At 66.2% G+C, this 57,671-nt stretch carries 41 protein-coding genes, 6 tRNA genes, 1 pseudogene and 1 riboswitch (1 of these 49 only partly in view); of the genes and pseudogenes, 11 read left to right on the top strand and 37 right to left on the bottom strand.

Features of this window, described 5'->3' with window-relative positions:
- A partial coding sequence (locus PO605_RS21570; protein ID WP_272206865.1) for a beta strand repeat-containing protein occupies positions 1–5,268 on the bottom strand: 5,268 nt, incomplete at its 3' end.
- A 388-nt stretch (positions 5,269–5,656) separates the two neighbouring features.
- A riboswitch (glycine riboswitch) is annotated at positions 5,657–5,767 on the top strand.
- Positions 5,768–5,860: 93 nt separating this feature from the next.
- Between PO605_RS21570 and PO605_RS21575 the strand changes: the two genes are divergently transcribed.
- The gene (locus tag PO605_RS21575) at positions 5,861–7,192 is read left to right on the top strand and encodes a D-amino acid dehydrogenase (protein ID WP_047472849.1); all 1,332 of its coding nucleotides are present in this window, start codon (positions 5,861–5,863) and stop codon (positions 7,190–7,192) included.
- Between the two features lie 41 nt (positions 7,193–7,233).
- On the opposite strand, the gene PO605_RS21580 is transcribed toward PO605_RS21575, so the two are convergent.
- The 4 genes from PO605_RS21580 to PO605_RS21595 form a co-directional block, all read right to left on the bottom strand.
- Complete coding sequence (locus tag PO605_RS21580) at positions 7,234–8,469, bottom strand: FIST signal transduction protein (protein ID WP_047472848.1); 1,236 nt, start codon at positions 8,467–8,469, stop codon at positions 7,234–7,236.
- A gap of 81 nt (positions 8,470–8,550) precedes the next feature.
- Positions 8,551–9,483 (bottom strand): PhaM family polyhydroxyalkanoate granule multifunctional regulatory protein, encoded by a 933-nt coding sequence (locus PO605_RS21585; protein ID WP_047472847.1) that lies wholly within the window; start codon positions 9,481–9,483, stop codon positions 8,551–8,553.
- Positions 9,484–9,625: 142 nt separating this feature from the next.
- Entirely contained in the window at positions 9,626–10,153 is a 528-nt protein-coding gene (locus tag PO605_RS21590) for a copper chaperone PCu(A)C (protein ID WP_016450406.1), read from the bottom strand.
- Between the two features lie 96 nt (positions 10,154–10,249).
- Positions 10,250–10,609, bottom strand: coding sequence for a hypothetical protein (locus tag PO605_RS21595; RefSeq protein WP_016450405.1), 360 nt, complete (start codon positions 10,607–10,609; stop codon positions 10,250–10,252).
- Between the two features lie 116 nt (positions 10,610–10,725).
- Here PO605_RS21595 and PO605_RS21600 point away from each other — a divergent pair, with 116 nt between their 5' ends.
- Positions 10,726–11,388: a glutathione S-transferase family protein gene (locus PO605_RS21600; protein ID WP_016450404.1), complete on the top strand. Its 663-nt coding sequence runs from the start codon at positions 10,726–10,728 to the stop codon at positions 11,386–11,388.
- A gap of 16 nt (positions 11,389–11,404) precedes the next feature.
- Here PO605_RS21600 and recD read toward each other — a convergent pair whose 3' ends face one another.
- The 6 genes from recD to PO605_RS21630 all read right to left on the bottom strand — a co-directional run bounded on the left by recD (position 11,405) and on the right by PO605_RS21630 (position 23,080).
- The gene (gene recD, locus PO605_RS21605) at positions 11,405–13,555 is read right to left on the bottom strand and encodes an exodeoxyribonuclease V subunit alpha (protein WP_272206866.1); all 2,151 of its coding nucleotides are present in this window, start codon (positions 13,553–13,555) and stop codon (positions 11,405–11,407) included.
- Positions 13,552–17,376, bottom strand: coding sequence for an exodeoxyribonuclease V subunit beta (gene recB, locus PO605_RS21610; RefSeq protein WP_047472910.1), 3,825 nt, complete (start codon positions 17,374–17,376; stop codon positions 13,552–13,554). The genes recD and recB overlap by 4 nt, the downstream gene beginning before the upstream one ends.
- A complete protein-coding gene (gene recC / locus PO605_RS21615) occupies positions 17,373–20,897 on the bottom strand; it encodes an exodeoxyribonuclease V subunit gamma (RefSeq protein WP_272206867.1) in 3,525 nt (1,174 codons plus the stop codon). Before recC ends, recB begins: the two co-directional genes overlap by 4 nt.
- Before the next feature lie 77 nt (positions 20,898–20,974).
- Positions 20,975–21,427 carry a CopD family copper resistance protein gene (locus tag PO605_RS21620; protein ID WP_272206868.1) on the bottom strand — a complete coding sequence of 151 codons (453 nt, stop codon included), beginning with the start codon at positions 21,425–21,427 and terminating at the stop codon, positions 20,975–20,977.
- The gene (locus tag PO605_RS21625; RefSeq protein WP_046242191.1) at positions 21,424–21,870 is read right to left on the bottom strand and encodes an RrF2 family transcriptional regulator; all 447 of its coding nucleotides are present in this window, start codon (positions 21,868–21,870) and stop codon (positions 21,424–21,426) included. The genes PO605_RS21620 and PO605_RS21625 overlap by 4 nt, the downstream gene beginning before the upstream one ends.
- A gap of 13 nt (positions 21,871–21,883) precedes the next feature.
- Entirely contained in the window at positions 21,884–23,080 is a 1,197-nt protein-coding gene (locus PO605_RS21630) for an NnrS family protein (RefSeq protein WP_272206869.1), read from the bottom strand.
- Between the two features lie 119 nt (positions 23,081–23,199).
- On the opposite strand from PO605_RS21630, the gene PO605_RS21635 reads away from it, so the two are divergent.
- Positions 23,200–23,529 carry a cupin domain-containing protein gene (locus PO605_RS21635; RefSeq protein ID WP_012202449.1) on the top strand — a complete coding sequence of 110 codons (330 nt, stop codon included), beginning with the start codon at positions 23,200–23,202 and terminating at the stop codon, positions 23,527–23,529.
- A 103-nt stretch (positions 23,530–23,632) separates the two neighbouring features.
- Here PO605_RS21635 and PO605_RS21640 read toward each other — a convergent pair.
- The 21 genes from PO605_RS21640 to PO605_RS21740 form a co-directional block, all read right to left on the bottom strand.
- Positions 23,633–23,708, bottom strand: a tRNA-Phe gene (locus PO605_RS21640).
- 66 nt (positions 23,709–23,774) lie between these two features.
- On the bottom strand, positions 23,775–24,449 hold the full coding sequence (locus PO605_RS21645) for a response regulator (RefSeq protein ID WP_016450397.1): 675 nt from the start codon (positions 24,447–24,449) through the stop codon (positions 23,775–23,777).
- A 41-nt stretch (positions 24,450–24,490) separates the two neighbouring features.
- Positions 24,491–26,833, bottom strand: a complete 2,343-nt coding sequence (locus PO605_RS21650) for a sensor histidine kinase (RefSeq protein ID WP_016450396.1) — start codon at positions 26,831–26,833, stop codon at positions 24,491–24,493.
- Positions 26,830–27,513, bottom strand: coding sequence for a DUF4390 domain-containing protein (locus tag PO605_RS21655; protein WP_016450395.1), 684 nt, complete (start codon positions 27,511–27,513; stop codon positions 26,830–26,832). Before PO605_RS21655 ends, PO605_RS21650 begins: the two co-directional genes overlap by 4 nt.
- Positions 27,458–28,855, bottom strand: a complete 1,398-nt coding sequence (rsmB, locus tag PO605_RS21660) for a 16S rRNA (cytosine(967)-C(5))-methyltransferase RsmB (protein WP_017406280.1) — start codon at positions 28,853–28,855, stop codon at positions 27,458–27,460. The genes PO605_RS21655 and rsmB overlap by 56 nt, the downstream gene beginning before the upstream one ends.
- Positions 28,852–29,481 (bottom strand): LemA protein, encoded by a 630-nt coding sequence (locus PO605_RS21665; RefSeq protein ID WP_047474237.1) that lies wholly within the window; start codon positions 29,479–29,481, stop codon positions 28,852–28,854. Before PO605_RS21665 ends, rsmB begins: the two co-directional genes overlap by 4 nt.
- Positions 29,482–29,736: 255 nt before the next feature.
- Positions 29,737–33,966 (bottom strand): DNA-directed RNA polymerase subunit beta', encoded by a 4,230-nt coding sequence (gene rpoC, locus PO605_RS21670; RefSeq protein WP_016450392.1) that lies wholly within the window; start codon positions 33,964–33,966, stop codon positions 29,737–29,739.
- Positions 33,967–33,989: 23 nt separating this feature from the next.
- On the bottom strand, positions 33,990–38,102 hold the full coding sequence (gene rpoB, locus PO605_RS21675) for a DNA-directed RNA polymerase subunit beta (protein ID WP_016450391.1): 4,113 nt from the start codon (positions 38,100–38,102) through the stop codon (positions 33,990–33,992).
- A 277-nt stretch (positions 38,103–38,379) separates the two neighbouring features.
- A complete protein-coding gene (rplL, locus tag PO605_RS21680) occupies positions 38,380–38,757 on the bottom strand; it encodes a 50S ribosomal protein L7/L12 (RefSeq protein ID WP_012202441.1) in 378 nt (125 codons plus the stop codon).
- A gap of 37 nt (positions 38,758–38,794) precedes the next feature.
- Positions 38,795–39,322, bottom strand: coding sequence for a 50S ribosomal protein L10 (gene rplJ, locus PO605_RS21685; RefSeq protein WP_016450390.1), 528 nt, complete (start codon positions 39,320–39,322; stop codon positions 38,795–38,797).
- Positions 39,323–39,548: 226 nt separating this feature from the next.
- The gene (rplA, locus tag PO605_RS21690; RefSeq protein ID WP_016450389.1) at positions 39,549–40,244 is read right to left on the bottom strand and encodes a 50S ribosomal protein L1; all 696 of its coding nucleotides are present in this window, start codon (positions 40,242–40,244) and stop codon (positions 39,549–39,551) included.
- On the bottom strand, positions 40,245–40,676 hold the full coding sequence (gene rplK / locus PO605_RS21695; protein ID WP_012202438.1) for a 50S ribosomal protein L11: 432 nt from the start codon (positions 40,674–40,676) through the stop codon (positions 40,245–40,247).
- Between the two features lie 140 nt (positions 40,677–40,816).
- Positions 40,817–41,401 (bottom strand): transcription termination/antitermination protein NusG, encoded by a 585-nt coding sequence (nusG, locus tag PO605_RS21700; protein ID WP_047474235.1) that lies wholly within the window; start codon positions 41,399–41,401, stop codon positions 40,817–40,819.
- The gene (gene secE / locus PO605_RS21705) at positions 41,401–41,784 is read right to left on the bottom strand and encodes a preprotein translocase subunit SecE (RefSeq protein WP_012202436.1); all 384 of its coding nucleotides are present in this window, start codon (positions 41,782–41,784) and stop codon (positions 41,401–41,403) included. Before secE ends, nusG begins: the two co-directional genes overlap by 1 nt.
- 86 nt (positions 41,785–41,870) lie before the next feature.
- Positions 41,871–41,946, bottom strand: a tRNA-Trp gene (locus PO605_RS21710).
- Between the two features lie 9 nt (positions 41,947–41,955).
- Positions 41,956–43,146 carry an elongation factor Tu gene (gene tuf / locus PO605_RS21715; protein WP_016448514.1) on the bottom strand — a complete coding sequence of 397 codons (1,191 nt, stop codon included), beginning with the start codon at positions 43,144–43,146 and terminating at the stop codon, positions 41,956–41,958.
- Positions 43,147–43,224: 78 nt separating this feature from the next.
- A tRNA-Thr gene (locus PO605_RS21720) sits at positions 43,225–43,299 on the bottom strand.
- A 43-nt stretch (positions 43,300–43,342) separates the two neighbouring features.
- Positions 43,343–43,416 (bottom strand) — tRNA-Gly (locus PO605_RS21725).
- Between the two features lie 55 nt (positions 43,417–43,471).
- A tRNA-Tyr gene (locus PO605_RS21730) sits at positions 43,472–43,557 on the bottom strand.
- 90 nt (positions 43,558–43,647) lie between these two features.
- A tRNA-Arg gene (locus PO605_RS21735) sits at positions 43,648–43,723 on the bottom strand.
- Positions 43,724–43,805: 82 nt separating this feature from the next.
- Positions 43,806–44,444 carry a TetR family transcriptional regulator gene (locus PO605_RS21740; protein WP_026061988.1) on the bottom strand — a complete coding sequence of 213 codons (639 nt, stop codon included), beginning with the start codon at positions 44,442–44,444 and terminating at the stop codon, positions 43,806–43,808.
- Positions 44,445–44,636: 192 nt separating this feature from the next.
- Between PO605_RS21740 and PO605_RS21745 the strand changes: the two genes are divergently transcribed.
- From PO605_RS21745 to PO605_RS21760, 4 genes and pseudogenes are all read left to right on the top strand, one after another.
- Entirely contained in the window at positions 44,637–45,929 is a 1,293-nt protein-coding gene (locus PO605_RS21745; protein ID WP_016448485.1) for an efflux RND transporter periplasmic adaptor subunit, read from the top strand.
- Positions 45,930–45,944: 15 nt separating this feature from the next.
- The gene (locus PO605_RS21750; RefSeq protein WP_016448486.1) at positions 45,945–49,100 is read left to right on the top strand and encodes an efflux RND transporter permease subunit; all 3,156 of its coding nucleotides are present in this window, start codon (positions 45,945–45,947) and stop codon (positions 49,098–49,100) included.
- Positions 49,093–50,547, top strand: coding sequence for an efflux transporter outer membrane subunit (locus PO605_RS21755; RefSeq protein WP_016453556.1), 1,455 nt, complete (start codon positions 49,093–49,095; stop codon positions 50,545–50,547). The genes PO605_RS21750 and PO605_RS21755 overlap by 8 nt, the downstream gene beginning before the upstream one ends.
- Before the next feature lie 208 nt (positions 50,548–50,755).
- Positions 50,756–51,286, top strand: a pseudogene (locus PO605_RS21760) (c-type cytochrome); the annotation flags it as partial.
- A 57-nt stretch (positions 51,287–51,343) separates the two neighbouring features.
- Here the strand turns inward: PO605_RS21760 and PO605_RS21765 are convergent.
- Together PO605_RS21765 and PO605_RS21770 are read right to left on the bottom strand one after the other, a co-directional pair.
- Positions 51,344–51,895 carry a DUF2946 family protein gene (locus PO605_RS21765; RefSeq protein ID WP_016453557.1) on the bottom strand — a complete coding sequence of 184 codons (552 nt, stop codon included), beginning with the start codon at positions 51,893–51,895 and terminating at the stop codon, positions 51,344–51,346.
- Between the two features lie 5 nt (positions 51,896–51,900).
- Positions 51,901–52,887 (bottom strand): YheT family hydrolase, encoded by a 987-nt coding sequence (locus tag PO605_RS21770; protein WP_272206870.1) that lies wholly within the window; start codon positions 52,885–52,887, stop codon positions 51,901–51,903.
- Positions 52,888–53,032: 145 nt separating this feature from the next.
- Between PO605_RS21770 and PO605_RS21775 the strand changes: the two genes are divergently transcribed.
- From PO605_RS21775 to PO605_RS21790, 4 genes are all read left to right on the top strand, one after another.
- On the top strand, positions 53,033–53,620 hold the full coding sequence (locus PO605_RS21775; RefSeq protein ID WP_016448491.1) for a LemA family protein: 588 nt from the start codon (positions 53,033–53,035) through the stop codon (positions 53,618–53,620).
- A gap of 33 nt (positions 53,621–53,653) precedes the next feature.
- Positions 53,654–54,538, top strand: a complete 885-nt coding sequence (locus tag PO605_RS21780; RefSeq protein WP_016453560.1) for a TPM domain-containing protein — start codon at positions 53,654–53,656, stop codon at positions 54,536–54,538.
- Position 54,539: 1 nt separating this feature from the next.
- Positions 54,540–55,082, top strand: coding sequence for a TPM domain-containing protein (locus PO605_RS21785; RefSeq protein ID WP_016448493.1), 543 nt, complete (start codon positions 54,540–54,542; stop codon positions 55,080–55,082).
- Between the two features lie 100 nt (positions 55,083–55,182).
- Entirely contained in the window at positions 55,183–55,443 is a 261-nt protein-coding gene (locus PO605_RS21790; protein WP_016448494.1) for a hypothetical protein, read from the top strand.
- Between the two features lie 65 nt (positions 55,444–55,508).
- On the opposite strand, the gene PO605_RS21795 is transcribed toward PO605_RS21790, so the two are convergent.
- The 3 genes from PO605_RS21795 to atpG all read right to left on the bottom strand — a co-directional run.
- The gene (locus PO605_RS21795) at positions 55,509–55,925 is read right to left on the bottom strand and encodes a F0F1 ATP synthase subunit epsilon (RefSeq protein ID WP_012202358.1); all 417 of its coding nucleotides are present in this window, start codon (positions 55,923–55,925) and stop codon (positions 55,509–55,511) included.
- A 160-nt stretch (positions 55,926–56,085) separates the two neighbouring features.
- Positions 56,086–57,495: a F0F1 ATP synthase subunit beta gene (atpD, locus tag PO605_RS21800; protein WP_012202357.1), complete on the bottom strand. Its 1,410-nt coding sequence runs from the start codon at positions 57,493–57,495 to the stop codon at positions 56,086–56,088.
- A gap of 34 nt (positions 57,496–57,529) precedes the next feature.
- A protein-coding gene (gene atpG, locus PO605_RS21805) for a F0F1 ATP synthase subunit gamma (RefSeq protein WP_012202356.1) crosses the window boundary here: on the bottom strand, positions 57,530–57,671 show its 3' portion. 731 nt of this gene lie beyond the right edge of the window; 142 of the gene's 873 nt are visible here — the last part of the coding sequence; the start codon falls outside the window, past its right edge — the gene reads right to left on this strand; it ends in the stop codon at positions 57,530–57,532.

A 57,671-nucleotide genomic window follows, 5' to 3' on the forward strand; every position in this document is an offset into this window, starting at 1 on the left:
GATGGTCACGCTGGTGGCGGGACCGAAGGCACTGGCAGCGTTGGACACGGAGAACGCGTAGTTGAAGGGCGTGCCCACAGCCAAGCTGCCAGGGTTGGCCTTGGTGACACTGAGGTTCACCACGCTCACAAAATGAATTTGTGCGGCGCTTGGCGAATACGCGTTTGCTCCCACGGTGAACGTGCCACCCAGGGTTCCTGCAGGAATGCTGGTGGCGATGCTGTAGGTACCACTTGCTGTACTGGTGGCAGTGATCGAGCAAATGCCCAGAGTTGCGCCACTTGTTCCAGTGGTGCAAGTGGCTGACGCGCCTGCCGCACCACCGTTCAGCTTCACGCCGGCAGCACCGGCAAAGGTGACGACCTCGCCGCCCTTGGGGTTGCCACCGGCATCGCGCACATACGCTTCCACCACATCGGTTGCCGTGCCATTTGCCGCCGCGTTGTCGCTCACGACACGCAGGCCCGAATTGCTTGCCGAGGCATTGCCGGCGACAAAGGCCATCGATTGCGGGCTGTTGCCGATGGCAGTTGCACCCACCGTGGTGGCGGCCGAGTAAGTCGATGCGGTCACGCTGGTGAACGACACCGAGCAGGTCGCCGCCGCACCAGCAGTCGTGCAGATGGCGGTGGCAGGCGCCGCTCCGGCGGGCGTCACGCTGAAGTTCACGGCAACGCCGGTGACCGGATTGCCGAACGCATCCTTGGTGACCACGGAAACGACGTCCTGGCCGCCGCCGGCTGCCTGGTTGTTCACATCGACCGACATGGTCGAATTGGCGGGATCGACGGCACCTGCCGTAAAGACATAGGCAGCCGTCGCACCGTACGTATTGCCACCGGCGCTGATGCCGCTGCCGCTCAATGCGCCGCTCGCGATGCTTGCGCCGGAAGTGTAGGAACCCGCGACGGTTGTCCTGGCGGTGACCTGGCAAGTACCGGCCGCATTGGTGGTGCAGGTACCGCTGAAGGTGATGTTTGCGGTGGGAGAGAACGTGACAACGCTTCCGGCCACCGGATTGCCGTTGACATCTCCCACAAACGCTTCAAGCACATCTGTCGCCGAGCCATTGGCCGTGGCCGGACTGCTGACGGTACGCACCCCCGACTTGGCGGGGTCGGCGGCATTGGCCGTGAAGTTGATCACGGCCGGACTGCCGTTTGCCACGCTCTGGGTGGTGGTGCCGTTGTTGTCCGTGGCTGTGAAGCTCGCCGCACCCGCCACGGTGGATGTCACCGTGATGGAGCAGCGCGCTGGATTCGCATTGGCCGCAATCGTGCAGGAAGTTGCCGACGGCGTGCCGGCGCCGGTATGGACAAAGCCGATGGTGTGGGCGACCGTATCGACGGTTGCATTGCCATTGGCGTCCTGCAGTGCAACGGTCACCGTGCCGGTACTCGTACCGTCGGCCATCACCGAGAGCGGCGTGGCACTGAGCAGATTGCCACTGGCTGTATTACTGGGCGGCCCGGCAATGAAGTTGACCGATACCGGACTGCCATTGCTCACGGCCGTTCCGTTGTCCGTTGCCGTGAAGCTTGCGGTGCCGACCGTGGCCGATTTCACCGTCACGGAGCAGGTGGCCGGATTGGCGTTGGCCGCGATCGTGCACGTGGGTGCGGCCGGCGTGGTCGTGCCCACGCCCGTTTTGGTGAAGACAATCGTGTGCGCCACCGTATCCGTGGCGGGATTGCCATTGGCATCGCGCAGGGCCACGCTGATCGAGCTCGTGGCAGTGTTGTCTGCGACAACGCTGAGCGGACTGGCACTGATCAGGTTTCCATTCGCGCCATTGCTGGGCGGGCCGGCCGTGTAGTTCACCACAGCCGTAGCCGTGGCGGCCGAGCCATTGATGGTGAAACCAAAGGTGCCACTGCCGACTGCGGTAGGTGCCGTGATGGTTGCCGTGTACACCCCTGCGCTGCACGACCCCGCGCCGACCGCAGGCGAGCCCTGTGTTCCGCTGTTCAGCGTGAAGGCCACCGTATTGGCACAGGTTGCAATCGAATTGCCTGACGCATCCTTGAGCTGCGCCGTCAATGTGCTGGTTGCGGTGCCATTGGCAATGATCGAGGTCGGACTCGCAACGATGGTCGAGGCGCTGGTACTTGGCGGACCCGCCGTGTAGCTCACTGAAGCCGTAGCAACTGCGGCAGAGCCGTTGATGGTGAATCCGAAGATCCCGCTGCCGACCACCGTGGGCGATGTGACGGTGCCCGTATAGATGCCTGCGGTACACGAGGCCGCGCCCACACTCGGCGTTCCCTGCGTTCCGCCGTTCAGGGTGAATGCCACCGTGTTCGTGCAGGTGTTGATCGGATTGCTGCTGGCATCGACCAGTTGCACGCGCAGCACGCTGGTGGAGCTGCCGTTGGCCACGATCGATGTCGGTGTGGCGACTATCGTCGATGCACTCGTGCTCGGCGTTGCGGCCACATAGGAGACCGTTGCGGTGGCAACAGCCGCAGACCCGTTGATGGTGAACCCGAAGGTTCCGCTGCCGACCAGCACCGGCGATGTCACCGTCCCCGTGTACATGCCGGCACTGCAGCCCGTGACGCTGACGGCAGGAACGCCTTGCGTCCCCGCATTGAGGGTGAAGGCCACCGTATCGGTACAGGTGGTGACAAGGTTGCCTAAAGCATCCTTCAACTGCACGGCCAAGGTGCTGGTGGAGACGCCGTTGGCCGCAATCGATGGCGGACTCGCGGCGATTTCAGAACCGGTCGTGCTGGCCGGCAGCCCGGTGAAGCTGTAAGCAACCGGCGAAGGCTGATAAGTCACTGCGCCAGATACCGGGCTTCCACCCAAGGGAAGATTGGAGAACGTGGCACCAGCGACTGACGACGACAAGGTCACGGGTGTGGTGAATGTTCCGGCGACACTGCTGCTGGCATTGATGGGAGACGCGCACTTTCCGCTGGAGTCGGTCGTGCAGCTGACTGCGGCGGAGCTGCCATTGAACGTGACACCTGCAGGCGGCGCTGCGAAGGTAACGGTGTCACTGCCCCCCGTCCAGGCATTGCCTTGGCCGTCAACAATGTAGACCTCCAGCAAGTCGCTGCTGCCGACAGGTTGATTGTTGGTCGTCGCCAGAACGCCGGATTTCAGGGCACAGGGAAAACCGGTGACGCTTGCAGCCGTTGAAAGCTGCGAGGTCTGGGCTCCACCGGAATTGCTGTCCGTCACTGTGACCCGCACCTGGCCGCTGAGATACGAAGGAACGGTCAGCGTTCCCGAGGCTCCGGCCATGGTCCCTGAGCCCAGATAGACCTGTGCGTCGTTGGCGCCCGCGCCGGTCGGCGACCAAAAGGCTTCCACCGTATACGGTGCCGGCTCGCTCGCATTGGCATTTGCCGTGATATTGAATGTCCAGGTGCAGGCGGCGGTGTCACTGGCGCCAACGCCAAGGGTCGGGGTCCATCCGGTTTGTCCATTGGCCGTCGTCAGCAAACTGATACCTGAGTTTGCAGCCACAGGCACGGAAAACAGCGTGTTCTGAGAAATCTTGAAGAAATCATGCGTAATGATACGAATGGCACTTCTCGACTGGCTTGTCATCTTGTTGTTGCCAATCAACCCTGGTGCCGTACCCGTCCCACTAATATTCAACCCGTCCCCGCCGCCAGTGAAATTGTTATCGGTCACCGTCACTACCTGCGTCGTGCCTGAGGCTGCCGTATTCACCGTCGGTGCCGACACATGCGTTGGCGATGACCCGGTATAGGCGGCGATAGGCAGCGAGAAGGTATTACCCGTCACGGCCAGACCAATTCCATTGGCCAGGCTGATCGTTCCATCAACCGACACCACGGCCCTGGGCGCATTTCCACCAGTCGGGCTCAGTGCGATATTCGAATTTTTGATCGTCAATCCGTTGACGGTCATGTTCGACATGACCTGGAAAAACTGCTCGAGCTGCATTCCCCCGATAGGGTTGGGCAGATTCGTTACCGTGAAATTATCGACAACGATGTTGGAAACCGTGCCTGCACCGTTGCTTGCGGCAACGGAAATGGCCGAGCCCTTGTTATTGCCGTAATTTCCATTCCATATCGCTGAGTTGATTGTGCTATTGGCAAAGAATACGTTTTGTGCGCCTTGATGAATCTCCGCGTACAGCTCGCAGTTGAACGGCGTCCCCTCTCCCGCAGGGGTTGGCGCCACATTCACCAGACCGACGCGATCAATGATGACATTGTTTGCTGAGGAGCCAACGACGAATACCGCTTCGCCACAGGTCATGTTGGGCGAATTGGTGAGAGTGATATTCTTCCCACCAAGATAAAAGGTTTCCCAGGCGGAGTCCGCCCAGTTCTGGACTTGTATGACTCCCCCGAAATCGATGGTCAATGAGCCCGTGCCGGCTGGCACGGTGCCTTTGATCCAGTACCAGGCGCCACCGGCACCAGTGGTGGTGCCCGTATCGCCGCCGCTGATCATCTGGGTTTGACCACAGGCATTGGTGGCTCCCGTCACGGCGCCGGACTGGGCTCCGCTGACGAATGTATTGGCACAGCGCACGTAAACCGTCTGATTGTCGACATACGGATGGAGGTTTCCCGCCGCATCCTTGGATGTCCCGCTCTGTATGGTTCGTACCGACGTGGTCAGTGTCGGCGCAAAGACGATGGAAACATCGGCACTCGGATCCAGCGTTTGCAGCGTGTAGTTGGCTGCCTGAATGGCCGCTCGCAGCGTGCACGCGCCAGCAAAGGTGCCCCCCAGCGTGCTGACACAGGTGGTTGGTGTCGTTGCATTGGCATTGGGAGCGTCGCTGTTGTCGGTGACCGTGAAGACGATGGTCGCCGCCAGTGCCGTGGATGAGATACCCGCGCATGAAAGCAGCAGCAAAGAGAAAAGGCACTTCGCTGCACGCCACTTGCGAAAAAATGCCGAACCAGGCAGGCGATTGAAAGCATGCATGATATTCCCCGTTTTCTCAAGGAGATATGACAGGAAAATGATTTTCCCAATGGCAATGGCCATCAGTTGTACCCAGCGCATTTGCATCGCCGTACCTCGAATAGTTCTATTTGAATCACGAGCCCACAACTCACCTTGCAGCCGGTGAGTTTGGAAGCAAAATTTTTCGCGCAGATCCTGCGCGTCAATCAAAAAAAGGCGGATTTCCATCAACGCTTGCGCGCTGCTCCACTGCCCGTTGAGCGGACACACCTTCAGTCGGGTTTGCGACGCAAAACATTCCTCCCTCGACAAACCATATTCAACGTGCTTGTATTTTTTCAGTGACGGACCAGTTTCCATGGACCCGCACCTGTGCAACGGTAAGTCGCCTATCAGACATATATACAACCCATGGTTAACCCATGCAGGTCCAATCGACCAGAACATGCACTGACAAACCACTGCACATATCGATAGACTAAATCATGTTTTTTTCTATTTCAATAGTTTTTTTACATGAAACCAGAGACTCGTACCAGCGCTACGAGGGAGGCGCTTGAGCGATCTAGGGAATACCCTGAATCAGCCACACCACATACAAGTAACTGGTGGTATCCCCAATACGACTGGAACTGGCTGCGCAAGCCCCATAGAATCGCCCCTGCAGGAGAGCAGGCGGGCGCCACGGTGCCGAGCCTCACCGAAGGCGCAAACTCCCATACACGCTCAGGTTCCGTACTGCAAACACAACATGCCGTCTGGAGAGCCGCCGCACGCAATGTGCGGCGCACCGAAGGAGCAAGCCCCGTTCCCATGGACGGCGGTGAATCTCTCAGGTACCAAGGACAGGGGGAGCGGCAGCTGCGTCACGACGGACGCCGGCTGCCTGCTATCCAGACCATAGCGGCCAGCTTTCGCGTGACCCGGCACATGCCTTTGAAAGGGCATCGTCATGCGCGTCATCGTTCTCGGAGCCGGCCTGATCGGCACCACGTCGGCCTACTATCTGCAATCCCTCGGTCATGAAGTGACCGTCATCGACCGCCAGGCCGCGCCCGGCGCCGAAACCAGCTTCGCCAACGGCGGGCAGATCTCGGTCAGCCATGCCGAACCCTGGGCCAACCCCGGCGCACCGCTGAAGTTGCTGGGCTGGCTGGGCCGGCAGGACGCCCCCCTGCTGTTCCGCCTGCGCGCCGACATGCGCCAGTGGCTCTGGGGCCTGTCCTTCCTGCGCAACTGCACGCCCGCGCGCACGCGCCACAACATCCAGCAGATCGTTCGCCTGGGCACCTACAGCCGCGAGGCCCTGCAGCAGCTGCGGTCGGACACCGGCATCCAGTACGAGCAGCGCATGCAGGGCATCCTGCACTTCTACACGAACGCCCGCGAGTTCGAGGGCGCGCTCAAGCCCACCGAGCAGATGCAGGCCCTGGGCTGCGACCGCCGCCTGATCGACGCCGACGAAGCCGTGCGCCTGGAGCCGGCCCTGGCCCATGTGCGCGGGCAGATAGCGGGCGCCACCTATACGGCCGAGGATGAATCGGGCGACGCCAACCTCTTCACGCGCGAGCTGGCACGCATTGCCGCCACCACGGGCGTGCAGTTCCGCCACGGCCACCACGTCATGGCGCTGCGCACCACGGGCGCAGGCGCCAGCCGCCATATCGACCATGTGGAGGTGACCAATGCCGATGGCCGCTACGAACGCATCCAGGGCGACGCCTATGTGTTGGCCATGGGCTCGTTCAGCCCGCTGCTGGCCCAGCCGCTGGGGCTGCACCTGCCCATCTACCCGGCCAAGGGCTACTCCGTGACCCTGCCGGTGCTGGACCCCGCCAAGGCCTACCAGGTCAGCCTGACGGACGATGAGTTCAAGCTGGTGTTCTCGCGCTACACGGGCGCGCAGGGCGACCGCCTGCGCATTGCCGGCACGGCCGAGTTCAACGGCTACGACCGCAACCTGGACCCCGTGCGCTGCGAGGCCATCGTGCGGCGCGTGCAGCAGCTGTTCCCCGGCGCCGGCGATACCGGGCGCGCCCAGTTCTGGAGCGGCCTGCGCCCCGCCACGCCCAGCAATGTGCCGCTGATCGGACGCTCGCCCATCGCCAACCTGTTCCTGAACACCGGCCACGGCACGCTGGGCTGGACCCATGCCTGCGGCTCCGGCATGGCGCTGGCCGACCTGGTCAGCGGCAGGCAGCCGGCCGTGGATTTCGATTTTCTGGGAGCCGCAGCCATGGACCCGGATCGCAGCGCAGGCACGGTGCGCCCGCGCGCGGTCTGAGGTGCAGACGGTGTGTACGGCGTGTACGGCGTGTACGACGCCTAGGCAGTGAACACCATCAACACCCCGGCGAAGCGGTGCAGGCGGGCGTCCATGATCTCGGCTTCGGCGACGAAGCCGATCAATGGCACATCGCCCAGTGCGTGGCGCAGGGTGCGCAGTTCGGCATCGGGGCCGCCGAACAGGCCGCCGCCGCGGCCCCGGCAACTGATGTAGATGGCGCCACGGATGCGGGGCTGTGCCTCGCCTTCGGGCGCCGCCTCCTCGGGCTCCGCCGCATCGCGCAGCGCAGCGCCCAGTTGCAGCAGTTCCTGGCGCGCCACCTGGGCCTGGCGGCGGCAAAAGATCACCGAATGCCCGGCCTCCACGGCCGAGGACAGGGCCACGCCCTGGCGCAGCGGGTCCAGGCCAACCAGGGTCAGCACCTGGGCCTCTTCGGTCAGCACGCCGTGGGCCAGGCCCCGGCCCGGCGGCGCAATGGCCGCCAGCGTGGTGCGGACCGTGGTCAGCGCGGGCTGCCAGTCGCTGCCTTCCAGCTCCACGCCCAGCAGCTGCAGCAGGCGCTGCAGGGCCGGGTCGCCATCGAGCCTGGTGACCAGGGCGCCGCGCGCCTCGGTGATCTCCAACCCCTCGCCCAGCGGCACGCAGCCCTGGGCCATGCCCGTGATGCAGGGCACGCCGGCACCGAAGGCCACGCCTGAAAAGCCACCACGAAAAATGCCGCGCGCGTCCGCATGCTGCGCATGCAGATCCTCGGTGCGGCAGGCGATCTGCACACCCTCCACGCCATCTTCTCCGTCATCGCCCACGCCGCCGAACAGCAGGCCGGACTCGGTGCGCTCGGACAGCTCGTACAGCAGCTCGGCCAGCTCGGGCTGGCCGCCTGCGGCATGGACCAGGGCCGAATGGGCCGTGAAGCCGGCCTCGCCGCCAGGCGCATGCAGGGGCGCCAGGCCCGAATACAGGCGGTAGTGGGCGGCCGGTACATCCAGCAGCATCACCGCGAGCGCGGTTCCTGACAGGTACTCATGCGACATGGCCAGAACGCCGCCGGCCGAGCAGCCGGCCCAGTCCGCCACATGGGGCAGGGCCCTGGCCAGATGCTGCAACAGCGGCCGTGCGTGGGCGGCATGCGCATGGGACAGGTACACCAGTCCCAGACGGGGCCGCTGCGCGTGGCCGGGCCCGGCCATCTGCAAGCGCAGCTGCTGCAGCACCGCGTCGGCCGCGGCGCGCCAGTCGGAATGGCTGGCATGGCCTACAGGAAACAACGACATACCAACCTTCTTTCTAGCCCCGCCAGCACCCGGCTTGCGGGTGGCTGGGGCCTTGCGCATCCATGGGTCCGGCCCGATCGGTCAACGCGCCGGCCGGCTCTTGGCTGCCGGCTTGCTGGCGGCCGGCGCCTTGGCTCCAGCCTTTGCAGCGGTTTTCCTGGCAGCCGCTTTGGAGGGAGCCTTGGCAGCGGTCCTGGGGGCTTCGGCCTGCGCCGCCGGCTTTGCGGACGGCGCCTTGGCAGGGGAGACCGCCGCCGCCTTGCCCGCCTGCGCAGCAAAGGCGCTGGCCTGTGCCGCCATGCGGTCCATGGTGGCCTTGGCCAGGTCACCGGCCATGCCGGTGGCGCGCTGGGCGGCCGCCACGGCCTCCGGGGCCATGGGCTCGGCCATGGCCTTGGCGGCGATCTGCTGGAATTGCTGGGTCAACGCGCCCCACCACTGCATGGCCTGGCCCATGGCGGCGGCCTGGGCGGACTCGTCCTTGGGCGCCGCAGTCTCCGCGGCTGCGGGTCTGTCGGCGGCCTTGGCCGCCTCGGGGGCTGCAGGCGGCGCGGCAGCGGCCTGTGCGGGCTCGGGCTGCGGCTTTTCCTTCTTGCTCGCCCGGCTGGCGGCCGAGGACATGGGCCAGTCCGAAAGGTCGCCCTGCCCCGCGCTGGCGGCGCCCTTGGCCGCGGCGGTGGCTGCGGCGGTTGCGGCTGCAGGGAACTGGAAGGCCTGCGCCAGCTCGCCCATGCTGACGTTCATGCCCTGCAAGGTGGACAGCGTCATGCGCTGCACTTCCAGGGCCTGGATGGTGGCGGACAGCGCCTTGCCGTTCTGGTCGAGCCAGAACTGCACGGCCTTGAGTTCGGTGATGCGCTTGTCCACCTCTTCGATGCTCACCGTGGGCGCCACCCATTCGGGCAGGCGCCCCAGGGGCCGGGCGGTGGCCGATCCTGCACTCTGGGCCAGGCCCTGCAGGAAGTCGAAACCGGGGATGAACTTGCCGAAACCGAAGGAGGACGCATCACTCATGGCAGCACTCGCTAGGACTGGGTTGGAAGAACATGCCGGTGAAGCACACCGGCCATGCGCTCAGCTTAACCCAGGCACACGCCAAGTCCATCGCAAGTCATGCACGGCCCGCTGCGCACAAACCCGGTGGATGACAAAAAGCTCAGTGGGAGTGGCCGGCATGTCCGCCGTGTCCGCCATGCGCGCCGCCCTGCGCAGCCGATGCCGCACCTGCGCCGGGCGCCATGGCGCGCACGGGGACCTGCAGGCTCAGGCGCGAGGTCTCGCCCTTGGCGTCCTTGAACACCAGGGTGATGGGTACCTGACTGTCCTTGAGCAGCGGGCTCTTGAGCTGCTGCAGCATGACGTGGTAGCCGCCGGGCTTCAGGTCCACGGCCACGCCCTTGGGCAGGTCCAGGCCGTCGATGGCGCGCATGCGCATCACATCGCCTTCCATCTTCATTTCATGCACCTCGGCCACGCCGGCGGCGGGCGACTCCACGCCCACCAGGCGCAGCGGCTCCTCGGCCGTCAGGCGCATGAAGGCGCCCGTGGCCTGCTGGCCCGGCACGCTGGCACGCGCCCAGGCGGCGTCGGCCTTGACATGGGCCGCATCGGCATGGGCATGGGCCAGGCCCATGGACAGGGAGGCGGCGATCAGGAAAGGGGTGGTCCATTGACGCAGTGTCATCACGGTTTCTCCAGAAATTTCAATGCATTGCGGCACGGTCTTCGTGCCTTGCAAAAAGGGTTGGCCAAGCGAAGGAAGCGGGAGTGAATCCGGGAGTCACCGGGGCGGTGCGCGGGCCTGGGGCAGGGCCGGCATGGCCACGCTGTGGACGGAGGCCGGGTGCGCCCGTGGCTGCGCATCTGCCACCAGCGGTGCCGGGGCCGCACTGCACCGGGCGGGCGGCGGCGCCAGCGGGGGCAGGCACAGCGGGCAGTCGATGCCGTGGCTGCCGGCAAGGGCATCGTCCTGACCGGCTGGCGAGGGCACCCAGACCGATTCGCCAGCGGCCGAGCACAGGCGCTCCCAGCCCGAGGCGCGCGCCAGCGGCGCAAACGCCGAAGCCAGCGCCACGCACAGCCACAGGCCCAGCGCCCAGCGGGCGCAGGCAGCCAAGGTGGAGGGCAGGCGAAGCGGCATGACGTCATTCTAGGGGTCTGCCCCAGGACGTCATGTCCGTGACCCCGCCAGGCCCTGCCCGCCCCTACCATCGCAGGCGCATCCCCCAGCCCTCACCAACACCCTAGGAGACACCCATGCTCACCCTGTGCGGATTCGCGGCCAGCAACTACTACAACAAGGTCAAGCTGGCCCTGCTGGAAAAGCAGCTGCCCTTCAACGAGGAACTGGCCTGGCTGGGAGAGACCGACATGGCGCTTTCTCCGCTGGGCAAGGTGCCCTACCTGCGCATCGACGACGGCCGGGGTCTGTGCGAGTCGGCCGCCATGGTCGAGTACGTGGAGACGCTGTCGCCCTCGCCGGCCCTGCTGCCGGCCGACGCCTTCGAGGCCGCCAAGGTGCGCGAGCTGTGCGTGTACCTGGACCTGCACCTGGAGCTGGTGGCGCGCATCCTCTACCCGCAGGCCTTCTTCGGCGGCCAGGTCAGCGACTCCACCCGGGAGCGCACGCTGGCCCAGCTCGACAAGAACGTGGCGGCCTTCGCCAAACTCGCGCGTTTCTCACCCTTTGTGGCGGGCGACAGCTTCACGCTGGCCGACTGCTGCGCCATCGTCCACCTGCCCCTGGTCAGCGCGGCCAGCAAGATCGTTGGCGGCCGCGACGTTCTGGCCGACCTGCCCGTGCGCGAGTACCTGGCACGCATGGCCGAGCGGCCCACGGTGCAGCAGGTCAATGCCGACCGCAAGACCAATACGGCGCTGATGATGGCCCGCTACGCCAGCGACAAGACCCCGGCCTGAGGCGCGGGGCCTTCACTCACTCCTGCAGCCAGCGCAGCAGCCCGCTGGCGCGCTGCGTGGGGCTGCCAACGGCCGAGGCCAGCAGGCCCGGCACCTCGGAGAACAGCGAGAAGGCCTGGCGGGCGCGCGTGATGCCGGTGTAGACCAGCTCGCGCCCCAGCACGCTGCCGCCGCGCGAGGGCAGCACCAGGGCGGTGTGCTCGAACTCCGAGCCCTGGCTTTTGTGCACCGTCATGGCGAAGGCGGTCTCCACATGGGCCATGCGGCTGACGCCGACCGAGCGCAATTCGTCGCCCTGCAGGAAGTAGACGCGCAGCAGTTGCCCTGGCTGCCCCTGGTGCGCTCCCGGCAGCGCAATGCCGATGTCGCCGTTGAACACGCCCAGCTGCGCGTCGTTGCGCGTGACCATGACGGGACGGCCCGCATACCATTCGCCGCCCCGGCGGATCACGCCCTGCGCATCCAGGGCCTGCTCCACCGCGCGGTTGAGGCCGGACACGCCCCAGTCCCCCTCGCGCACAGCGCACAGCAGCCGGAAGCGCTCGAAGGCCTGCAGCACAGCGACCACCCAGGCGCGGTGCGCTGCCTCGTCGGCGCCGGCCGCATCCGGCCGGCCCTGCAGCGCCTGGGCATAGAGGGCATAGCTGGCAAGACCGCCGCGCCCGTGCACGGCCAGTTCGGTCACGGCGTACACGCCGCCGCCATGGCGTTCCCACAGCTCGGAACCGGCGCCGGCTTGCGTGCCGGCATCGAGCAGGGCCTGGGCCTTCACCGCCTCACCGGCATTCACGGCGTGTGCCAGCTGGCCGATGGGGCCGCCGAAGCGCCGGCTCTCGCGCAGCATGACGGTGTGCTGCGCCAGCGCTGGCGCACGATCGCCGTCGGGCGCCGCGAACTGCGGCGGCAGCCGCTGGCCCGCCACGCGCAGTGCGTAGTCCAGCGTGTCGGGCAGGTAGCGCCCGGCCTGGGCATCGCGGCACAGGTCGCCCAGCACGGCGCCCGCCTCCACCGAAGCCAGTTGGTCCTTGTCGCCCAGCAGCACCAGGCGGGCGCCGGCCGGCAGTGCCTCCAGCAGCGCCGCCATCATCTCCAGGTGGACCATGGAGGCCTCATCGACGATGAGCACGTCCACGTCCAGCTGCCGCCCTGCATGGAATCCCCAGTGCCGCGTATCGGGCCGCGCGCCCAGCATGGAGTGCAGGGTGCGCGCCGCAGCCATGCGCTGCACCAGGCCCGCCAGGTCGATCTCGCCGCCCATGCTGCCCTGCAATTGCAGCAAGGCCCCGTCGATCGATTGCTTCAGCCGCGCAGCCGCCTTGCCCGTGGGGGCGGCCAGGGCCACGCGCAACTGGCCGGCATCGGGCGCCGTGGCAAACAGCAGGGCCAGCAGCCGAGCGGCGGTATAGGTCTTGCCGGTGCCGGGGCCGCCCGTGATCACCGACAGCCGGCCGCGCAGCGCCAGCGCGCAGGCCAGCTTCTGCCAGTCCACGGCGCCACCGTCCGCCGCAGGCGGGAACAGCCGGTCCAGCCAGTGGCGGGCCAGGGCTTCGTCCAGCGGCTGGCCGGCCACGGCCTGCGCCGCCGTGCGCTGGATGACGTGGGCGGCCACGGCGCGTTCGTAGTCCCAGTAGCGGCGCAGGTACAGCAGCGGCGCGGGGCCGTCTGCGCCGGCCAGCACCAGGGGCTGGCCGAGGTCCTCGCTGCCATCCTGTCCATCTACCTGCTCCCCGTGCACCACGCGCACCACGGGGCTGGCGCTCAGCGCCGCAACCCAGCCGGACAGGCGCGCAGGCAGCATCTGCCACAGGGCCTGCTGCGCGGGCAGCGCATCGGCCGGCCAGGCCAGCACGTCGTTGGGGTGGCCGGCCAGCGGCGCCAGGGGCAGGCAGCTGTGGCCGCGCCCCTCCATCTGCGCCAGCAGCGCGGCGGCCACCAGCAAGGCGGGCCCGGCCTGTGCATCCTGCCCGGCGACGAAGGAAGCCAGCGCCGCATCCAGCCGGCGCAGCAGGCCCGCGTCGGCCCAGCGGCGCAGCAGGGCCAGCACTTCATTGGTGTCTGGCGGCACGGCGCCCGGCGAGTCGTCGCCCGGCGGTTCGCCGCCCGGCCGTTCATCGAACAGGTCCAGCGTGGCCGTATCGATGGTGCGCGAACGGGGGCGCGGGCTCATGGCAGTTCCTCCGCGTTGGCGCGGCCGGGACCGAGCAGTTCATCGAGCGCATCAAGCAAGGGCAGCTCGGGCGCCATGGCATGCATGCCACCGGCCGGGCCATCGATGCCGCGCAGAAAGTAGTACAGCGCGCCGCCCAGCTGGCGCTGCGGCTCGTAGGCCGTGCCCAGCCGGCTGCGCAGCAGCCGGTGCAGGGCCAGCAGGTAGAGCGCGGCCTGCACGTCGTAGCGGTGGTGGAGCATGGCGCGGGCCAGGGCCTCCTGGCCGTAGGCGGCGCCGTCCGGGCCCAGGTGGTTGCTCTTGTAGTCAAGCACCCAGTAGCGGCCCTCGTGGCAGAACACCAGGTCGGCAAAGCCCATGAGCATGCCGTGCAGCGAGCGCTGGGGCAGCGCGGGCCGCTCCTGCCCCGGCAGGATGAAGCGCCGGCACAGCTGGTCGATGCGCTCGGCCGGCAGCTGGCGCGCGGGCAGCCAGAACTCCATCTCCGACAGTTGCGGCCCCAGCGTGGCCAGCGTGACATCCAGCGGCACCAGCGGCTGGTGGACCACGGCCGTGAGCCAGGCCAGCAGGTCGCGCGCCTGCTCGCCCCGGCCCGCGCGCTCGCAGCGGCGCACCAGGCGATCAGCGAGCGCACCCTGGCCGTCCACGGGCAGGGCAAAGTCTTCGCCGCCCAGCCATTCCAGTTGGTCGTGCACGAAGTTGCCGACCACGGGGCCGCGCAGAAAGCGGTGCCAGACCGCAGGCCCACCGGCCGGTCCATTCTGCAGGGGCTGCAGGCCCGCCAGGCCGGCGATGTCCGCCAGTTCCGGCGATGGCGGCGGCTCCAGCGCCTGCTCATCCTCGGCCGGGCGCTGCACGGCCACGGGCAGCACGGGCAGGCTGGGCGCGGCCATGGCGCGCACCAGGGCAGAGAAGCTGCCGATGCCCCAGCGCGTGTCGAAGCGTGCGTCGTAGGGCCGGGCATCGTGCAGCGGCGTGGCAGCGTCCGGCGGCTGCCAGCGCGTGCGCTGCAGTGGCACGGCATCCAGGTCGCGCCAGGCCATGTGCGGGTCTTCGCTGCACAGCTGCTGCAGGCCGTCGCGCCAGCCCTGGGCCGAGCGCGGCTCGGTGCCGCCCAGCAGGTAGCCGGCTGCGCCCTGCTCGTTCACGCAGGCCTTGCCGTTGCCGCGCTTTAGCGGGGCCAGGCCCAGCCACAGCGCATGGCGCGGGCGGGTGAGCGCCACATAGAACAGGCGCAGGTCCTCGCGCAGCCGCTCGCGGTCGGCCTGGGCCAGATCCTCGTCGCTGAAGTCCAGCAGCAATCGGCGGGCGGGAGCCGCATCGTCTTGCGACTCGTCCTGCGCGGACAGGGTCAGGAACGGCGTTCTGGCCCGCTCCATGGGGCGGAAGCTGCCCGCAAACGGCAGGCAGACCAGCGGGTACTCCAGGCCCTTGCTCTTGTGCACGGTGACGAGCTTGACCAGGTCGGCATCGCTTTCCAGGCGCACCACCTGCTCTTCGCTGCCGCTGCCCGGCGTCTCGATCTGGGTAGCCAGCCAGCGGATCAGGGCCTGCTCGCCCTCCAGCTGGGCGCTGGCGGTCTGCAGCAGCTCGGCCAGGTGCAGGTAGTTGGTCAGGCGCCGCTCGCCGCCCATGGCCGGGTCCTGCAGCCAGCGCACGGGCAGGTCCAGCCGGTACAGGGTCTGGCGCAGCATGGCCAGCACGCCCAGGCGCAGCCAGATGCTGTGCAGTTCGCGCAGCTGCTCGCTGCGCACGTCAAAGGCTTCCTCGTCGGCGGCCAGCCAGGCCAGCTCGTCCAGCGACAGGCCGATGAGCCGCGTGGCCAGGCCCGCGCGCACGGCCTGGGCGTCCAGCGGCGCGGCAACGGCGCGCAGCCAGTACAGCAGGTCATGGGCCTCGTCGCTGGCGAACACCGAATCCTGGTCCGACAGGTAGACCGAGGCCACGGCGCGCGCCTGCAGCTCTCGGCGCACGGCGGCCGCCTCTCGGCCCGTGCGCACCAGCACGGCGATGTCGGCAGGCCGCAGGCGCACAAGGCGGCCATCGGGCTGCACAAAGCCGGCCTGCGGGTCGGTCAGCCACTGCACGATCTGCTCGGCGCAATGGGCCGCAAAGCGCCGCCGCACCTCGTCGGCCGCCAAAGGCAGGGGAATGCCGGTGTCCTCGTCGCGGCCCGCGCTCCAGGCTACGGTGAGGGCGGGCATGGCGCCGTCGCGCGTGTGCAGCTGTTCACTGCGCCCCTGGGCAGCCACGGGCTCGAACGGCAGCGGGTTGTGGCTGCCGCGCCGGAACATGAAGGCGCCCTCGCCCGGCCGCTTCTCGGCCTGCGCGAACCAATGGTTGACGGCGCCCACCAGCGCCTCGGTAGAGCGGTAGTTGGTGCCCAGCACGTAGTGGCGGCCCTCGGTGGCGCGGCGCGCCTGCAGGTAGCTGTGGATGTCGGCGCCGCGAAAGCCGTAGATGGACTGCTTGGGGTCGCCGATCAGCAGCAGGGCGCTGTGCGGGTCGTTGGCCGCCGTGCGGTAGATCTGGTCGAACAGGCGGTACTGCAGCGGCGAGGTGTCCTGGAATTCATCGATCAGCGCCACCGGGTACTGGGCCAGGATGCGCTCACGCAGCACGGCGCCGTTGTCGCCGGCCAGGGCCGTGTCCAGGCGCTGCAGCATGTCGGCAAAGCCGAAGCTGCCGGCCTGGCGCTTGAGGTGGGCCAGCCGCTGCGCCACGCGCGCGGCCGCATGCAGGCGCACGGCCACGCTGACGGGCGGCAGTTGCTCCAGCTGCACCAGCAGCGCCTGCAGCTCGGCCAGCTCCAGCGGCATGAGCACATCGCCGGCCGACCCCTTGAAGGCCTCGGCCAGGCCTTCGGGGCTGAGGCGGTGGCGCGCGGCCTCGGTCAGCGCCAGCGGGCCGTCCAGCGGGGCGCGCGACCAGTCGGCCAGAGCGGCCAGCCAGCCGGTGTAGCGCGCGGGCTGCAGCTTGCGCTTGTCCCACAGCGCGCCATGGCCGTCGAGCTGTCCATCCAGCCACAGCTGCAGGCGCTGTGCCTTGTCGTCCCAGCCGGCCGCCAGGGCCAGCAGGCGGCTGCGGCGCTGCTCCATGGCGCGCTGCAGGCAGTCGGCCAGGCTGCCCTCGCCCGCGCCGGGCACGGGGGGCTCGCGCAGCAGGGCGCGCATGTCATCGACCAGGGCGCCGACGTGGGGCCAGATCTTCAGGACCTCGTCCAGCAGCTCGTCGGACAGCGGGTAGCACTGCTGGCGCCAGTAGTCCTGCGCGGCCTCGGTCTGTCGCTGGCTTTCGTCAGGCTCCAGCGTTTCGTCGAAGAGGTTGCCGCTGTCGAAGGCATGCTCGCGCAGCATGCGCTGGCACCAGGCGTCGATGGTGTGGATGGCCGCGTCGTCCATGCATTCGGCGGCCATGGCCAGGCGCCAGGCCGCGCGTTCACGGGCCGCGCCTTCAGGGTAGGCCTCGCGCAGCGCGTGCAGGAAGCCGTCGTGGGGCGCGGGCTCGGCCTCGCCGCGAAAGCACTGCACGGCCTCGATCAGGCGCCTGCGTATGCGGTCGGACAGCTCGCGCGTGGCCGCGCGCGTGAAGGTCATGACGAGGATGTCGGGCGGCATCAGCGGGCGCTCGAAGGCCGTGCTGCTGATGCCGTCCGGGCTGCCCTCGCCATGCCCCAGCACCAGGCGCAGGTAGAGCGCAGCGATGGTCCAGGTCTTGCCGGTGCCGGCGCTGGCCTCGATCAGGCGGCTGCCCCACAGCGGAAAACACTGTGCGTCGAGCACATGGCTGGTCACGCCGCCGGTCACTTCGCTGGTGCTCATGGTGCATCCGCCTGGTAGGGCTGGACCTGCACCTGCGCGGCCACCCAGTCGAGCAGCGGCGCGTGGACGGCATGGGCCAGGGCCTCGAAGCGCCCATCGGCGACCAAGGCCTCGAAATCGGGATAGCAGCGGGCCCAGGACGGGTCCTCGCCCTCGCCGCCGACCAGATGACCACCCTCATAGGCCTGCTGGGCCGCAGCGGGAAAGCCTTCGGCCATGGCCAGGCCGCTGCGCAGCGGCAGGGGCAGCGGACCGTTCTGGCCTTCGCGCCACAGGGCCATCAATTCACGCAGCCGTGCCAGCGCGTCGGAAGGGTCCATGGGCAGGACCTGCACCAGGCCGTCGCGCGCCACCACGCGCAACTCGGCCTGCGAGCCGCTGGCGGCCAGCGCCAGGCTGCGCAGGTAGACCGGCATGAGCTTGTCGGCATGGGGCCTGCCCTTGGCATTGAGCAGGTTGCGCGGGTCCAGCAGCAGCCAGCACTGTGCGTCGTCCGCATCGGGGGACTCTTCGGTTTCGCAGGACTGGCGCAGCCCGTCGATCCAGTCGTCGAACACCAGGCCATCGTCCTCGATCAGCAGCCGCCTGCGCGGCGCGGGATGGGCATACCGATCCAGTTGCTGGAGCCAGGCCCGCAGCGAAGGCGTGACCGAGGACTGCAGCGCCCGCGCGCCGCGCGCGCCCAGCCCCGCCAGCGGCAGCCGCCCCGAGCGCGTGAGGCGCGCCACGGCGGCGCGCACGCTGTCTTCCATGGCCTGGGGCGCCTGCCCGGGCTCGGACAGGCCGGCCGCCACCTGCTGCTGCAACTGCTGCACCAGCAGGTATTCGGTCAGGCCGTCGAGCTGGAACAACTCCTCGTCCACGACCGGGTTGTCCTCCTGCTCGAAGCGCACCTGCAGGCGCTGGCGCAGGTAGGCGCGCGCCGGGTGGCGCAGGAAATCGGTGAGCCGGGCCAGCGTCAGCGGCGCCGAGGCGTCGGGGACAAAGGGCGGGCGCGGCTGCGCGGGCAGCGGAGGCAACGCGTCCGCGCCGTCAGACTGCGCATGCGCGGCCCGCCATTCGCGCGCATACGTGGTCCACGGCGAACCTTCTTCGAAATAGCGGCGGCTGAAGGGCTGCAGCGGGTGCTGCTGCGTGCGCTGCGCCAGCAGCGGCTGGCCGCCTTCGCCGCGCCAGCCGGCCTCCAGGTAGTCGCGCAGCTGGGAGACCAGGACCGAGGGCGGCTGCTCGCTGTTGTCGCGCACATGGTGGCCGGTCCAGCTGATGTAGAGCGCGCGGCGCGCAGACAGCAGGGCTTCGAGCATGAGCTGGCGGTCATCGTCGCGGCGCGCGCGGTCGCCGGGGCGCTGCTGGCCGGGCAGCGCCATCAGGTCGAAGTCGCTGCGCGTGGCGCGGCGCGGATAGTCGCCATCGTTCATGCCCAGCAGGCAGACCACCTCGAAGGGAATGGCGCGCATGGGCATCAGCGTGCAAAAGGTCACGCCACCGGCCCGAAAGCGCTGCGACAGCGAGGGCTGCTCCAGCGCCTGCATCCAGGCCTCCTGGGCCACGCCCAGTTCCACGGCCTGCGCATAGCCGGCCTGCTCGCAGGCACGCTGCCAGTCCGTGAGGGCGGCGTCCAGTGCGGCCAGCATGGCCTCGTCCTCATCGTCCTGCGCCTTGAAGAAGTCCTGCAGCAGCGCGCGAAAGCGCTGCGCCCAGGCCTCGGGCATGGCGGGCTGCTCGGCCTCGCGCCACCACGCCAGCATGCGCTCCAGCAGCGCGGCCAGCACGCCGGCCAGCTCGGCCGACAGGCCGCCCACCTCGTCATAGGGCTCGATGCCGCCGAAGGCCTGGCCGTCCTGCGCCACGCCGCTGGCATAGCCCAGCAGCATGCGCTGCAGGCCGAACCAGGCGCTGTTGTGCTCGCCGCAGGCCTGCAGACCCAGCGACTGGCGCTGCGGTGCATTGAGTCCCCAGCGGATGCCGGCCCCGGCCATCCAGCGCGTGAGCTGGGGCAGGTCGTCGGCCGCCAGACCCATGCGCGCGGCAATCGCTGGGACGTCCAGCAGGTCGCACAGCTCGCTGAGCCGGCAGCGCTGCTGCGGCAGGCGCAGCAGCCATTGCAGGGCCACGGCCAGCGGGCTGCTGGCGCGTGCGCCCAGGTCGGCAATGTCAAAGGGAATGTGGCGCGGATCATGCCTGCCGTACTGGCCGAACACGGCGCGTATCGAGGGCGCGGCGGTCTCTATGGACGGCAGCATGACTACGACGTCACGCGGTGCCAGCGGTGCCTGCCCCGGCTGCCCGGGATCGGTCGGCCGGGCCAGCATCTGCAGCAGCTGATCGTGCAGAACCTCCAGCTCGCGCACCACGCTGTGCGCGCTGTGGAACACGATGGAGCGGTCGGCCCGCGCCACCTCCAGCGGTGGGTGCTCGGCCAGCGGCACCAGGTCGCGGATGCGCTGCTGCACCTGGGCCAGCAGCGGCGCGGTGCGCAGGTCCTCGGCATCGGTTTCGTCGAACAGGTCCACGCGCGGCATCTGCAGCTGCGCGGCGGCACCCGTGGTGTCGAAGGCGTCGAGCTGGCGCACATAGTCGCGGCTTTGACGACCCCAGGCGGCCAGCAGCGGATGGGCGTGGGCATGCATGGCCTCCAGCGGCAGCTGCGCCAGGTCGCGGCCGCCGCGCAGCGGCTGGCGGCGCCGCGCCATGCGCAGCAGCTCGCGCCCGTCGATGGCGTCGGCCCAATGGAAGCGGCAGGGATTGGGCACGGCAAGCAGCACCTGGCTGTGGCGGGCAATGGCGGCCAGGAACTCCAGCAGGCTCAGCGGCAGCTGGCTGATGCCGAACACCACCACGCGGCGCGCCAGCGGCGCGGCCGGCGCTTCGCCCGACTGCAGCGCGGCCAGCACCCGGCCCTGCAGGCGCGCGCGCGTGGCGCCGCGCTGGTCCTCGTCCAGCTCGGCCAGCACGGCGCGCCACAGGCGCGGCTGCCACAGCTGGCCTTCGGGCACCGGGGCGTCCGCCACACCAGGGCGCAAGGGCATGGGCAGCACGTCATGCCCGGCCTCCCAGGCGTCCAGCCAGTCGGCGCGGTAGATCTGGTATTGGTCAAAAAGGTCGGCCAGGCGCTGGGCCAGCTGCAGCAGCCGCTCGGGCTCGCCGGGGCGCAGAAAGCCTGCAATGGGGGCGAAGGCCGGATCATGCAGGCACTGCGGCAGCAGGCGCATGAGCCGCCAGGTCATGGGCGTCTTGTCCAGGGGCGATTCGCGCGGCACGGCCTGGCGGCCCAGCACCTGGCGGTAGCTGCGCCACACAAAGCGCGCGGGCAGTTCCACGCGCGCGGCGGCGCACACGCCCAGCTGCTCGGCCATGCGCATCTTGAACCACTCGGCCATGCCGTTGCTCTGCACCAGCACCACCTCCGGCTCCAGCACGTCCAGCGGGTGCGCAGCCAGCCATGCCAGCACCGTATCGGCCAGCACCTCCGTCTGATTACCGTGCAGGGCGATCAAGCCCGGCTGCCAATGCGATGCCACCTCTGCGCTCCCGTGCTCCAAGCCATGCGAGCAGCGAGCTTAACGCGGTTGACACGGGCCGGGACCGCGCGGGTCCATTACCAATGCAGGTAGAACATGGCCTTGGCCAGCAGCACGATGGCCAGCACGTGGCAGAACACGCTCAGGTGCAGGCGGTGCGAGCGGAGCCCGCCCAGCACACCGCGCCGGCGCCACCACATGGCTGCCAGGAAATGTCCGAACACGCTGAGCGCCAGCCCGATCTTGAGCGCCAGCAGCAGGCCGAAGCTGCTGGCCAGCGGAGCGGCAAAGGCTGCAGCCAGTGCCGCGCGATGCTGCCAGGCCAGACCCAGCCCCGCGCCGTACAGCACCAGCAGCACCCAGGGCATGACGGCCACCGCTCGGTCGCCCAGCGCCTGCTCGGTGGCGCGCGCCGCGATGGCGGGCAGGTGGCGGCGCGCCCCGGCCAGCAGCACCACTTCAAAGAACACCGTACCCGCGAAGGCAATGGCCGCCAGCAGGTGCAGGGTCAGCAGCAGTCCGTAGCTCATGCGCGCCTCCTGTGCGGCAGGGGCAGCGGCAGGGATGCGGGAGCCGGCAGCAGATCGGCCAGCGTGAAGCCGTCCAGATGGGCCAGGAAGCTGTCCAGCGCCCCACCCAGCACGCCGGCCAGCCGGCAGTCCTGCGCAAGCGTGCAGGCAGGTGGGCTGGTGCCCGTGAAGCATTCGACAATGGCAAGGTCCGGCTCCATGCCGCGCACCACGTCGCCCAGGCCGATGTCGGCCGGCGCATGGGCCAGGCGCATGCCGCCGCCCTTGCCGCGCACGGTCACGATCCAGCCGCGCAGCGCCAGCTGGTGCGTGACCTTCATGAGATGGGCTTCGGAGATGGCATGGGCCTGGGCGATCTCGGCAATCGTGCACAGCCGCCCGGGGTGGCGCGCCACATGCATGAGCAGGCGCAGCGCGTAGTCAGTCATCAGAGTCAGGCGCATGGCAGGCCTGCGATCATGCCTGCCGGTCGGCACGCGGGCGCACCAGCAGCGGGGCGAAACGCCACAGGTACAGCGCAAAGGCCAATACCCAGGCAGCGGCCGAGGCATGCAGCGCCGCCAGCGACAGCGCCGTGGGCAGCAGGGCCGCCAGGCGCAGCACGGCAGCGGCAATGACCAGGGCATAGGCGGCGACCATGCTGCGGTCGGTGCGCAGCGGCAGGCCCAGGTGGCCCATCGACGTCCGTGTGCACATGCCGATGATGAGCAGGGCAAAGCCGCCCGCACCGATCACATGCACGGGCCAGGCGGGGCGCAGCACCCAACCGGCCGCATGCGCGCCGGCCACCAGCAGGCCCGCACCCAGCGCCGCGTGGCCCAGGTAGAGAATCCACAGCAGCGGCACGCGGCGCACGGCCTGGGGCTTCCAGGCCAGCACCTGCCACAGGGCGATCAGGCCCGCCACGGCCAGGCCTGCGGCCAGGCCCGGCCACCAGCCCGCCAGCAGGCAGGCGATGGCCACCGCGCCCGCACCCAGTTGCCACTGGCCGCTGGCCGTGTGCATGGGGATCTGCAGGCCGGACACGGCGCGCATGGCGAAGAAGGGGATCACGCGCCGCGCGATCAGCAGCGCAATCACGGCCATGCACAGCAGGCCAGCGTTGAAGCGCTGCATGAGCGCGCCGTAGTCGCCTTGCCAGATGGACCACAGGTACAGCGCATCGGCCACGCCCAGGCCCGCCAGCAACAGGGGCAGCCCGTAGTTGCGCCGGCTGCGCGCGGCATGGATGGCGCGGCCCAGCGCCAGCGCGGCCCAGGCGAAGAAGGCGGTCTCGCACAGCGCGGCGACCGCAAAGGCCTGCGGCCCCGGCAGCAAGAAGCCTGCGCGGGCCACCAGCCACAGCAGGCACAGCGCGCCCAATGCCCGGCCCTGCAGGGGGTTGCGCCCTGTCCAGTTGCTGCCCGCCGTGAACAGAAAGCCCACGGCGATGGTGGCCACGAAGGCCCACAGCATCTCGTGCGCGTGCCAGAACACGCCGGGCATGCGCCCCGCGATCCACTGCGGAGCATGGACCCACAGCGCCACCGACAGCGCGGCCCAGAGGCAGCCCAGCAGGTACAGCGGCCGAAATCCCAATTCGAGGAATGCCGTCCATTGCGGCGCCGGCTCCCGGGTTCTCAGGGGTTCCTCCAGCTCCATCCATTGCGCCATGATGTGCACTCCTTCCGGCCCGCTGCGCCTGCATAAGATGCATCCAGCGTACATCTTCAAGTGCACCGGCGAGGCGGCGGCGCAACCACCTTCTGACCTATATCAAGCAGGAGCCAAGCATGGCACTCGAACACGCAAAGCCACTGGAGGTCATCGCCCTGCACGCCCGCGACGGCATGCCCATCAGCACCAGCCTGATCCGAACGCCGAAGCTGCAGCTGCTGCGCCTGGTGCTGCCGCCCGGCCATGCCCTGCCCAGCCATCAGGTCCCCGGCGAGGCCACCATCCACTGCCTGGCGGGCGAGGCCGGCATTGCCACGCGCCTGGCCAGCCTGCGGCTGGTGGCCGGCTCGGTGGTGCTGGTGCCTGCCGGCGAGCTGCACGATGTGCACGCGCGCGGCGACCAGGGCTGCGTGCTGCTGGTGACGATTGCGGGCGCGAACGACTGAAGGCGGCCGCAACCGCCGCACAGGCAGGATCACGCATTGCCTGAGGCACAAAGAAAAACGGACTGCTTCTTGCGAAGCAGTCCGTAATCTTTTTCACTGTATTTGGTGGCCTGGGACGGAATCGAACCGCCGACACAAGGATTTTCAATCCTCTGCTCTACCGACTGAGCTACCGGGCCGAGAACTAGATTATATGCAGGATTTTTTGACCCAAAAACGAAAAAGCCAAAATTCCTTCAAAAAGTCTATCCGCGCTTGTTGCGGCCCAGGTCCACGCCCAGCTGGCGCAGCTTGCGGTACAGGTGGGTGCGCTCCAGGCCGGTCTTCTCGGCCACGCGGGTCATGGAGCCGCCTTCGCGCGCCAGGTGGAACTCGAAGTAGGCCTTCTCGAAACCGTCGCGCGCCTCGCGCAGGGGGCGGTCCAGATCGAAACCCTGGTGTGCATGCGGCACGTTGTTGTCCACCGGCACACGGCTGGCCGCAGGCGTGACGACGGCTGCGATGTCGGCGGGCTCGGCCACTGCGGCAGGTGCTGCAGCCGGCGCCTGGCTGGCGGCATTGCGCGCCAGGCCCTGCTCCACCGCCTTGAGCAGCTTCTGCATGGTGATGGGCTTTTCCAGGAAGGACAGCGCACCGATGCGCGTGGCCTCCACCGCCGTCTCGATGGTGGCGTGGCCGCTCATCATGATGACCGGCATGGTCAGCTGGCCCGCCGAGGCCCATTCCTTGAGCAGCGATACGCCATCGGTGTCGGGCATCCAGATGTCGAGCAGCACGAGGTCGTAGGTGTTGGAGGCGCGCGCCGTGCGCGCCTGGCCGGCGTTCTCGGCCACGTCCACACTATGACCTTCGTCGTTGAGGATTTCCGACAACAAATCCCGGATCCCCAGTTCGTCGTCGACCACCAGTATGTTTGCCATGTGTCTTAAGCCTATGTGCTGAGGCGCGGGGGGCGTCAGGCCTATCCTGTACGCTCAGGCGCAAATGATAGCGACACTTGCGCACCTTGAATCACCCCGCCGTCGTCCCTGTTGCCCAGGTCGATGCGGGCGCCATGCTCGTCTGCGATTTTCTTGACCACGGCCAGGCCCAGTCCGGTGCCCCGCGCCTTGGTCGTGACATAGGGCTCGAAGGCCCGTTGAAGGATGTTGGCCGCGAAGCCCGTGCCGCTGTCGCTGATGCTCAGGCGCACGCGGCGCGTGGACTCATTCCAGCGCGTCTCTATGGTCACGGGGCCGGGGGGCTGGCCGCTTTCCTGCGCACGCTGGGCCGTGGCGTCCTGGGCATTCTGCAAAAGATTGTGAATGACCTGGCGCAGTTGCTGGCCATCGCCGGAAATCGGCGGGCATTGCGGGTCCAGCACACACTCCACGCGCACTTCGGCGTTCTCTTCACCGTACAGCTGCAGCACGTCGGTCACCAGCGCGTTGAGGTCCAGCGACTGCAGATTGGCGGCAGGCAGGCGCGCGTAGTCGCGGAATTCATCGACCAGGCGCTTCATGGCGCCGACCTGATCGACGATGGTCTTGACGGACTTGGCCAGCAGCGCCTGGTCAGCCGGCTGCAGCTTGTCGGTCAGCCGCATGGCCATGCGCTCGGCCGACAGCTGGATGGGCGTGAGCGGGTTCTTGATCTCATGGGCCACGCGGCGCGCGACCTCGCCCCAGGCCTGGGCGCGCTGGGCCGAGACGATCTCGGAGATGTCGTCGAAGACCAGCAGCCGCTGCGCATCGGGCAGTTCCGCACCGCGCATGACCAGGGTGGTGGTGTGCTGGATGACGCCGCCATCGGTGGAGGCATGCAGCTCATGCACCAGTTGCCAGCGATCGCGCCCCTGCTCGCCCAGGAAGAGCGCGAACTGCTCCTGCACGACTTCGCCGAACTGCTCCAGCCCCGGCACCTGGGACAGCGCCCGTCCTTCATGGACGGCCATGGGCGCGCGCAGTATGCGCGTGGCCCCGGGATTGCTCAGGACGATGGCGCCCCGCGCGTCCAGCACGATGACGCCCGATGTGAGGTTGTCGAGGATGGTCTGCAGGTTGCCGCGTGCGGCATCGAGCTGGCCCATGCTGCGGTTGGCCTCGGCGCGCGCGTCGGCCAGTTGCTGGGTCATGAGCGCGAAGGAGCGCGTGAGCCCGCCGATCTCGTCGCGCGTCTGCAGCGCCGGCTTGGGCCGCAGGTCGCCGCGCGCCACGTCGCGCATGCCCTGGGCCAGCAGCAGCAGCGGCCTGGCCAGCTGGTTGCCCAGCACGATGGCCAGCACCACGGCGCCGAAGACCGCCAGGAACAGGCTGAGCGTGAGCGTGCCTATGTACATGCGCTGCAGGCCGCCGCGTGCCAGCGCGCGCTCCTGGTATTCGCGGTTGGCGGCCTGCACGGCAAGGGCGTTGGTCACCAGCGCCTGCGGCAGTGCAATGGTGGCCTGCAAATAACGCGGCTCGGTCAGCAGTCCCACGCTGGGGTTGGGAACCACGGCCAGCGTGCGGACCTGGGCATTCGGCGCTGTGGCACCCGGCTGGGCCGTGCCGTCGTCGTCCAGTCCTTCGATGCTGGCCACGGCGCGCTGCTCGCGCAGCGAGCGCAGCATTTGCGCGCTGGGGCGTTCGGGCTGCAGGTTGAAGCGCGACTGGCCTGCGCTGGCAACCGCGCGCAAGCCAGCCAGCTCGCCACTGCGCGGCACCGGCGCCGGACCCACGACGGCGATTTCGGAGGCGCTCCACAGCACGACATCGGTGGCCCCCAACTGGTCGCGCACGCGCTCCAGGATCAGCGCGGCGCCCGCATCGGAGACCTGGGACAGCTGGGCGCCTGCGGTGCGCGTGTTGTTGGCCATGTCGTTGGCCACGGTCTCCAGCGTGGAGCTGGCCAGGCTCACGCCTGCCGACAGCGCACCCTCGACCTGCACGTCGAACCAGCTCTCGATGGAGCGCGAGACGAACTGGTAGGAAACGATGTAGATCAGCAGGCCCGGCACCAGTCCCACCAGCGTGAAGATGCCGGCCAGCTTGAGCAGCAGGCGGCTGCCGAAGCGCCCCCGCTGCAGGCGTATGGCCAGGCGGATGCCGCCCCAGACCAGGATGGCCAGCAGCAGACCGGCCACGACCACGTTGGCGGCGAACAGCCAGTTGTAGTTGCGCTCGTAGTCCAGCCGGTTGTTGGTGGCCAGGGTCAGCAGGAACAGCAGCAGCACGCCGACCAGCCCCATGAGACCGGCGCCCACGCCCACGGCCCAGCGCGTGCCGCGCGACAGGCCGGCCGAGGCCGGCAGGGCCATGCGTTCGTCGGCGTCGGTGTCCCGGTTCATGGCGCGTCTTCCAGCATCTGGGCGCGCGACAGCTGCAGGTTCCAGCCCGAGCGGCCCAGCGCACCGATCTGCAACGGCCTTGGCAGCTGGGACAGGTCGATGCGAAAGCGCAGCTGCACCGAGACACCCGACTGCGTGGGTGCCGTGTCCATGATTTTCCAGCGCGAGATGCGCCGCATGGAGGACAGCGCATCTTCCAGGGTCTCGAAGGTCTGGCCCAGGGCCAGCCCCAGCCCGGCGCTGGAGAAGGGGGTATTGGAGATGTGCAGGCGCCAGCGGCGTGTCAGCGGCTGATGGCTGAGGCGGTAGTGGCGGCTGGCGGTGGCCAGTTGCTGATCGGACCAGTACCAGCGCTCACGCTGGACCTGGGCCTCGGCCACGAAGTACATGGGAATGCCCTGGCGCAGCGCGTCGTCGATCTGGTAGGGCAACTCGAACTGGAGATTGGCGGACAGCAGCAGACCATCATCGGAGCGCTCGAGCTGCATGGATCCGATCTCGGCGGTCAGCGCATCGGCCCTGGCCTGCAGGCCCAGGCCGGCCAGCACGGCGGCCAGCACAAGTGCCCCGGCCAGCCGCGCCAGCAGGCGCAGCCAGGCTGGCGACCTGGTCCGGGGACGGGGGTCAGCGCGTCTTTTGCAGCAAGGCGTAGAAGAAGCCGTCGTGGTCACCCAAAGCATTGTCAGCCAGCATGCCGGCTTTGTAGTCCTTGCCCGGGATTAAATGCCCCGGCGCCGGCAGTGTTCGCGCCTCACTGTTGCGTGCAACAAACGCTTGAACCTGTGCCTCGCCCTCTTGCCTGAAGACCGAGCAGGTGCAGTACAGCAGGCGCCCGCCAGGCTGCAGCAGGGGCCACAGGGTGTCGAGCAGCCGGGACTGGATCTGGGCCAGCTGGTGCACATCGCTTTCGCGGCGCAGCCAGCGCACGTCGGGCTGGCGCCGCACGATGCCCGAGGCCGTGCAGGGCGCGTCCAGCAAGATGGCGTCGAACAGCTGGCCGCCGCATTGCGCCTCGAACCACTGCGCAGGCTGGGACGCATCGGCCACGACCACTTGCGCCTGCAACTGCAGCCTTCCCAGCGTGTCCTCGATGCGCGCGGCGCGCTCGGCGTCTATCTCCAGCGCCGTGACCTGCAGGGTCTGCGGCGCTGCGTATTCCAGCAGGTGGGCCGTCTTGCCACCGGGGGCGGCGCAGGCATCAAGTATCCGCAACGCTCGGCCGGCGGGCTGCTCCAGCCCTTGCAGCAGCAGCGGTGCGGCCAGTTGCGCCGCCGCATCCTGCACGGAGGCCAGACCCTGGTCGAAGCCCGGCAGGGATTGCACGGGCAAGGCCTGCTGCAGTTGCAGGCCGCTGTCGGCCACGGCAAGCGATGGCACGTCCATGGCCTGCAGCGCCGCCTGGTACTGCGCGCGGTCTGCCCTTTGGCGATTGACGCGCAGCGTCATCGGCGGCTGCTCGTTGTTGGCCTGCAGGATGGCCTGCCAGTGATCGGGATGGTCCTTGCGCAGGCGGGCAATCCACCAGGCGGGATGGTTCCAGACCGCCTGCGGCTGGGCTTCGGTGGCGGCGACCAGGGCATCGCGCTCGCGCAGAAAGCGGCGCAGGCAGGCGTTGACAAAGCCGGACTGCGCGCGGGTCGGCCCCTGCTTGGCCGCTTCCACGGCCTGGTTGACCAGGGTGAACGGCGGGTATGGCGCGCGAGATTCATCCCAGGCCAAGGCCAGGGCGGTGTTCAGCAACGCGCTGACGCGCGGCGGCGGGTTGCGCGAGGCCAGCTGCTTTTGCAGCGCCTGGGCACGGCCCAGCTGGCGCAGCACCTGGAACAGCAGGGCCTGCACACCGGGACGCAGCGGCTGCGGCACACGCGCCAGCACGCTGCGGCTGGACTGGCCTTCGAGCACGGCCTGCAGGCATTGGGCGACGGCGTCGAGCTGCTGCCAAAGAGGAGGTGCGGCCGGTGCGGCATGCGCCTGCGAGGGCGCCGCAGCGCGGCGCGGGGAAGAATGCGTGCGTTGGTTCATGTTCCACTTTCCTGCACCTTGCTGGGCGCAGGTTCGACCAGCAGGCTGCGCACCGGGCGAAAGCCCAGCAGCCAGGCCAGCAGCCTGGCCGGATATTGCGCGATGGCGGCGTTGTAGCGCTCGGCCGCGGCGTTGAATTGCTGCAGTCCCAGGCGGTTGCGCACCTGGTGCTCGGTCCAGCGCTGCTGCCAGGGCTGCAGCGGATCGGGGTCCGGCGACGGGGCATCTGATGGCGCAGTGCCAGTGCCAGCGGCGCCGGTGCCGGTGTCAACGGCGACCTTGGTCATGGCCTGCCAGGCCACCTCCAGCGCCGAGCAGGCATGCTCCAGCGAGGCCAGCGCGCTCTCGCGCAGCGGCCGGCCACGGGCATCGACCAGCGCCGCCTGCAACTGCGCGGCGGTCTGGTGCAGCGCGGCCTGGGCATGCACAAGGGCGGGGCTTTGGCCTTCGCCCTTGGGCTGTGCCTCGAAGGCCTGCAGCATGGCATGCCACTGGCCCAGGTATGCATCGAGCGTACCGAACTGCTGCACGCAGCCGCTGCGCAGCCGGGCCAGCCGGTTGTATGCGCCGACGGCCCAGAACACCAGCAGTGCCAGCAGCATCCATTCAAGAGACAAGGACCACATCGTCTGCAATGGCCCGGCCGGAAGCTGGTCCGGCCGAACTCTGGTTATTCCCAAAGAAAAACGCTCCCGCCTGCGCAGGGCAGGCCGGGAGCGTCACATCATCAAGCACTTGCGCCATGCACTGCTCTAAGAGACAGCATGTCCCAACAAGAGGGACGCCGAGCAAGGGCCGCCCCCGCAGCGAGGGCGTCGTCCCCCTCCCGCGTAGCGAGAGAGGGGCAAGCGGCACAGCCGCTCAGGGGGTGACACCGCCTATCAGTCAGCGGAAGCGTCACCGGCGACGGCAGCCACGCCAGCGTCGTCGTCAGCCATCACACCGGCCAGTTCGGCCGCTTCGGCGTCGGCGATGGCGCGGCGCTCTGCGTCGTCCATGGCGTCCTTGGCCTTGCGCGCCTGGTGGTATGCCAGACCCGTACCGGCGGGGATCAGGCGACCCACGATGACGTTTTCCTTCAGGCCACGCAGCTCGTCGCGCTTGCCCATGATGGCAGCCTCGGTGAGCACGCGGGTCGTTTCCTGGAACGACGCGGCAGAGATGAAGGAGTCGGTCGACAGCGATGCCTTGGTAATACCCAGCAGCACGTTGGAGTACGTGGCAGGGATCTTGCCTTCGCGCTGCAGCGCCTCGTTGGTATTGAGGATCTCCGAACGCTCGACCTGCTCGCCAGCGATGTAGGTCGAGTCGCCGGTGTTCTCGACCACGACGCGGCGCAGCATCTGGCGAACGATCACCTCGATGTGCTTGTCGTTGATCTTCACACCCTGCAGGCGGTAGACGTCCTGCACTTCATCGACGATGTAGCGCGACAGCTCCTCGATGCCCAGCAGGCGCAGGATGTCCTGCGGATCGGCCGGGCCGTCGACGATGGACTCACCCTTGTTGACCACCTGGCCTTCGTGCACCAGGATGTTCTTTTCCTTGGGCACGAGTTCTTCCCAGACCTTGCCATCCAGATCAGTGATCTGCATGCGCACCTTGCCCTTGGTTTCCTTGCCGAAGGAAATGGTGCCGGTCATCTCGGCCAGCGTGCCCTTGTCCTTGGGCGTGCGGGCTTCGAACAGCTCGGCCACGCGGGGCAGACCGCCGGTAATGTCGCGGGTCTTCTGGCCTTCGACAGGGATACGGGCCAGCACTTCGCCGGGGCCCACGTCCTGGCCGTCACGCACCTGGATCAGCGCGCCGACCTGGAAGCCGATCGTCACCGAGTGGTCGGTGCCGGGGATCTTGACTTCCTGGTTGTTGGCATCGATCAGCTTGACCTGAGGACGCACGACCTTGGCAGAGCCACGGCGCTTGGGATCGATCACCACCAGCGTGGACAGGCCGGTCACTTCGTCGACCTGCTTGGCCACGGTCAGGCCCTCTTCCACATTCTCGAAGCGCACCTGGCCGGCGTACTCGGTAATGATGGGTCGGGTCAGCGGATCCCAGTTGGCCAGGATCAGACCAGCCTTGACCTGCTGGTCGGGCCTGACGGTCAGCACGGCACCGTAGGGCACCTTGTGGCGCTCACGCTCGCGGCCGTTGTCGCTGATGACGATTTCGCCCGAACGCGAAATCACGACCAGCTCACCCTTGGTGTTGCTGACGTAGCGCATCGTGCTGTTGAAGCTGATGGAGCCGTTGGACTTGGCTTCCACGCTCGAGGCGATGGCAGCGCGCGAAGCGGCACCACCGATGTGGAAGGTACGCATGGTCAGCTGCGTGCCGGGCTCGCCGATGGACTGGGCGGCGATCACACCCACGGCTTCGCCGAGGTTGATCAGGCCGCCGCGGCCCAGGTCGCGGCCGTAGCACTTGGCGCACAGGCCGTAGCGGGTCTCGCAGGTCAGCGCGGTGCGGACCTTGATCTCGTCCACGCCTTGCGATTCCAGCTCGTCGATCACGTCTTCGTTGAGCAGCGTGCCTGCGGGCAGCAGCACGGCCAGCGTCTCGGGATGCACGACGTCCTCGGCCGTGGTACGGCCCAGCACGCGGTCGCGCAGCGATTCGATGACTTCACCGCCTTCGACGATGGCGCGCATCAGTGCGCCATTGCTCGTGCCGCAATCGTCCTCGTTGACCACCAGATCCTGCGTCACGTCCACCAGACGACGCGTCAGGTAGCCGGAGTTGGCCGTCTTCAACGCCGTGTCGGCCAGACCCTTTCGGGCGCCGTGGGTGGAGATGAAGTACTGCAGAACGTTCAGGCCTTCACGGAAGTTCGCCGTAATGGGCGTCTCGATGATGGAGCCGTCAGGCTTGGCCATCAGGCCACGCATGCCGGCCAGCTGGCGGATCTGCGCGGCCGAGCCGCGGGCGCCGGAGTCGGCCATCATGTAGATGGCGTTGAACGATTCCTGCTCGACTTCGTTGCCGTGGCGGTCAATGACCTTTTCCTTGGCCAGCTGGGCCATCATGACCTTGGAGACTTCGTCGCCGGCCTTGCCCCAGATGTCCACCACCTTGTTGTAGCGCTCGCCAGCGGTCACGAGACCGGAGACGTACTGCTGTTCGATCTCCTTCACCTCGGCTTCGGCACGGCCGATGATCTCGGCCTTTTGCGGCGGCACCAGCATGTCGCCGATGGCGATCGAGATGCCGGCGTGCGTGGACAGGCGGAAGCCGTTTTGCAGCAGCTTGTCGGCAAACACCACCGTGGCCTTCAGACCGCACTTGCGGAACGAGGCATTGATGAGCTTGGAGATCTCCTTCTTCTTGAGCGCCTTGTTCATGTGGCTGAACGGCAGGCCCTTGGGAAGGATCTCGGACATCAGGGCGCGGCCCACGGTGGTTTCCACCAGGCTGGTCGAAGGCTCGAACTCGCCGGAGTCCTTGTTCTTCGTCCACTCGGTCAGGCGAACGCTGATCTTGGCGGCCAGCTCGACCTGCTCGGCGTCCAGCGCGCGCTGCACTTCGCCGATGTCGGCGAAGACCATGCCCTCGCCCTTGCCGTTGATGCGCTCGCGCGTCGCGTGGTACAGACCCAGCACCACGTCCTGCGAAGGAACGATGGAGGGCTCGCCCGATGCGGGAAACAGCACGTTGTTGGAGGCCAGCATCAGCGTGCGGGCTTCCATCTGTGCTTCCACCGACAGCGGAACGTGGACGGCCATCTGGTCACCGTCGAAGTCGGCGTTGAAGGCCGCGCAGACGAGCGGGTGCAGCTGGATGGCCTTGCCTTCGATCAGGATGGGCTCGAAGGCCTGGATGCCCAGGCGGTGCAGCGTGGGAGCACGGTTCAGCATGACCGGGTGCTCCTTGATGACCTCTTCGAGGATGTCCCACACCACGGGCGTGCCGGATTCCACTTCCTTCTTCGCCGCCTTGATGGTGGTGGCGATGCCGCGCTGCTCGAGCTGCGCGAAGATGAAGGGCTTGAACAGTTCCAGCGCCATCAGCTTGGGCAGACCGCACTGGTGCAGCTTGAGGTACGGACCCACCGTGATCACGGAACGGCCCGAGTAGTCCACGCGCTTGCCCAGCAAGTTCTGGCGGAAACGGCCGCTCTTGCCCTTGATCATGTCGGCCAGCGACTTCAGGGCACGCTTGTTGGCGCCCGTCATGGCCTTGCCACGGCGGCCGTTGTCCAGCAGCGAGTCCACTGCTTCCTGCAGCATGCGCTTTTCGTTGCGCGCGATGATTTCCGGAGCCTTCAGCTCCAGCAGGCGGCGCAGACGCGAGTTGCGGTTGATGACGCGGCGGTACAGGTCGTTCAGGTCGGACGTTGCGAAGCGGCCGCCGTCCAGTGGCACCAGCGGACGCAGGTCCGGGGGCAGCACGGGCAGCACTTCCATGACCATCCAGCCCGGCTTGATGCCGGACTTCTTGAACGCTTCCAGCAGCTTCAGGCGCTTGGCGTTCTTCTTGACCTTGACTTCGGAGCCGGTCAGGTCGCCGCGCAGGCGCTCGGTCTCGACGTCGATGTCGATGCCTTCGAGCAGGTCCTTGATGCCTTCGGCGCCCATCTTGGCTTCGAACTCGTCACCGTACTCGGTGCGCTTGGCCTCGTAGTCGTCCTCGGTCATGATGCTGAACTTCTTCAGCGGGGTCATGCCGGGGTCGGTCACCACGTAGGCTTCGAAGTACAGCACGCGCTCGATGTCGCGCAGCGTCATGTCGAGCACCAGGCCCAGACGCGACGGCAGCGACTTCAGGAACCAGATGTGGGCGCAGGGCGCAGCCAGGTCGATGTGGCCCATGCGCTCGCGGCGCACCTTGGTCTGGGTCACTTCGACGCCGCACTTCTCGCAGATCACGCCGCGGTGCTTGAGGCGCTTGTACTTGCCGCAGAGGCACTCGTAGTCCTTGATGGGGCCAAAGATCTTGGCGCAGAACAGACCATCGCGCTCGGGCTTGAACGTGCGGTAGTTGATGGTCTCGGGCTTCTTCACCTCGCCGAAGGACCAGGAACGGATCTTCTCGGGAGAAGCCAGACCGATCTTGATGGCATCGAAATGCTCATCGGGCGTGAATTGCTTGAACAGGTCGAGTAGAGATTTCATAAGACTCTTTCCCTTTTCAATATTTAAGAACGCTCAAGCTCGATGTCGAGGCCCAGGGAGCGGATTTCCTTGACCAGCACGTTGAACGACTCGGGCATGCCTGCCTCGATGGCGTGCTCGCCCTTGACGATGGATTCGTACACCTTGGTACGGCCCACCACGTCGTCGGACTTCACGGTCAGCATTTCCTGCAGCACATAGGCGGCGCCGTAGGCTTCCAGCGCCCACACTTCCATTTCCCCGAAACGCTGGCCGCCGAACTGGGCCTTGCCGCCCAGGGGCTGCTGCGTCACCAGAGAGTACGGACCCGTGGAGCGGGCGTGCATCTTGTCGTCGACCAAGTGGTGCAGCTTCAGGTAGTGCATGTAGCCGATGGTGGTCGGACGCTCGAAGCGGTCACCGGTGCGGCCGTCATACAGGTAGGCCTGCGTGCGGCTTTCGGTCAGGCCCTTGCGCTCCTTCAGCTCTTCCGGATATGCCAGATGCAGCATGTCCTGGATTTCCTGCTCGGAAGCGCCGTCGAACACCGGCGTGGCAAACGGCACGCCCGTGGTCAGCGCCTGCGCCATGGACACGATCTCGTTGTCATCGAGCTGGGCCAGGTCTTCCTTGCGGCCGCGCGAGTTGTAGATCTCTTCCATGAAGGCACGGATTTCGGCGGCACGGGCTTCCTGCTGCAGCATGTCGCCGATGCGCTGGCCCAGGCCCTTGCCGGCCCAGCCCAGATGCACTTCCAGCACCTGGCCGATGTTCATGCGCGAAGGCACGCCCAGCGGGTTCAGCACGATGTCGGCAGTGGAGCCGTCGGCCATGTAGGGCATGTCCTCGACCGGAACGATCTTGGAGACCACGCCCTTGTTGCCGTGGCGGCCGGCCATCTTGTCGCCGGGCTGCAGGCGGCGCTTGACGGCCAGGTAGACCTTGACCATCTTGAGCACGCCAGCGGGCAGCTCGTCGCCCTGGGTGAGCTTCTTGCGCTTTTCCTCGAAAGCCAGGTCGAAGCTGTGGCGCGTCTGCTCCAGCGAGTTCTTGATGGACTCGAGCTGGGTGGCGACCTCGTCCTCTGCAGGACGGATGTCGAACCAGTGGAACTTCTCCACGCCGTCCAGGTAGGCCTTGTCGATCTTGGCGCCCTTGGCCAGCTTTTGCGGGCCGCCGTTGGCCACGCGGCCATTGAGCAGCTTCTCGATACGGTCGAAGGCGTCGGCCTCGACGATGCGCAGCTGGTCGTTCAGGTCCAGGCGGTAGCGCTTGAGTTCATCGTCGATGATCTGCTGGGCACGCTTGTCGCGCTGGATGCCTTCACGGGTGAAGACCTGCACGTCGATCACGGTGCCTTGCGAGCCCTGGTCCACGCGCAGCGAGGTGTCCTTCACGTCGGAAGCCTTCTCGCCGAAGATGGCGCGCAGCAGCTTCTCTTCAGGCGTCAGCGTGGTCTCGCCCTTGGGCGTGACCTTGCCGACCAGCACATCGCCGGGCTGCACTTCCGCACCCACGTAGATGATGCCGGACTCGTCCAGGCGGTTGAGCTGCTGCTCGGACAGGTTCGGGATGTCGCGCGTGATTTCCTCGGCACCGAGCTTGGTGTCGCGGGCCATCACCACGAGTTCTTCGATATGGATCGAGGTGTAGCGGTCTTCGGCCACCACGCGCTCGTTGATCAGGATCGAATCCTCGAAGTTGTAGCCGTTCCAGGGCATGAAGGCGATCAGCATGTTCTGACCGATGGCGATTTCGCCCAGGTCGGTCGATGCGCCGTCGGCCACCACGTCACCCTTGGCCAGCTTGTCGCCACGCTTGACGATGGGACGCTGGTGGATGTTGGTGTTCTGGTTGGAACGCTGGTACTTGATGAGGTTGTAGATGTCCACGCCGACTTCGCCGGCCACGGCTTCCGCATCGTTCACGCGGACCACGATGCGCGTTGCATCGACATAGTCCACGATACCGCCGCGGGTTGCCGTCACCACGGTGCCGGAGTCCACTGCCGCCACGCGCTCGATGCCCGTGCCCACCATGGGCTTTTCGGGACGCAGCACAGGCACGGCCTGACGCGACATGTTGGCGCCCATCAATGCGCGGTTCGCGTCATCGTGCTCCAGGAACGGAATCAGCGAGGCAGCCACCGACACGATCTGTGCGGGCGACACGTCCATGTACTGAACGCGCTCGGCCGACACCAGGGTCGAATCACCCTTTTCGCGCGCCGACACCAGGTCGCCGATCAGGCGGCCTTCGGCATCCAGCTCGGCATTGGCCTGGGCGATGATGTACTTGCCTTCCTCGATGGCCGACAGGTAGTCGATCTCCATCGTGACCTTGCCGTCGGCCACGCGACGGTAAGGCGTCTCGATGAAGCCGTACTCGTTCAGGCGGGCGTACAGGGCCAGCGAATTGATCAGGCCGATGTTGGGGCCTTCAGGCGTTTCGATAGGGCAGACGCGGCCGTAGTGGGTCACGTGCACGTCGCGCACTTCGAAGCCTGCGCGCTCGCGCGTCAGACCGCCCGGGCCCAGGGCCGAGACGCGACGCTTGTGCGTGATTTCGGCCAGAGGATTGGTCTGGTCCATGAACTGCGACAGCTGCGACGCACCGAAGAATTCCTTCAGGGCGGCCGAAATCGGCTTGCTGTTGATCAGGTCATGGGGCATCAGCGGCTCTTGCTCGGCCTGACCCAGACGCTCCTTCACGGCCTTCTCGATACGTGCCAGGCCCGTGCGGTACTGGTTCTCGGCCAGTTCGCCCACGCAACGCACGCGGCGGTTGCCCAGGTGGTCGATGTCATCGACCTCGCCCTTGCCGTTGCGCAGATCCACCAGGATCTTGACCACGGCCAGGATGTCCTCGTTGGACAGCACCATGGGGCCGGTGGCGCCATCGCGGCCGACCTTGGCGTTGAACTTCATCCGGCCCACGCGCGAAAGATCGTAGGTGTCGGGGTTGTAGAACAGACGCTGGAACAGGGCCTGCACGGCGTCCTCGGTCGGCGGCTCGCCGGGGCGCATCATGCGGTAGATGGCCACGCGCGCAGCGAACTCATCGACGGTTTCGTCAGTGCGCAGGGTCTGCGAAATGTAGGCGCCCTGGTCCAGCTCGTTCGTGTAGATGCACTGCAGATCCTGGATGCCGGCGCTGCGCAGCTTCTTGAGCAGGGACTCGGTCAACTCTTCGTTGGCCTTGGCGATGATCTCGCCAGTGTCCGGATCGACGATGTTCTTGGCGACCACGCGGCCGATCAGGAAATCTTCGGGGACGCTGATGAACTTGGTGCCCGACTGCTCCAGCTCACGCGTGTGGCGAGCAGTGACGCGCTTGTCCTTGGCGACCACGACCTTGCCCGACTTGTCGGTGATGTCGAAGCGCGCGACCTCGCCGCGCAGGCGCTCGGGGACGAACTCCATCTGCGCGCCCGAATCCATGAGGCGGAAGTTGTCGTTGACGAAGAAATTGGCCAGGATCGATTCCGGCGTCAGGCCGATGGCCTTCAGCAGAATGGACACGGGCATCTTGCGACGACGGTCGACGCGGAAGAACAGCAGGTCCTTGGGGTCGAACTCGAAGTCCAGCCACGAACCGCGGTAAGGAATGATGCGTGCCGAGAACAGCAGCTTGCCCGAGCTGTGGGTCTTGCCCTTGTCGTGTTCGAAGAACACGCCAGGCGAGCGGTGCAGCTGCGAGACGATGACGCGCTCGGTGCCGTTGATGATGAACGAGCCCTTGTCGGTCATCAGGGGCACTTCGCCCATGTAGACCTCTTGCTCCTTGACTTCCTTGACCACCTTGGACTGCGAGGTCGAAGACTCACGGTCATAGATGATCAGCTGAACCTTGGCGCGCACGGCAGAGGCGAAGGTCAGACCACGGGTCTGGCACTCGCGCACATCGAAAGCAGGCTTGGCGAGGTTGTACTCGACGAACTTCATCTCCACAAAACCGTTGTGGGAGACGATGGGGAAGGCAGAGTTGAAGGCCGCTTGCAGGCCTTCGATGGTGCGTTTTTTGGGGGCTACATCTGCCTGCAAGAATGCGGTATATGCATCTTTTTGCATCTGCAGCAGGTAAGGCACTTCGAGCACGCTGTCGCGGCTCCCGAAGCTTTTGCGGATTCGCTTGCGTTCGGTGTAAGAATAGGCCATGAGATCTCCGGGCAAAGACATGAGTCCTGGGTCTGCGACGACTGCCCCACATGGAAAGCTCCCTGCGGGCTTGGCGGTTGGCCACTACCAACCATGGCTGACGGCGATGCGTTGCACATCGCCCGAACCAAGGCATCTTCTGCTGTCGGGTTGTCAGAAGACACTAGAAAACAGGCTGCTCCAGACCGCTTTCTAGTGTGCTCTATGGATACGCTCTCCACAAGCGCCAAAGGCTGGAGGCCCTTTTTCGGAGCCTCCAGCCCTTGAGGGGACTGAATTACTTCAGTTCAGCCTTGGCACCGGCTTCCACCAGCTTCTTCACAGCGGCTTCAGCGTCAGCCTTGGCAACGCCTTCCTTGACGTTCTTGGGAGCGCCGTCGACCAGGTCCTTGGCTTCCTTCAGACCCAGGCCGGTGATTTCACGCACGGCCTTGATGACGGAAACCTTGTTCGCGCCGGCTTCGGTCAGCACAACGTTGAACTCGGTCTTTTCTTCTGCAGCAGCAGCGCCGCCAGCAGCGCCACCAGCAGCGGGAGCGGCCATGGCGGCAGCGCTCACGCCGAACTTCTCTTCAATGGCCTTCACCAGGTCATTGAGTTCCAGGACCGTCATGCCGTCGAGCGCGGTCAGAAATGCGTCTTTATCGAATGCCATTTTGATTTCCTAACAATATTGGTTAACTGCCGCGCGCTCAGGCTGCGACTGCTTCGGCTGCCGGTTCTTCGGCAGAGCCTTCGCTCTTCTTTGCCGCCAGGGCGCCCAGCACAACGGCCGTACGCGAGATAGGCGACATCAGCAAGCCACACAGTTGTGCCAGCAGAACTTCCTTCGAGGGGATGTTCGCCAGTTGCTTCACACCGTTCACGTCCAGGGCCTTGCCTGCAAACGCACCACCGCGGATCACCAGCTTGTCGTTGGTTTTCGCGAAGTCGGCCACCACCTTGGCGGCAGCCACTGCGTCTTCAGAGAAGCCATAGATCAGAGGGCCGGTCATCTGGTCGGCGACAACGTCGAACTGGCTGCCAGCCACAGCACGGCGGGCCAGCGTGTTCTTCAACACGCTCAGGCTCACACCCTTGCTGCGGGCGTCAACGCGCAGTTTGGTCATGTCGGCGACCGTGATGCCGCGGTATTCCGCGATCACAAGCGTTTGAGCTTTTGCGGCGAGGCTGGTCACTTCATTGATGACCGCTTCTTTCTCACTGCGATTAAGACTCAAGGTCTACTCCTTCAAATGCACACTCGGGGCAGGCCCCTCATGCGCGCTCTTGTTGCAGCGACCAACTGTTTTGGAAATGCATCCATCTGCAGCGGGATCGCCATCTGCGTTGGCCCCTGAGGTTTAAGTGCCGCAAGGCACACCAACGGTCTTGGATGACCCGGCGCATCGCTGCGCCGGCCCACCACTGAGGCAGCCCGCAAGCCGCCTCAAGATTTCTTGGCTATCAGGCCGAGATGGTTTGCGTGTCGACGCGAACGCCCACACCCATGGTCGACGAAACAGCCACCTTGCGCAGGTACAGGCCCTTGCTCGAGGCGGGCTTGGACTTGTTCAGGGCGTCGATCAGCGCAGCCAGGTTGCCTTGCAGCTTCTCGTTGTCGAACGAGCGGCGGCCGATGGTGGCGTGGATGATGCCGGCCTTGTCGACGCGGTATTGCACCTGACCAGCCTTGGCGTTCTTCACGGCCGTGGCCACATCGGGAGTCACCGTACCCACCTTGGGGTTGGGCATCAGGCCGCGCGGGCCCAGGATCTGACCCAGCGTACCGACGACGCGCATGGCGTCGGGGGCAGCGATGACCACGTCGAAGGGCATGTCGCCAGCCTTCACGCGGGCAGCCAGGTCGTCCATGCCGACAACATCGGCGCCAGCAGCCTTGGCTTCTTCAGCCTTGGCGCCTTGGGCGAACACGGCCACGCGGGCGGTCTTGCCAGTGCCGTGGGGCAGCACGACGGCGCCACGAACCACTTGGTCAGACTTCTTGGCGTCCACGCCCAATTGCACGGCCACGTCGATGGATTCATCGAACTTGGCGGTGGCGGCTTCCTTCACCAGCGCCACGGCGTCGGCGAAAGCGTACAGCTTGGTGGACTCCACCTTGCCCTGGAGAGCCTTTTGCTTCTTGGTCAACTTGGCCATTTACACGCCCTCCACAATCACGCCCATCGAACGGGCCGAACCAGCCAGCGTACGCACGGCGGCGTCGACGTCAGCAGCGTTCATGTCCTTCAGCTTGGTGTTGGCGATCTCTTCCAGCTGAGCGCGGGTGATCTTGCCGACCTTGTTCTTCAGGGGGTTGGAGGAGCCCTTGTCCAGCTTGATGGCCTTCTTGATCAGCACAGTCGCCGGAGGCGTCTTGATGATGAAGGTGAAGCTCTTGTCGGCAAAGGCCGTGATGACCACGGGCAGGGGCAGGCCGGGCTCGACACCTTGGGTCTGGGCGTTGAACGCCTTGCAGAATTCCATGATGTTGAGGCCGCGCTGACCCAGCGCAGGACCGATCGGAGGAGAGGGATTGGCCTTACCAGCTGGCACTTGCAGCTTGATGAAGCCGACGATTTTCTTCGCCATTGAATGCTCCTTGCGGGTATAGCGCCGCCGGCCCAACCAACAATAGTTGCAGCCGGCAGCTCCCCGGGGGTTAAAAGACTCTTGCTGACACGCCCTGCACCGAGCCTAAAAATGCAGAGCCAGAGATTGTAAGCGGTAACTCAGGTTTTTTCAACCTGGGCAAATTCAAGCTCGACCGGCGTGGAGCGGCCGAAGATCATCACCGAGACGCGCAGGCGGCTCTTTTCGTAGTTGACCTCTTCGACCGAGCCATTGAAGTCCGTGAACGGGCCTTCCTTGACACGCACCAGTTCGCCGGGCATGAATTCGATCTTGTGGCGCGGCTTGTCCGTGCCTTCCTGCATCTGGCTGACGATCTTGCGCACTTCCTCTTCGGAGATCGGTGCGGGGCGGTTCTTGGCACCACCCACGAAACCCGTCACCTTGCTGGTGTGCTTGACCAGGTGCCAGGTGTCGTCGTCCATGACCATCTCGACGAACACGTAGCCAGGGAACAAGCGGCGTTCGGTGGTACGGCGCTGGCCGTTCTTCATCTCCACCACTTCCTCGGTGGGAACCAGGATGCGGCCGAACTTGGACTGCATGTCCGAACGCGCGATGCGCTCGATGATGTTGCGCTCCACGGCCTTTTCCATGCCGGAGTAGGCATGGACGATGTACCAGCGCAGATCCGGATTGGCAGGCGCTGCCCCTCCGTCGTTCACACCTGTTTCGACAGCATCCATTACTTCCTCCAGCCCAAAATCAGGTCATACAGGACCCACTCCAGCGTCTTGTCCGTGAACCACAGAAACAAGGCCATGATGACCACAAAGCCGAAGACGTACAAGGTCATCTGCATGGTCTCCTTGCGCGTCGGCCAGACGACCTTCTTGACTTCGCGCCAGGCATCCTGCGCAAAGCTGACGAAACGCTTTCCGGGCTCGGAAACAAGGAACGTGCCAGCAGCCGCAGCCAGACCGACCAGCAGCACCAGCCACTGAACGATGGGCCCTTGCTTGCTCAGCAGATAGAAACCTGCGATCGCAGCAACGACTAAAGCCGCGACTGCGGCAAGCTTGGCTTTGTCAGCTCCGGAGCTGACCGTTTCAACCTGAGTAGTGGCCATAATCCATTTCTAATGCGCATTTTTTGCGCAACGCCAAGACACCGAAGCCCGCTTTGGGGCGGGCTCGTTGCGATTCCACCATCAGGTGGCAGGGGCAGTAGGAATCGAACCTACAACCTTCGGTTTTGGAGACCGACGCTCTGCCAATTGAGCTATACCCCTACGAATCAATTAGGCAATGATCTTGGCAACCACGCCAGCGCCCACGGTACGGCCGCCTTCGCGGATAGCGAAGCGCAGACCTTCTTCCATGGCGATGGGGGCGATCAGCTTGACGGTGATCGACACGTTATCGCCAGGCATCACCATTTCCTTGTCGGCGGGCAGCTCGATGGAGCCGGTCACGTCGGTCGTGCGGAAATAGAACTGGGGACGGTAGTTGTTGAAGAACGGAGTGTGGCGACCACCTTCGTCCTTGGACAGCACGTACACCTCAGCCGTGAAGTGGGTGTGGGGCTTGATGGAGCCGGGCTTGCACAGCACTTGGCCGCGTTCCACGTCTTCACGCTTGGTGCCGCGCAGCAGCAGGCCCACGTTGTCGCCAGCCTGGCCTTGGTCCAGCAGCTTGCGGAACATTTCCACGCCGGTGACGATGGTCTTCTGGGTGTCGCGGATACCGACGATTTCGATTTCTTCGCCGACCTTGATGATGCCGCGCTCAACGCGACCGGTCACCACGGTGCCACGGCCGGAGATCGAGAACACGTCTTCCACGGGCATTGCGAAGGCACCGTCCACAGCGCGCTCGGGCGTGGGGATGTAGGTGTCCAGGGCTTCAGCCAGACGCAGGATGGCGGGCTCGCCCTTGTCGCTTGCGTCACCTTCCAGGGCCAGCTTGGCCGAGCCGCGGATGATGGGGGTGTCGTCGCCGGGGAAGTCGTACTTGGCCAGCAGCTCGCGCACTTCCATTTCGACCAGCTCCAGCAGCTCTTCGTCGTCCACCATGTCGCACTTGTTCAGGAACACGATGATGTAGGGCACGCCCACCTGACGAGCCAGCAGGATGTGCTCGCGGGTCTGGGGCATCGGGCCGTCAGCGGCCGAGCACACCAGGATAGCGCCGTCCATCTGAGCAGCGCCGGTGATCATGTTCTTGACGTAGTCGGCGTGGCCGGGGCAGTCAACGTGAGCGTAGTGGCGGTTGGCCGTTTCGTACTCGACGTGGGCGGTGTTGATCGTGATGCCGCGGGCCTTTTCTTCAGGTGCTGCGTCGATCTGGTCGTAAGCCTTGGCTTCGCCGCCGAACTTCTTGGACAGAACGGTGGCGATGGCAGCCGTCAGGGTCGTCTTGCCGTGGTCCACGTGACCGATGGTGCCCACGTTGACGTGGGGCTTGGTACGCTCGAATTTTTCTTTAGCCATTTTTCCGACTCCGAAAAAAATCTAAATCACTACAACAGGATTTGGCGCAACCCCATCTAGCGAGCGCACCAGAGAGAATGGTGCCCATGGGCAGGATCGAACTGCCGACCTCTCCCTTACCAAGGGAGTGCTCTACCACTGAGCCACATGGGCCTTGAAGCCGCCGAAGCAACCTCAAAAAACTTTGCTTGCAAACTGGAGCGGGAGACGGGAATCGAACCCGCGTCATTAGCTTGGAAGGCTAGGGTTCTACCATTGAACTACTCCCGCACAGATTGACTGCACGCTGCCACCTTTTCAGATGACTTCTCTTCTTCACCATTACTGGTGGAGGGGACTGGATTCGAACCAGTGTAGGCGTAAGCCAACAGATTTACAGTCTGCCCCCTTTAGCCACTCGGGCACCCCTCCGAAGAGATTTGAATTCTAGCACCGTTTTTTTCGTCTGAAAAAATTCAGTGCATTTTTTTCTCAGGCCACCGAGGCGATCCAAGAAAAATGTGGCGCGGCTGGCGGGGATCGAACCCACGACCCTTGGCTTCGGAGGCCAATACTCTATCCACTGAGCTACAGCCGCTCAAGGCATCGCTGCCCTGCACAAGCCGATGATTGTCGCATGACTTTGCACTACCGCGTACAAGCCCCGCGGCCCCGCCCGCTCATTGGGCAGGAGCCTCCGAAACCGTGAAGCCCAGCCCGCGCAGGCAGACATCCACCGCCTGGGCACCCACTTGCTTGAGATCGAAAGCCCGCCCCAGCAGCCAGCTCTGCAGCAGCCCGTCAAACATGGCGCACAGTGCGATCGATGCCTGGTGCGCCGACATGGGCATGGTGACCGCATGGCTTTCGGCGGCGGCACACAGCGCCAGCTCCAGCCGGGACGAAAAGGAGTCCAGTGCCGCGCGATTGCGCTCCTGCACCGGCATGAGTTCGCCCACGTACTCCACCTTGAGCAACAGGATCTCGAAGACGCGCCGCGTGCTGTCGTCATCCGCGATGCGCCCGAAGACCACCGCCATCAGGCGCCGCACATATTCCAGCGCATCGCATTCGGAGTCATCTTCGCAGTCGCCCTGAGCGGCCTGCTCCAGCGGGAGCGTGACGCGATCCAGCATGGCATAGAAGAGATCCAGCTTGTCCTTGAAATGCCAGTAGACCGCACCGCGCGTGGCGCCGGCTCGCTGGGCAATCTCGTTGAGCGAGGCCCGGGCGACACCCTGCTCGTAGAACACTTGCTCCGCAGCGTCCAGCAGACTGTTGCGCGTTGCAAACGCATCTTCTTTCGTTCGTCGTGCCAAGATGTATTTCCTTCCATCGTTGAGCCCGGCCATGCCACGCTACGCCATGCTTCGCGCCGCCTTGCAGCAACTGCGGTCATTATACATTCATGTATGTATGTATAATCCGCGACTTGCCCGTGGACACGGGCGTTCCGGATAGCGCTGACCGGAACGTCAACATCGTTATTTGATTCAGCACAAGGACCCATCATGCCCAGCACACGCAGCAATGTGTCAGCCGCTCCGTCCCCTTACAACAGTCTGCGCCTCACCACCGTGGCCCTGGCCGTCACCGCCGCAATGGCCATGGCCGCCTGCGGGAAAAAGCCCGAAGAACAAGCTGCCGCACAGCAGCAGATGCCCGCCGTCCCTGTAGGTGTGGTGGTGGCCACCCCCGCCGATGTGGGACTTGTGACCGAGTTGCCCGGCCGCGTGGACGCGCGCCGCGTGGCCCAGATCCGGGCCCGCAGCGCCGGCATCGTGCAGGAGCGCCTGTTCAAGGAAGGCAGCGACGTGAAGGCCGGCCAGGTGCTGTACCGCATCGATCCGGCGCCCTACCAGGCGACGCTGCAAAGTGCCAAGGCCACGCAGGCCCGTGCCGAGGCCAACCAGGCCCAGGCACTGGCGCAACTGGAACGCTACCGCCCGCTGGTTGCCGCCAACGCGATCAGCAAGCAGGACTTCGTCAATGCAGAGGCTGCCTACAAGCAGGCCCAGGCTGACGTCGCGGCCGGCAAGGCCTCCGTGCGGACCGCCGAGATCAATCTTGGCTATACCAGCGTCACTGCCCCCATTTCTGGCCGCATCGGCCAGTCTCTGGTGACCGAAGGCGCGCTGGTCGGCCAGGGCGAGGCGACCCCGCTGGCCGTGGTCCAGCAGATCAATCCGGTCTATGTGAATTTCACCCAGTCGTCCAGCGAAGCCTTCCGGCTGCGCCGCGCGATGGAGCAGGGCAAACTCAAGAAGGCCGATGGCGCCGAAGCCGCCAGCGTCGAGGTGCGCCTGGACGATGGCACGGCCTACGAACTCAAGGGCAAGCTGCTGTTCACCGACCTGACCGTGGACAGCTCCACCGGCCAGGTCACGCTGCGTGCCGAGGTGCCCAATCCCAAGGGATTGCTGCTGCCCGGCATGTATGTGCGCGTGCGCATGGAGCAGGCCCAGGCGTCCAACGCCATTGCCGTGCCCCAGCAGGCGGTGACGCGCACCGAGACCGGCGACACCGTGAGCGTGGTCAGCGACGATGGCAAGATCACCAAGCGCCAAGTGAAGGTGACCACGGCCCAGAACAACCAGTGGCTGGTCAGCGAAGGCCTGCAGGCGGGCGAGAAGGTGATGGTCGACGGCTTCCAGAAGCTGCAGATGCTGCCACCCGGCACGCCGGTCAAGCCCGTACCGTGGCAGCCCGAGGCCGCAGGCGCCCAGAAGCCGGCCGGCACGGCAGCGCCAGCCCCGCAAGCCGCAGCCGATGCCAAGCCTGCGGACCAGGCAGACAAGAAGTAATCAAGGGGCTCAGCAATGGCCAAGTTCTTTATCGACAGACCGATCTTTGCATGGGTCGTCGCGCTGTTCATCATCGTCCTCGGTGGTATCGCGCTGACCAAGCTTCCGATCGCTCAATACCCCAAGGTGGCTCCTCCGGCCATCGTCATCAACACGGCCTATCCAGGCGCGTCCGCGAAGGTGCTCGAAGACAGCGTGCTGTCCGTGATCGAGCGCGAGATGAACGGCTCGCCCGGTCTGGTCTACATGGAGTCGGTGGCCCAGGCCGACGGCACGGGCAGCATCACCATCAGCTTCGAGGCCGGCACCAACGTGGACCTGGCGCAGGTGGACGTGCAAAACCGCCTCTCGCGCGCCACGCCGCGCCTGCCTGCTTCGGTGACGCAGCAGGGCGTTCGCGTGGACAAGGCGTCGTCCAACTTCCTGCTGTTCATCATGCTGTCGTCCGAGGACGCCAAGGCCTATGACACGGTGGCCCTGGGCGACTATGCCTCGCGCAACATCGTTCCCGAAATCCAGCGTGTGGCAGGCGTGGGCCAGGCACAGCTGTTCGGCACGGAAAAGGCGATGCGCATCTGGTTCGATCCCGCCAAGCTGCAGGGCTACAAGCTCTCGGCCGAGGACGTGACAGCCGCCATCCGCAGCCAGAACGCCCAGGTGGCCAGCGGCGCCATCGGCGACCTGCCCAACATCACGGGCCAGAAGATCGCCGCCACGGTGACGGTGATGGGCCAGCTGTCTTCGATCAGCCAGTTCGAGAACATCGTGCTGCGCGCCAATGCCGATGGCTCCACCGTGCGACTCAAGGACGTGGCCACCATCGAGATCGGCGGCCAGGCCTACGCGACCTCCGCCCGCCTGAACGGCAAGGATGCCGTGGGTATCGGCGTGCAGCTGACGCCCAGCGGCAATGCGCTGGCCACGGCCAAGGCCGTGCATGCACGCATGGAGGAACTGAAGAAGTTCTTCCCCAAGGGCGTGAATTACTCCATTCCCTACGACAGCTCCAAATTCGTGAGCATCTCCATCGAGAAGGTGGCCCACACGCTGCTGGAAGCCATCGTGCTGGTGTTCCTGGTGATGTACCTGTTCCTGCAGAACTGGCGCTACACGCTGATCCCGACCATCGTGGTGCCCATTGCACTGCTGGGCACCTTCGCGGTCATGCAGGCCGTGGGCTTCTCGATCAACGTGCTGGCCATGTTCGGCATGGTGCTGGTCATCGGCATCGTGGTGGACGACGCCATCGTGGTGGTGGAGAACGTCGAGCGCATCATGAGCGAGGAAGGCCTGCCGCCGCGCGAGGCCGCGATCAAGGCCATGGGCCAGATCTCGGGCGCCATCGTGGGCATTACGCTGGTGCTGATCGCGGTGTTCATACCGCTGGCTTTCTTCGCGGGGTCCACCGGCAATATCTACCGGCAGTTCTCCATCGTGATGGTCGCCTCCATCAGCTTCTCGGCCTTCATGGCGCTGACGCTGACACCGGCTCTGTGCGCAACGCTGCTCAAGCCCGTGGAGGCCGGCCACAACCACGAGAAGAAAGGCTTCTTCGGCTGGTTCAACCGCACGTTCGCACGCTCGGCCAAGTCCTATGAAGGCTGGGTGGCTCGCCTGCTCAAGCGCTCGGTGCTGATGATCGGCGTGTACCTGGCCGTGATCGCCGGTGCCGTGGTGGTGTTCCGTGGCCTGCCGACCTCGTTCCTGCCGACCGAGGACCAGGGCTACTTCATCGTCAACGTGCAACTGCCTCCTGGCGCCGCCAAGGAGCGCACGCTAGAAGTCATGAAGCAGGTCGAGGAGGCCGTGCTGCCGCAGCCCGAAGTGGCCAACATGGTCAGCGTGCTGGGCTTCAGCTTCTCCGGCCAGGGCCAGAACGCCGCCCTCGCCTTCGTGCCGCTCAAGGACTGGTCCGAACGCAAGGGAGCGGACTCCACGGTGGATGCCATGACGGGCCGCATCATGGGCATGACGGCGGGCATACGCGACGCCTTCGTGTTCGCCGTGAACCCGCCGCCCATTCCCGAACTGGGCAATGCCGTGGGCTTCTCGTTCCGCCTGCAGGATCGTGCCGGCCACGGCCACGATGCGCTGATCAATGCGCGCAACATGCTGCTGGGCATGGCCGGGCAGAGCAAGGTGCTGGCCGGCGTGCGTCCCGACGGCCTGGAAGACGCGCCGCAGCTGCGCATCGAGATCGACCGCGACAAGGCCAACGCACTGGGCGTGGACTTCACCTCGATCAATGCGGCGCTGTCCACGGCACTGGGCTCGTCCTACGTCAATGACTTCCCCAACCAGGGTCGTCTGCAGCGCGTGATCGTGCAGGCCGACGCTCCGGCCCGCATGCAGCCCGACGATCTGCTGCGCCTGAACGCGCGCAATGCCAAGGGCGATCCGGTGCCGCTGTCCACGTTCGCGACCACCAAGTGGGTCAAGGGCGCGCAGCAGACGGTGCGCTACAACGGCTACCCGGCCGTGCGCATCGAAGGCTCGGCTGCTCCGGGCTTCAGCTCGGGCGATGCCATGGACGAGATGGAAAAGCTGGCTGCCAAGCTGCCCGAAGGCTTCGGCTTCGAGTGGACCGGCCAGTCGCGTGAGGAAAAGCTGGCGGGCTCGCAAGCCATCTTCCTGTACGCCTTCGCCATCCTGGCCGTGTTCCTGTGCCTGGCCGCTCTGTACGAGAGCTGGTCGATTCCGCTGTCGGTGATTCTGGTCGTGCCGCTGGGTCTGCTGGGCGTGGTGCTTGCCACCTTGCTGCGCAACTATTCCAACGACGTGTACTTCCAGATCGGACTGGTGACGGTGATCGGCCTGTCGGCAAAGAACGCCATCCTGATCGTGGAGTTCGCCAAGGACCTGCAGGCCGAAGGCAAGGGCCTGATCGAGGCCGCGCTGGAAGCCGCACACCTGCGGTTCCGGCCCATCATCATGACCTCGCTGGCCTTCGGCCTGGGCGTGGTGCCTCTGGTGATCGCCTCCGGCGCCAGCTCCGCCAGCCAGCGTGCCATCGGCACCGGCGTGCTCGGCGGCATGATCACCGGCACCGTGCTGGCCGTGCTGTTCGTGCCCACCTTCTTCGTCGTGGTGCGCAAGCTGTTCAAGGGCAAGATCAAAACGCACAACCCGCCGTCCACACCGGCCGGCAAGGAGGCCTTGAGCCATGATTAATCGCAGTACCCCGGTGGCCATCGCCACCGCCGTGCTCCTGGCGGGATGCTCGCTCATCCCCACCTACGAGCGCCCTGCCGCTCCGGTCGCGGCCCAATACACCCGCGCGAACGCCACTGCTGCGGCAGAAGGCGGAACGGCTGCCGCACAGCTGCCCTGGCAGGATTTCTTCCAGGACGCACGCCTGCAGCAACTGGTGCGCACCGCGCTGGACAACAACCGCGACCTGCGCGTGGCCGCGCTCAATATCGAGCGCGCCCAGGCGCAGTACCGGATCACGCGCGCCGACCAGTTCCCGACGGTCGGTGCAGGCGTCAACGCCAGCCGCGCCCCGAATACCACGGGCTCCGGCACCAAGTACGTCAACAGCTACCAGGTCGGCCTGGCCGTGACCTCCTGGGAGCTGGACTTCTTCGGGCGCATCGGCAGCCTGAAGGAAGCGGCCCTGGCCCAGTACCTGGCCACCGAGGAAGCGCGCCGCGCCGCGCAGACCAGCCTGGTGGCCGCAGTGGCCAGCGGCTGGTACACGCTGCTGGCCGACGAGCAGTTGCTGAAGATCTCGCGCGACACGCTGCAGACCCGCGAAGAGTCGATCAAGCTGACCAAGCTGCGCTTCGACACGGGCGTGGCCTCCGAGCTGGACTACCGCCAGGCCGTCTCGCTGACCGAAGCTGCGCGCGCCACCCTGGCGCAGCAGCAGCGCCAGCGTGCCCTGGACGAGAACGCCCTGGTGCTGCTGCTGGGCCAGGCGCTGCCTGCGGACGTGGTCGCCAGCCTGGGCTCCAGCCAGGGCCTGCGCGACACGGCCGACCTGCCTGCAGTGCCGGCCGGCCTGCCGTCTGACCTGCTCACGCAGCGCCCCGACATCCGTCAGGCCGAGCAGCAACTGATCAGCGCCAATGCCAACATCGGCGCGGCGCGTGCGGCCTTCTTCCCGCGCATCACGCTGACCGGGCAGTTCGGCACGGCCAGCAACGAGCTGTCGGGCCTGTTCAAGAGCGGCAGCTGGGGTTTCACCCTGGCGCCCTCGGCCCTGCTGCCCATCTTCGATGCGGGCCGCAACTCGGCCAATCTGGCTGCGGCCAAGGTCGATCGCGAAGTCGCCATTGCGCAGTACGAGAAGTCCATCCAGAGCGCCTTCCGCGAAGTCTCCGACGCACTGGACAGCCAAGGCACGCTGCGTGACCAGATCATGGCCCAGCGCGCCCAGCTCGAAGCCGAGCAGGCACGCCTGAAGCTGTCCGACCTGCGCTACAGCAACGGCGTGGCCAGCTACCTGGACCTGCTGGACGCACAGCGCACCCTGTTCGCGCTGGAGCAATCCACCGTGAGCGTGCGCCTGGCGCAACTGCTCAATCAGATCGAGCTGTACAAGGCTCTGGGCGGCGGCTGGACCGACAGGACGGCGACAGCGGCTGCAACCAAGCAAACTCCCGCGCAGCAATAACCGCATCTGCCGCGCCAACCGCAAAGAGGCGTTCACCGCAAGGTGAACGCCTCTTTGTCATTCAGTGCGGCAAGCATTTGCCAATTGCTTGATCCATCTCATGGCATATGTGCGTCCCAGGTCAACCCGGGTCTGCGCGCAGTGTCTGCAAGAGGGCCGTCGATATAATTTGTTGTTGACTCACGCCCCCACAACACAAGAGGACTTCATGAGCGCAACCCACACCGAAGAAGCCCATACGGGCCCGATCAAGAATCCCAGGCAACTGCTGATAGCGGTGTTTTTCTCGTTCGTGGTTCCGGTGTTCGTGATCATCGGCCTCGTGCAGTACGTGAGTTCGGCCGACAAGTCCGGTGCCGGCGCTTCCCAGACCGAAATGGCCAAGGCTCAGCGCCTGCAGAAGATCGGCCTTGTGGAGATCCGTGATGCCAACCGCCCCCTGCGCGCGGGCGAAGAGGTCTACAAGGGCCAGTGCGCCGCTTGCCACGCCACGGGCGCTGCAGGAGCACCCAAGTTCGAGGATGCTGCGGCCTGGGGCCCTCGCCTTGCACAGGGACTGGAAGGCCTGGTGCACTCGGCACTCAAGGGCAAGGGCGCCATGGCCCCTCAGGGTGGCGGCGACTTCAACGACACCGAAATTGCACGCGGCGTGGTCTACATGGCCAACGCAGCGGGCGGCAAGTTCGAAGAACCCAAGGCCCCTGCCGCAGAAGGCGCCGCGGCAGAAGGCGCAGCAGCCCCCGCCAATTGAGCAACACGCGGGACTTCTGGAACCAACCGGCTTCGGCCGGTTTTTTCATGCCCGCGCAGGACTGCGCACGAAACCGTAGCGCTGCGGCAACGCCTCGGCCCGCACCTCTTCACAGGCCGGCAACGCGCCCGCCTCCAGCGCAGCCGCGGCATCGATCATGTCCTGCGTATGGACCAGGCCCAGGCCGGAAGGCGTCGCCAGGTACAGGCGCCCCGTCTCGTCCATCAGCGCTTCGGTGATGGCCCCGGCATCCAGTTCGGCTCCTGTATGGCTGTGCATCTGCAGGCCCTCGCCATCCCAGCGCAACCGCCATATCCAGGGAGCATTCTCCAGCTCCACATACACGCGCTGGGGACCGTTCTGGAAGAACCATCGACCATCGGGCTCGGCCAGGTAGTTGCGGGCGATGAAGTCCGCCAGCTTTTCGTTGCGCACCTCCGCGCCCTTGGCTCCCGGGATTGCGCTGTCGAAAGCGCCGCTGGCCTGGGCCTGTTCATCGCGCAGATACCAGCGCCCGCGCTCGTCCAGCCCCAGCCAGCCGCTGCAGGCAGGCACATGGGGCCATTTGGCCATGGCCTGCTTCACGATATCGTCCATTGCATTCATCCTTTTTCGCTGTGCGCCAGCCACTGCGAGACGGCCTGCGGCATGGCCAGTACATGTCCCGGCCAACGCCCCTGTGCAAAACCCACATGACCGCCGTGCGGCGGATGCCACAGCGTAACCCGCGGGCCGACTTCGCCTGGCGCCGGCAGGCTGTACGAAGGGACAAAGGGATCGTCCAGCGCATTGAGCAGCAGTGCAGGCACGGCAATGCTGCCCAGCAGCGGTTTGGCCGCCGCCCGATGCCAATAGTCCTGCGCATCACGAAAGCCGTGGACCGGCGCCGTGAACGCATCGTCAAACTCTCTCAGATCACGCGCACGCAGCACGGCATCACGATCGAAGAGACCGGGAAACTGCGCCCACTTGAGCAGCGCCTTGGGCACCAGGGTGCGCAGGAACATGCGCGTGTAGATCCAGCGGTTCAGCCCTTTCCCCAGCGCCGTTCCCCCGGCGGCCAGGTCCAGCGGCGCACTCACCGCCGCCAGGGCCTGCACCAACTCGGCAGCCTTGTCCGCCTGCACGCCCGCCCAGCGTGCCAGCGCATTGCCGCCCAGGGAGACACCGACCGCATGCAGCGGGCGAGAAGACCGCTCGCGCAGGCGGCGCAGTATCCAGTCCACCTCCTGCACATCGCCCGAGTGATAGGCGCGCGGCGCCCGGTTGACCTCGCCGCTGCAGCCGCGAAAGTGCGGCACGGCCATGTGCCAGCCGCGCTGTTCGGCCACACAGGCCATGGCCTGGGCATAGTGGCTGTTCGCCGAGCCTTCAAGGCCATGGAAAAGCACCAGCCATGGCGCATCGGCAGGCGGGGTGGGAGCACTGCCGAAGGCGACATCGATGAAGTCGCCATCCGGGGTATTCCAGCGCTCCCACCGCCACCGGGGTGCCGCATGGCCGGCCGGCCGACGGTGCGCGAACAGCGCCGGCCAGATGGTCTGTGCGTGGCCACCGGGCAGCCAGCGCGCCGCGTTGAATTGATGCATAGAGCCCGTTTGCAGTCCTTGTCCCAGTCGCTGCGAATGGCCTTTGCCCTACAGGGCGGCGGGCCGGGTGCGCAGCACAATCGCCAGCGATGCGCAGCATCGTGCACGATACTGTCCTCCATTGTCGCTTTCAGGTTGTCATCTCATGAAACGTCTAATCGCCACACTTGCCACCGTTCTGGTACTGACCGGCTGCGGCTACAACGATTTCCAGCGCCTTGACGAACAGACCAAGTCGGCCTGGAGCGAGGTGCTCAACCAGTACCAGCGCCGTGCCGACCTGGTGCCCAACATCGTGGCCTCGGTCAAGGGCGAGGCCAATTTCGAGCAGGAGACCCTGACCAAGGTGGTGGAGGCACGCGCCAAGGCCACCTCCATCCAGGCCACGCCCGAGCTGGTCAACAACCCCGAGGCTTTCAACAAGTTCCAGCAGGCGCAGGGTGAGCTGTCCAGTGCGCTGTCCCGGCTGATGGTGGTGGCCGAGCGCTACCCCCAGTTGCAGGCCAATCAGGGCTTCCGTGACCTGCGCGTCACGCTGGAGGGCACGGAGAACCGCATCACCGTGGCGCGCAACCAGTACATCCAGGCCGTGCAGTCCTACAACGTGCTGGCGCGCAGCTTTCCGACCAATCTGACGGCCAAGGTCTTCAGCTATGAGCCCAAGCCCACCTTCAGCGTGCAGAACGAGGCCGAAATCTCTCGCCCGCCCACGGTGGACTTCGGCAACAAGTAAACCGTGACCACATCCCTGGCGCCGCTCTGGCGCATGCTTTGCGCCCTGCTCCTGGCAGCGTTGTTGCTGCCAGGCAGCGCGCTGGCGCAGGCTCCGCAACCCGTCCCCCCGCTGACGGCCCGGCTCATCGACCAGACGGGCACGCTGTCGCCCGACGAGGCACGGGCCATTGAAGACAGGCTGCGCAGCATTGAACAGAAGTCGGGCTCGCAGGTCGTTGTGCTGATGGTGGCCACCACGGCGCCCGAGGACATCGCCGCCTATGCCTGGCGCGTGGCCAGCGACTGGAAGATAGGCCGCCGCGACGTGGGCGACGGGCTGTTGATGGTGATTGCCAAGAACGACAGGCGCATGCGGCTGGAAGTGGCCCGCGCGCTGGAAGGCGCCATCCCCGACCTGGCGGCCGCTCGCATCATCGACCAGCAGATGACCCCGCGCTTTCGCCAGGGCGACTATGCAGGCGGCATTGCCGCTGCGCTGGACCAGGTGGCGGCACGCATTGCGGGCGAGCAGCTGCCGGCCCCCTCCCCCAATGCCCCTTCCTCCAAAAGCCCGGACCGTGGCTTCGACATGGAAGACCTGATGCTGTTCTTCTTTTTCGGTGTGGTCATCGCGGGCCCCATCCTGCGCTCGATGCTGGGCCGGCCCCTGGCCTCGGTGCTGGCAGGCACAGGCGCCGGCATTGCCGCCTATGTGGTGACCACCAGTCTGCTGGTGGCTGGCGGAGCGGGCATCGTCGCTCTGCTGTTCACCTTGCTGGGCAGCGGCCGCTCCGGCAGGGGTGGCGGTGGATGGGGCGGAGGGGGTGGCTACGGCGGTGGTTTTGGCGGAGGCGGCGGACGAAGCAGTGGCGGCGGAGGCTTCAGCTCCGGGGGAGGCGGCAGTTTTGGGGGCGGCGGCGCCTCGGGGAGTTGGTGAGATGGCGGCTGCAATCACAGGCTTTGTTCAGCGTCTGGTCCGGCTGCTGCGCCACCATTGGGCCGAAGGGCAGCTGCGGCGTGCACTCCCACCCGAGACCCTGGCGGAGCTGGAGCGCCTGATCACCATGAGCGAGCAGCGCCATACAGGACAGATCCGTATCTGCGTCGAGCCCGGCCTGCCGCCCAGCTACATCTGGCGCGATGCCACGCCGCGCGAGCGCGCCATCACGCTGTTCGGCAAGCTGCGCGTCTGGGATACCGAGCACAACAACGGCGCCCTGATCTATCTGCTGCTGGCCGACCACGCCATCGAGATCGTCGCCGACCGCGCCCTGGCGCGCACCCTGCCTGCGCAGCAGTGGCAGACGCTGATCAGTGACATGCAGGCCGCTTTCCAGGGCGGCCACTATGCCATGGGCATGACGGCGGCGCTCGAGCGCGTGAGCCTGCTGCTGGAAACCAACTTCCCGCGCGACCCGTTGCAGCCTGTGCACGAAGGTGGCGACAATCTTCCCGATACCGTCGTGATACAGCGGCACTGAGGCAAAACGACCCTCAGACCGAGCGCCCCCCTTCATCGAGCTATCGCGGGCACGGAGGCTGTGATAGCGTCACGCCATTTCATCAAGGAGCATCCACACCATGAAGAACACCCTGGCCCGCCTGGGCCTGCTGGCCGCCGTGCTGGCCCTGAGCGCCTGCGCAAGCCCCGTCCTCGATGACTCGCAAGAGTACGACTATGTGCTCAGCTGCAAGCTGCGCGAGGACGACCCCAAGCGATGCGAGCAGCAGATCCGCGCGCTGTGCCCCGTGCCAGCCAAGGCCGTGACGCACAAGTCGCGCACGGTCGACCCCAAGGACAACGCCGTGACCTACGTCTACCAGGCCCGCTGCGGCGACTGAGACGCCTGCGCACCATGAAAAAAGCCGCCCGAGGGCGGCTTTCTTGCGGCTGGTCCCGGGAGGGCTCAGCGCTTTTGGCGGAACTTGCGCAGGGCCGCGATCTGGGCGGCCATGACGGCCAGCTCGGACTGGGCACGCGCCAGATCGACTTCGCTCTTGGCGTTCTTCAGCGCTTCCTCGGCTTCGAGCTTGGCCTTCTCGGCCTTCTCGGCGTCCAGGTCGGCACCGCGGATAGCGGTGTCGGACAGCACGGTCACGCAGTTGGGCTGCACTTCCAGGATGCCGCCGGCCACGAAGACGAACTCTTCGCTGCCGTCAGCCATCTCGATACGCACCGAGCCGGGCTTGATGCGCGTGATCAGCGGAGTGTGGCGGGGAAAAATGCCCAGTTCGCCGGATTCACCGGGCAGGGCGACAAAGCGCGCTTCACCGGAGAAGATGGACTCTTCGGCACTGACCACATCAACGTGGATGGTGTTCATCTTTGCTCCTCAGAAAAGGTAGGACTGGAACTTGGAACCGGCAGGGCCCAGATCGGGGACACCGAGCAAGGGCCGCCCCTCGGCGAGGGTGTCGTCCCCCTCCCCCGCAAAGCGGGTAAAGAGGGGGAGGCGACGCAGTCGCTCAGGGGGTGCCGCAGGCTCAAGCCGCCAGCTTCTTGGCCTTCTCGAAGGCTTCGTCGATGGTGCCAACCATGTAGAAGGCCTGCTCGGGCAGGTGATCGCACTCGCCAGCGCAGATCATCTTGAAACCACGGATGGTTTCAGCCAGCGACACGTACTTGCCGGGAGCGCCAGTGAACACTTCGGCCACGTGGAAAGGCTGCGACAGGAAACGCTGGATCTTGCGGGCGCGGGCCACGGTCAGCTTGTCTTCGGGAGCCAGCTCGTCCATGCCCAGAATGGCGATGATGTCGCGCAGTTCCTTGTAGCGCTGCAGCGTGCCCTGCACTTCGCGGGCCACCTTGTAGTGCTCTTCACCCACGACCTGGGGGTCCAGCTGGCGGCTGGTGGAGTCCAGCGGGTCGACAGCGGGGTAGATACCCAGCGAAGCGATGTCACGCGACAGCACCACGGTGGAGTCCAAGTGGGCGAACGTCGTGGCAGGCGAGGGGTCGGTCAAGTCATCGGCAGGCACGTAAACGGCCTGGATGGAAGTGATCGAACCGACCTTGGTCGAGGTGATGCGCTCTTGCAGGCGGCCCATTTCCTCGGCCAGCGTGGGCTGGTAGCCCACGGCGGAAGGCATGCGGCCCAGCAGAGCGGACACTTCGGTACCGGCCAGCGTGTAGCGGTAGATGTTGTCCACGAAGAACAGCACGTCCTTGCCTTCGTCACGGAAGGCTTCGGCCATGGTCAGGCCGGTCAGCGCCACGCGCAGACGGTTGCCCGGGGGTTCGTTCATCTGGCCGTAGACCATGGCGACCTTGGAGTCGTTCAGCGACTCCTGGTTGACCACGCCGGCGTCCGACATTTCGTGATAGAAGTCATTGCCTTCACGGGTACGTTCACCCACACCGGCAAACACCGACAGACCACCGTGGCCCTTGGCGATGTTGTTGATGAGTTCCATCATGTTCACGGTCTTGCCCACGCCGGCGCCACCGAACAGACCCACCTTGCCGCCCTTGGCGAAGGGAGAGATCAGGTCGATCACCTTGATGCCGGTTTCCAGCAGTTCCTGCGAAGGCGACAGCTCGTCATAAGCCGGTGCCTTGCGGTGGATGGGGGCCGTCAGGGCCTGATCCACGGGACCGCGTTCGTCGATGGGGTTGCCCAGCACGTCCATGATGCGACCCAGCGTCGCCTTGCCCACGGGCACGGTGATGGGGTTGCCGGTGTTGGACACCATCAGGCCACGACGCAGACCGTCGGACGAGCCCAGGGCGATGGTACGCACAACGCCGTCACCCAGCAGTTGCTGCACTTCCAGCGTCAGGGCCGAGCCGTCGAGCTTCAGGGCATCGAACACCTTGGGCATTGCGTTGCGGGGGAACTCGACGTCCACCACAGCGCCAATACATTGAACAATCTTGCCTTGCACTTGAGCCATTTTTTGCTCCAATTAGTTTGTCTGTTAAAGCCGTTTACACCGCAGCGGCGCCAGCCACGATTTCCGACAGTTCGGTCGTGATGGCTGCCTGACGCGTCTTGTTGTAGACGAGCTTCAACTCGCTGATGACGTTGCCGGCGTTGTCGGTCGCGGCCTTCATGGCCACCATGCGCGCC

Source organism: Delftia sp. DT-2, assembly GCF_028401915.1.
GTDB classification, from domain to species: Bacteria; Pseudomonadota; Gammaproteobacteria; order Burkholderiales; family Burkholderiaceae_C; genus Comamonas; species Comamonas tsuruhatensis.

Bases quoted from the DNA above. Each gene is read 5' to 3' on its own strand.
- PO605_RS21575 (WP_047472849.1), top strand. From the start codon at position 5,861: ATGCGCGTCATCGTTCTCGGAGCCGGCCTGATCGGCACCACGTCGGCC.
- PO605_RS21580 (WP_047472848.1), bottom strand. From the start codon at position 8,469: ATGTCGTTGTTTCCTGTAGGCCATGCCAGCCATTCCGACTGGCGCGCC.
- PO605_RS21585 (WP_047472847.1), bottom strand. From the start codon at position 9,483: ATGAGTGATGCGTCCTCCTTCGGTTTCGGCAAGTTCATCCCCGGTTTC.
- PO605_RS21590 (WP_016450406.1), bottom strand. From the start codon at position 10,153: ATGACACTGCGTCAATGGACCACCCCTTTCCTGATCGCCGCCTCCCTG.
- PO605_RS21595 (WP_016450405.1), bottom strand. From the start codon at position 10,609: ATGCCGCTTCGCCTGCCCTCCACCTTGGCTGCCTGCGCCCGCTGGGCG.
- PO605_RS21600 (WP_016450404.1), top strand. From the start codon at position 10,726: ATGCTCACCCTGTGCGGATTCGCGGCCAGCAACTACTACAACAAGGTC.
- recD (WP_272206866.1), bottom strand. From the start codon at position 13,555: ATGAGCCCGCGCCCCCGTTCGCGCACCATCGATACGGCCACGCTGGAC.
- recB (WP_047472910.1), bottom strand. From the start codon at position 17,376: ATGAGCACCAGCGAAGTGACCGGCGGCGTGACCAGCCATGTGCTCGAC.
- PO605_RS21620 (WP_272206868.1), bottom strand. From the start codon at position 21,427: ATGAGCTACGGACTGCTGCTGACCCTGCACCTGCTGGCGGCCATTGCC.
- PO605_RS21625 (WP_046242191.1), bottom strand. From the start codon at position 21,870: ATGCGCCTGACTCTGATGACTGACTACGCGCTGCGCCTGCTCATGCAT.
- PO605_RS21630 (WP_272206869.1), bottom strand. From the start codon at position 23,080: ATGGCGCAATGGATGGAGCTGGAGGAACCCCTGAGAACCCGGGAGCCG.
- PO605_RS21635 (WP_012202449.1), top strand. From the start codon at position 23,200: ATGGCACTCGAACACGCAAAGCCACTGGAGGTCATCGCCCTGCACGCC.
- PO605_RS21645 (WP_016450397.1), bottom strand. From the start codon at position 24,449: ATGGCAAACATACTGGTGGTCGACGACGAACTGGGGATCCGGGATTTG.
- PO605_RS21650 (WP_016450396.1), bottom strand. From the start codon at position 26,833: ATGAACCGGGACACCGACGCCGACGAACGCATGGCCCTGCCGGCCTCG.
- PO605_RS21655 (WP_016450395.1), bottom strand. From the start codon at position 27,513: ATGCTTTGGGTGACCACGACGGCTTCTTCTACGCCTTGCTGCAAAAGA.
- rsmB (WP_017406280.1), bottom strand. From the start codon at position 28,855: ATGAACCAACGCACGCATTCTTCCCCGCGCCGCGCTGCGGCGCCCTCG.
- PO605_RS21665 (WP_047474237.1), bottom strand. From the start codon at position 29,481: ATGTGGTCCTTGTCTCTTGAATGGATGCTGCTGGCACTGCTGGTGTTC.
- rpoC (WP_016450392.1), bottom strand. From the start codon at position 33,966: ATGAAATCTCTACTCGACCTGTTCAAGCAATTCACGCCCGATGAGCAT.
- rpoB (WP_016450391.1), bottom strand. From the start codon at position 38,102: ATGGCCTATTCTTACACCGAACGCAAGCGAATCCGCAAAAGCTTCGGG.
- rplL (WP_012202441.1), bottom strand. From the start codon at position 38,757: ATGGCATTCGATAAAGACGCATTTCTGACCGCGCTCGACGGCATGACG.
- rplA (WP_016450389.1), bottom strand. From the start codon at position 40,244: ATGGCCAAGTTGACCAAGAAGCAAAAGGCTCTCCAGGGCAAGGTGGAG.
- rplK (WP_012202438.1), bottom strand. From the start codon at position 40,676: ATGGCGAAGAAAATCGTCGGCTTCATCAAGCTGCAAGTGCCAGCTGGT.
- nusG (WP_047474235.1), bottom strand. From the start codon at position 41,401: ATGGATGCTGTCGAAACAGGTGTGAACGACGGAGGGGCAGCGCCTGCC.
- secE (WP_012202436.1), bottom strand. From the start codon at position 41,784: ATGGCCACTACTCAGGTTGAAACGGTCAGCTCCGGAGCTGACAAAGCC.
- tuf (WP_016448514.1), bottom strand. From the start codon at position 43,146: ATGGCTAAAGAAAAATTCGAGCGTACCAAGCCCCACGTCAACGTGGGC.
- PO605_RS21745 (WP_016448485.1), top strand. From the start codon at position 44,637: ATGCCCAGCACACGCAGCAATGTGTCAGCCGCTCCGTCCCCTTACAAC.
- PO605_RS21750 (WP_016448486.1), top strand. From the start codon at position 45,945: ATGGCCAAGTTCTTTATCGACAGACCGATCTTTGCATGGGTCGTCGCG.
- PO605_RS21755 (WP_016453556.1), top strand. From the start codon at position 49,093: ATGATTAATCGCAGTACCCCGGTGGCCATCGCCACCGCCGTGCTCCTG.
- PO605_RS21765 (WP_016453557.1), bottom strand. From the start codon at position 51,895: ATGGACGATATCGTGAAGCAGGCCATGGCCAAATGGCCCCATGTGCCT.
- PO605_RS21770 (WP_272206870.1), bottom strand. From the start codon at position 52,887: ATGCATCAATTCAACGCGGCGCGCTGGCTGCCCGGTGGCCACGCACAG.
- PO605_RS21775 (WP_016448491.1), top strand. From the start codon at position 53,033: ATGAAACGTCTAATCGCCACACTTGCCACCGTTCTGGTACTGACCGGC.
- PO605_RS21780 (WP_016453560.1), top strand. From the start codon at position 53,654: ATGCTTTGCGCCCTGCTCCTGGCAGCGTTGTTGCTGCCAGGCAGCGCG.
- PO605_RS21785 (WP_016448493.1), top strand. From the start codon at position 54,540: ATGGCGGCTGCAATCACAGGCTTTGTTCAGCGTCTGGTCCGGCTGCTG.
- PO605_RS21790 (WP_016448494.1), top strand. From the start codon at position 55,183: ATGAAGAACACCCTGGCCCGCCTGGGCCTGCTGGCCGCCGTGCTGGCC.
- PO605_RS21795 (WP_012202358.1), bottom strand. From the start codon at position 55,925: ATGAACACCATCCACGTTGATGTGGTCAGTGCCGAAGAGTCCATCTTC.
- atpD (WP_012202357.1), bottom strand. From the start codon at position 57,495: ATGGCTCAAGTGCAAGGCAAGATTGTTCAATGTATTGGCGCTGTGGTG.